The sequence below is a fragment of the Campylobacter sp. 2018MI34 genome (genome assembly GCF_016598975.1).
Taxonomy (GTDB): Bacteria; Campylobacterota; Campylobacteria; order Campylobacterales; family Campylobacteraceae; genus Campylobacter_D.
The window spans coordinates 1-57,671 of the sequence record NZ_JAENKS010000003.1 but is presented as its reverse complement, the minus strand read 5'-3'; the positions used below and the strand labels follow the sequence as shown (position 1 = coordinate 57,671).

51 protein-coding genes and 2 pseudogenes (1 of these 53 running past the window's edge) are annotated in these 57,671 nt (G+C 26.6%); 37 read left to right on the top strand and 16 right to left on the bottom strand.

Annotation, left to right across the window (positions count from 1 at the left end):
* Nucleotides 1–1,037 carry the 3' portion of a replicative DNA helicase gene (locus JG676_RS01880; protein ID WP_200168964.1) on the top strand. 343 nt of this gene lie to the left of the window's left edge, so the window shows 1,037 of its 1,380 coding nt (coding positions 344–1,380); its start codon lies beyond the left edge, outside the window; its stop codon occupies nt 1,035–1,037.
* Nucleotides 1,038–1,055: 18 nt separating this feature from the next.
* Nucleotides 1,056–2,012: a UDP-3-O-(3-hydroxymyristoyl)glucosamine N-acyltransferase gene (gene lpxD / locus JG676_RS01875; protein WP_200168965.1), complete on the top strand. Its 957-nt coding sequence runs from the start codon at nt 1,056–1,058 to the stop codon at nt 2,010–2,012.
* A 10-nt stretch (nt 2,013–2,022) separates the two neighbouring features.
* On the opposite strand, the gene JG676_RS01870 is transcribed toward lpxD, so the two are convergent.
* Genes JG676_RS01870 through JG676_RS01855 form a run of 4 tightly spaced genes read right to left on the bottom strand, consistent with a single transcriptional unit; the run spans nt 2,023 to nt 9,087 of the window.
* Nucleotides 2,023–5,034, bottom strand: coding sequence for an efflux RND transporter permease subunit (locus JG676_RS01870; RefSeq protein ID WP_200217152.1), 3,012 nt, complete (start codon nt 5,032–5,034; stop codon nt 2,023–2,025).
* A 2-nt stretch (nt 5,035–5,036) separates the two neighbouring features.
* On the bottom strand, nt 5,037–5,777 hold the full coding sequence (locus JG676_RS01865; protein ID WP_200217151.1) for an efflux RND transporter periplasmic adaptor subunit: 741 nt from the start codon (nt 5,775–5,777) through the stop codon (nt 5,037–5,039).
* Complete coding sequence (locus JG676_RS01860; RefSeq protein ID WP_200217150.1) at nt 5,778–7,034, bottom strand: TolC family protein; 1,257 nt, start codon at nt 7,032–7,034, stop codon at nt 5,778–5,780.
* A 31-nt stretch (nt 7,035–7,065) separates the two neighbouring features.
* Entirely contained in the window at nt 7,066–9,087 is a 2,022-nt protein-coding gene (locus JG676_RS01855; protein WP_200217149.1) for a TonB-dependent siderophore receptor, read from the bottom strand.
* A 135-nt stretch (nt 9,088–9,222) separates the two neighbouring features.
* Between JG676_RS01855 and JG676_RS01850 the strand changes: the two genes are divergently transcribed.
* From JG676_RS01850 to lepA, 5 genes are all read left to right on the top strand, one after another.
* Complete coding sequence (locus JG676_RS01850) at nt 9,223–9,987, top strand: ABC transporter ATP-binding protein (protein WP_200217148.1); 765 nt, start codon at nt 9,223–9,225, stop codon at nt 9,985–9,987.
* Complete coding sequence (locus tag JG676_RS01845; protein ID WP_200217147.1) at nt 9,987–10,814, top strand: ABC transporter substrate-binding protein; 828 nt, start codon at nt 9,987–9,989, stop codon at nt 10,812–10,814. The genes JG676_RS01850 and JG676_RS01845 overlap by 1 nt, the downstream gene beginning before the upstream one ends.
* Nucleotides 10,811–12,724, top strand: a complete 1,914-nt coding sequence (locus JG676_RS01840; RefSeq protein ID WP_200217146.1) for an iron ABC transporter permease — start codon at nt 10,811–10,813, stop codon at nt 12,722–12,724. Before JG676_RS01845 ends, JG676_RS01840 begins: the two co-directional genes overlap by 4 nt.
* Nucleotides 12,725–12,780: 56 nt before the next feature.
* Nucleotides 12,781–14,355, top strand: coding sequence for an ATP-binding cassette domain-containing protein (locus JG676_RS09130; protein WP_200217145.1), 1,575 nt, complete (start codon nt 12,781–12,783; stop codon nt 14,353–14,355).
* Between the two features lie 71 nt (nt 14,356–14,426).
* Entirely contained in the window at nt 14,427–16,217 is a 1,791-nt protein-coding gene (gene lepA / locus JG676_RS01830) for a translation elongation factor 4 (RefSeq protein ID WP_200217144.1), read from the top strand.
* A gap of 473 nt (nt 16,218–16,690) precedes the next feature.
* Here the strand turns inward: lepA and JG676_RS09125 are convergent, their stop codons facing one another.
* Together JG676_RS09125 and JG676_RS09120 are read right to left on the bottom strand one after the other, a co-directional pair.
* Nucleotides 16,691–16,972, bottom strand: coding sequence for a hypothetical protein (locus JG676_RS09125; RefSeq protein WP_306464875.1), 282 nt, complete (start codon nt 16,970–16,972; stop codon nt 16,691–16,693).
* A pseudogene (locus tag JG676_RS09120) lies at nt 16,973–17,652 on the bottom strand (DUF2779 domain-containing protein); the annotation flags it as partial.
* 717 nt (nt 17,653–18,369) lie between these two features.
* On the opposite strand from JG676_RS09120, the gene mapA reads away from it, so the two are divergent.
* The 18 genes from mapA (at nt 18,370) to JG676_RS01735 (ending at nt 36,264) form a co-directional block, all read left to right on the top strand.
* Nucleotides 18,370–19,014: an outer membrane lipoprotein MapA gene (mapA, locus tag JG676_RS01820; protein ID WP_200168977.1), complete on the top strand. Its 645-nt coding sequence runs from the start codon at nt 18,370–18,372 to the stop codon at nt 19,012–19,014.
* Entirely contained in the window at nt 19,011–19,586 is a 576-nt protein-coding gene (locus JG676_RS01815; protein ID WP_200217143.1) for a ComF family protein, read from the top strand. Before mapA ends, JG676_RS01815 begins: the two co-directional genes overlap by 4 nt.
* Nucleotides 19,587–19,625: 39 nt before the next feature.
* On the top strand, nt 19,626–22,196 hold the full coding sequence (gene gyrA / locus JG676_RS01810; RefSeq protein ID WP_200168979.1) for a DNA gyrase subunit A: 2,571 nt from the start codon (nt 19,626–19,628) through the stop codon (nt 22,194–22,196).
* A gap of 45 nt (nt 22,197–22,241) precedes the next feature.
* Nucleotides 22,242–22,760: a flagellar assembly lipoprotein FlgP gene (gene flgP / locus JG676_RS01805; RefSeq protein WP_200217142.1), complete on the top strand. Its 519-nt coding sequence runs from the start codon at nt 22,242–22,244 to the stop codon at nt 22,758–22,760.
* On the top strand, nt 22,736–23,185 hold the full coding sequence (locus tag JG676_RS01800) for a hypothetical protein (RefSeq protein ID WP_200217141.1): 450 nt from the start codon (nt 22,736–22,738) through the stop codon (nt 23,183–23,185). Before flgP ends, JG676_RS01800 begins: the two co-directional genes overlap by 25 nt.
* Nucleotides 23,186–23,343: 158 nt before the next feature.
* Nucleotides 23,344–24,642 (top strand): sigma-54 dependent transcriptional regulator, encoded by a 1,299-nt coding sequence (locus tag JG676_RS01795; RefSeq protein ID WP_200217140.1) that lies wholly within the window; start codon nt 23,344–23,346, stop codon nt 24,640–24,642.
* A gap of 3 nt (nt 24,643–24,645) precedes the next feature.
* Nucleotides 24,646–25,674 carry an aspartate-semialdehyde dehydrogenase gene (locus JG676_RS01790; protein ID WP_200168983.1) on the top strand — a complete coding sequence of 343 codons (1,029 nt, stop codon included), beginning with the start codon at nt 24,646–24,648 and terminating at the stop codon, nt 25,672–25,674.
* A gap of 18 nt (nt 25,675–25,692) precedes the next feature.
* The gene (locus JG676_RS01785; RefSeq protein ID WP_200168984.1) at nt 25,693–26,199 is read left to right on the top strand and encodes a YqhA family protein; all 507 of its coding nucleotides are present in this window, start codon (nt 25,693–25,695) and stop codon (nt 26,197–26,199) included.
* 52 nt (nt 26,200–26,251) lie between these two features.
* On the top strand, nt 26,252–26,440 hold the full coding sequence (locus JG676_RS01780) for a mini-MOMP protein (RefSeq protein WP_200217139.1): 189 nt from the start codon (nt 26,252–26,254) through the stop codon (nt 26,438–26,440).
* Nucleotides 26,441–26,450: 10 nt separating this feature from the next.
* Nucleotides 26,451–26,879, top strand: coding sequence for a cytochrome c (locus JG676_RS01775; protein WP_373563787.1), 429 nt, complete (start codon nt 26,451–26,453; stop codon nt 26,877–26,879).
* A 19-nt stretch (nt 26,880–26,898) separates the two neighbouring features.
* A complete protein-coding gene (locus JG676_RS01770; RefSeq protein WP_200168987.1) occupies nt 26,899–28,014 on the top strand; it encodes an ABC transporter substrate-binding protein in 1,116 nt (371 codons plus the stop codon).
* Nucleotides 28,015–28,032: 18 nt separating this feature from the next.
* Nucleotides 28,033–29,142 carry an ABC transporter substrate-binding protein gene (locus JG676_RS01765; RefSeq protein WP_200217138.1) on the top strand — a complete coding sequence of 370 codons (1,110 nt, stop codon included), beginning with the start codon at nt 28,033–28,035 and terminating at the stop codon, nt 29,140–29,142.
* A gap of 7 nt (nt 29,143–29,149) precedes the next feature.
* On the top strand, nt 29,150–30,046 hold the full coding sequence (locus tag JG676_RS01760; RefSeq protein ID WP_200168989.1) for a branched-chain amino acid ABC transporter permease: 897 nt from the start codon (nt 29,150–29,152) through the stop codon (nt 30,044–30,046).
* A 1-nt stretch (nt 30,047) separates the two neighbouring features.
* Complete coding sequence (locus tag JG676_RS01755) at nt 30,048–31,088, top strand: branched-chain amino acid ABC transporter permease (protein WP_200217137.1); 1,041 nt, start codon at nt 30,048–30,050, stop codon at nt 31,086–31,088.
* Nucleotides 31,085–31,855, top strand: a complete 771-nt coding sequence (locus tag JG676_RS01750; protein ID WP_200168990.1) for an ABC transporter ATP-binding protein — start codon at nt 31,085–31,087, stop codon at nt 31,853–31,855. The genes JG676_RS01755 and JG676_RS01750 overlap by 4 nt, the downstream gene beginning before the upstream one ends.
* Nucleotides 31,842–32,537 carry an ABC transporter ATP-binding protein gene (locus JG676_RS01745; protein ID WP_200217136.1) on the top strand — a complete coding sequence of 232 codons (696 nt, stop codon included), beginning with the start codon at nt 31,842–31,844 and terminating at the stop codon, nt 32,535–32,537. Before JG676_RS01750 ends, JG676_RS01745 begins: the two co-directional genes overlap by 14 nt.
* Before the next feature lie 8 nt (nt 32,538–32,545).
* Nucleotides 32,546–35,794: a cytochrome c biogenesis protein gene (gene ccsA / locus JG676_RS01740; protein ID WP_200217135.1), complete on the top strand. Its 3,249-nt coding sequence runs from the start codon at nt 32,546–32,548 to the stop codon at nt 35,792–35,794.
* The gene (locus JG676_RS01735) at nt 35,794–36,264 is read left to right on the top strand and encodes a hypothetical protein (protein ID WP_200217134.1); all 471 of its coding nucleotides are present in this window, start codon (nt 35,794–35,796) and stop codon (nt 36,262–36,264) included. Before ccsA ends, JG676_RS01735 begins: the two co-directional genes overlap by 1 nt.
* On the opposite strand, the gene murG is transcribed toward JG676_RS01735, so the two are convergent.
* Together murG and ftsW are read right to left on the bottom strand one after the other, a co-directional pair.
* Complete coding sequence (murG, locus tag JG676_RS01730) at nt 36,259–37,278, bottom strand: undecaprenyldiphospho-muramoylpentapeptide beta-N-acetylglucosaminyltransferase (protein ID WP_373563786.1); 1,020 nt, start codon at nt 37,276–37,278, stop codon at nt 36,259–36,261. The two genes, JG676_RS01735 and murG, sit on opposite strands and share 6 nt — an antisense overlap.
* Nucleotides 37,272–38,435: a putative lipid II flippase FtsW gene (ftsW, locus tag JG676_RS01725; protein WP_200217132.1), complete on the bottom strand. Its 1,164-nt coding sequence runs from the start codon at nt 38,433–38,435 to the stop codon at nt 37,272–37,274. Before ftsW ends, murG begins: the two co-directional genes overlap by 7 nt.
* Before the next feature lie 154 nt (nt 38,436–38,589).
* Between ftsW and JG676_RS01720 the strand changes: the two genes are divergently transcribed.
* From JG676_RS01720 to JG676_RS01705, 4 genes are read left to right on the top strand one after another with little or no spacing between them, the layout of a single operon-like run.
* Complete coding sequence (locus JG676_RS01720) at nt 38,590–40,035, top strand: acetyl-CoA carboxylase subunit A (RefSeq protein ID WP_200217131.1); 1,446 nt, start codon at nt 38,590–38,592, stop codon at nt 40,033–40,035.
* Nucleotides 40,032–40,244 carry a hypothetical protein gene (locus JG676_RS01715; RefSeq protein WP_200217130.1) on the top strand — a complete coding sequence of 71 codons (213 nt, stop codon included), beginning with the start codon at nt 40,032–40,034 and terminating at the stop codon, nt 40,242–40,244. Before JG676_RS01720 ends, JG676_RS01715 begins: the two co-directional genes overlap by 4 nt.
* Nucleotides 40,244–41,002 carry an arginyltransferase gene (locus JG676_RS01710; protein ID WP_200217129.1) on the top strand — a complete coding sequence of 253 codons (759 nt, stop codon included), beginning with the start codon at nt 40,244–40,246 and terminating at the stop codon, nt 41,000–41,002. Before JG676_RS01715 ends, JG676_RS01710 begins: the two co-directional genes overlap by 1 nt.
* Nucleotides 40,965–41,771, top strand: coding sequence for an adenylosuccinate lyase (locus JG676_RS01705; RefSeq protein WP_200168999.1), 807 nt, complete (start codon nt 40,965–40,967; stop codon nt 41,769–41,771). The genes JG676_RS01710 and JG676_RS01705 overlap by 38 nt, the downstream gene beginning before the upstream one ends.
* On the opposite strand, the gene ftsZ is transcribed toward JG676_RS01705, so the two are convergent.
* From ftsZ to JG676_RS01690, 3 genes are read right to left on the bottom strand one after another with little or no spacing between them, the layout of a single operon-like run.
* Nucleotides 41,772–42,890 carry a cell division protein FtsZ gene (gene ftsZ, locus JG676_RS01700; RefSeq protein ID WP_200169000.1) on the bottom strand — a complete coding sequence of 373 codons (1,119 nt, stop codon included), beginning with the start codon at nt 42,888–42,890 and terminating at the stop codon, nt 41,772–41,774.
* 14 nt (nt 42,891–42,904) lie between these two features.
* A complete protein-coding gene (ftsA, locus tag JG676_RS01695) occupies nt 42,905–44,284 on the bottom strand; it encodes a cell division protein FtsA (protein ID WP_200217128.1) in 1,380 nt (459 codons plus the stop codon).
* A gap of 2 nt (nt 44,285–44,286) precedes the next feature.
* Nucleotides 44,287–45,774, bottom strand: a complete 1,488-nt coding sequence (locus JG676_RS01690) for a peptidylprolyl isomerase (RefSeq protein ID WP_200217127.1) — start codon at nt 45,772–45,774, stop codon at nt 44,287–44,289.
* 138 nt (nt 45,775–45,912) lie between these two features.
* Between JG676_RS01690 and rsmH the strand changes: the two genes are divergently transcribed.
* On the top strand, nt 45,913–46,839 hold the full coding sequence (gene rsmH / locus JG676_RS01685; protein WP_200217126.1) for a 16S rRNA (cytosine(1402)-N(4))-methyltransferase RsmH: 927 nt from the start codon (nt 45,913–45,915) through the stop codon (nt 46,837–46,839).
* Complete coding sequence (locus tag JG676_RS01680; protein ID WP_200217125.1) at nt 46,839–47,690, top strand: hypothetical protein; 852 nt, start codon at nt 46,839–46,841, stop codon at nt 47,688–47,690. The genes rsmH and JG676_RS01680 overlap by 1 nt, the downstream gene beginning before the upstream one ends.
* On the opposite strand, the gene JG676_RS01675 is transcribed toward JG676_RS01680, so the two are convergent.
* Nucleotides 47,678–48,175: a hypothetical protein gene (locus JG676_RS01675; RefSeq protein ID WP_200169005.1), complete on the bottom strand. Its 498-nt coding sequence runs from the start codon at nt 48,173–48,175 to the stop codon at nt 47,678–47,680. The genes JG676_RS01680 and JG676_RS01675 overlap by 13 nt on opposite strands.
* A 189-nt stretch (nt 48,176–48,364) precedes the next feature.
* Between JG676_RS01675 and JG676_RS01670 the strand changes: the two genes are divergently transcribed.
* Genes JG676_RS01670 through JG676_RS01650 form a run of 5 tightly spaced genes read left to right on the top strand, consistent with a single transcriptional unit; the run spans nt 48,365 to nt 52,825 of the window.
* Nucleotides 48,365–48,775 (top strand): RrF2 family transcriptional regulator, encoded by a 411-nt coding sequence (locus tag JG676_RS01670; protein ID WP_200217124.1) that lies wholly within the window; start codon nt 48,365–48,367, stop codon nt 48,773–48,775.
* The gene (gene flhA, locus JG676_RS01665; protein WP_200217123.1) at nt 48,762–50,924 is read left to right on the top strand and encodes a flagellar biosynthesis protein FlhA; all 2,163 of its coding nucleotides are present in this window, start codon (nt 48,762–48,764) and stop codon (nt 50,922–50,924) included. The genes JG676_RS01670 and flhA overlap by 14 nt, the downstream gene beginning before the upstream one ends.
* 8 nt (nt 50,925–50,932) lie before the next feature.
* Nucleotides 50,933–51,979 (top strand): DHH family phosphoesterase, encoded by a 1,047-nt coding sequence (locus tag JG676_RS01660; protein ID WP_200217122.1) that lies wholly within the window; start codon nt 50,933–50,935, stop codon nt 51,977–51,979.
* Nucleotides 51,966–52,199, top strand: coding sequence for a hypothetical protein (locus tag JG676_RS01655; protein ID WP_200169009.1), 234 nt, complete (start codon nt 51,966–51,968; stop codon nt 52,197–52,199). Before JG676_RS01660 ends, JG676_RS01655 begins: the two co-directional genes overlap by 14 nt.
* The gene (locus tag JG676_RS01650; RefSeq protein WP_200217121.1) at nt 52,199–52,825 is read left to right on the top strand and encodes a hypothetical protein; all 627 of its coding nucleotides are present in this window, start codon (nt 52,199–52,201) and stop codon (nt 52,823–52,825) included. The genes JG676_RS01655 and JG676_RS01650 overlap by 1 nt, the downstream gene beginning before the upstream one ends.
* Here the strand turns inward: JG676_RS01650 and JG676_RS09075 are convergent.
* Nucleotides 52,813–52,941 carry a hypothetical protein gene (locus JG676_RS09075; RefSeq protein ID WP_279586433.1) on the bottom strand — a complete coding sequence of 43 codons (129 nt, stop codon included), beginning with the start codon at nt 52,939–52,941 and terminating at the stop codon, nt 52,813–52,815. The genes JG676_RS01650 and JG676_RS09075 overlap by 13 nt on opposite strands.
* 152 nt (nt 52,942–53,093) lie before the next feature.
* Here JG676_RS09075 and JG676_RS01645 point away from each other — a divergent pair, with 152 nt between their 5' ends.
* Nucleotides 53,094–54,077, top strand: coding sequence for a c-type cytochrome (locus tag JG676_RS01645; protein WP_200217120.1), 984 nt, complete (start codon nt 53,094–53,096; stop codon nt 54,075–54,077).
* Nucleotides 54,078–54,122: 45 nt separating this feature from the next.
* Here JG676_RS01645 and JG676_RS01640 read toward each other — a convergent pair.
* The 3 genes and pseudogenes from JG676_RS01640 to JG676_RS01630 form a co-directional block, all read right to left on the bottom strand.
* Nucleotides 54,123–55,986: pseudogene (locus tag JG676_RS01640) on the bottom strand (aryl-sulfate sulfotransferase).
* Nucleotides 55,987–56,003: 17 nt separating this feature from the next.
* Nucleotides 56,004–56,807: a protein-disulfide oxidoreductase DsbI gene (dsbI, locus tag JG676_RS01635; protein WP_200217119.1), complete on the bottom strand. Its 804-nt coding sequence runs from the start codon at nt 56,805–56,807 to the stop codon at nt 56,004–56,006.
* A gap of 10 nt (nt 56,808–56,817) precedes the next feature.
* Nucleotides 56,818–57,477, bottom strand: a complete 660-nt coding sequence (locus tag JG676_RS01630) for a thiol:disulfide interchange protein DsbA/DsbL (protein WP_200217118.1) — start codon at nt 57,475–57,477, stop codon at nt 56,818–56,820.
* Nucleotides 57,478–57,671 lie beyond the last annotated feature (194 nt).

Here is a 57,671-nt window from a genome sequence, read left to right as displayed (position 1 = left end):
GTATCAATGAAGAGCGTCCTGTTAGCGAAATTTCTGATGAAATCGGTAAAGAAATTTTTAATTTGACAAATAGAATCAATTCTAATGATATTAAAAGTTCAGAGATTGTTGTGAGTGAGCTTTTAGAAGAATTTAAAAAGCAAAAAAGTTTAGAAAATAAAGGATTAATAGGACTTGATACAGGATTTGATGAGCTTAATTCTATGACTAAAGGTTTTAAAGGTGGAGAGCTTGTTATTGTTGCAGCAAGACCCGGTATGGGTAAAACAACCTTGTGCTTAAATTTTATAGAAAAAACTTTAAGACAAAACAATGGAGTGGTAATGTTTTCACTTGAAATGCCAGCGGTTCAAATTATGCAAAGAATGTTGTCTGCAAAAACTTCTATTCCTTTGCAAAAAATTATTACTGCAGATTTAAATGATAATGAATGGGATCGTATAGGTGATGCTTGCAATGATTATATAGAAAAAAAGTTTTATATTTATGATAGCGGTTATATAACAATTACAGATGTAAGAGCCATTTTAAGACGCCTTAAATCACAAGAAGAAGGAATAAAGCTTTGTGTGATAGATTATATAGGACTTATGATGAGTAATTCTAATTTTAATGATAGACATTTGCAAGTAAGTGAAATTTCAAGAGGTTTAAAACTTTTAGCAAGAGAACTTGATATTCCAATTATCGCTTTATCTCAATTAAATCGTTCATTAGAAAATAGATCCAATAAACGTCCAATGCTAAGTGATTTAAGAGAGAGTGGGGCGATAGAACAAGATGCTGATACAATTTTATTTGTATATAGAGATGAAGTTTATAGAGAACAAGAAGAAAAAGAAAGAGAAAATAAAGCTAAAGCCGAAGGAAAAACTTATCAAAGAAATTTTATGCCAAATCCTTTACAAGAAAATGCTGAAATTATTGTAGGAAAAAATAGAAATGGACCAGTAGGAATGTGTGAAGTTCTTTTTTTAAAAGATAAATCTTCATTTGCTGAAAAGCCAAGATTTGAAAGTGTTGAATTTAATGGTTGATTATAAAAAGGGGTTAAAATGAAATTAAGCGAAATTGCTAATTTTTTAAGTTTGGATTATAAAGGTGAGGATTTAGAGATTAAATCTTTAAATTCATTATTAAGAGCTAATTTTATGGAGCTTACTTATTGTGATGGGGAAAAAAATATTAAAGATATTGCAAATACAGGTGCTGGTGCTATTTTAATAGCAAAAGAATATGAGCATTTAGTTCCTAAGCATACAAAAGTTTTAATAAGTCCTAATGCGCATCTTCATTTTGCTTTTTTAAGCAAACTTTTTGCTAATAATTTAATTTCAGATGTTAAAGAAAAAAAACAACAAATTGCAAAAAGTGCTAAGATTATGCCAAATGTATATCTTGGAAATAATATTTTTATAGGAGAAAATGTTATTATTATGGCAGGAGCATACATAGGAGATAATGTAGAGATAAAAGATGACACTATCATCCATCCTAATGTTGTAATTTATAATGATACTAAAATAGGTAAAAAATGCCATTTGCTTGCAAATTGTGTTATAGGAAGCGATGGATTTGGTTATGCACATAATAAAAATGGAGAACATTTTAAAATTTATCACAATGGTAATGTAATTTTAGAAGATTATGTAGAAATTGGTGCTTGTACAACTATAGATCGTGCAGTTTTTGATAGCACAATTATTAAAAAAGGAACAAAAATAGATAATTTAGTTCAAGTGGGTCATAATTGCCATATAGGTGAAAACTGCATTATAGTAGCACAAAGTGGAATTTCTGGTTCTAGTGAGCTTGGGCGTAATGTTATAATGGGCGGACAAAGTGCAACAAGTGGGCATTTAAAAATAGGAAATTTTGCTACTATTGCAGCAAGAGGAGGAGTTAGTAAAAACCTTGAAGGAGGAAAAGTTTATGGAGGTTTTCCTATAATGCTTCAAAAAGACTGGCTTAAACTTCAAGCAAAAATTGCTTTAAAATTTAAAGAAAAATAATGCTTTAGCTTTAAAGCAGTTTTTTTCTTTCATAAATTTTTCTTATTTTTAAATCTAAATTAAAGCAAGTTTTAAAAAATACAGGAACAACAAGCAAAGTTAAAAGAGTTGAGCTTATAAGTCCAAAAATAACACTAATTGCCATAGGAGAGTTTGCTTCATAACCTGAGCCTTTAAAAAGAGCAAGAGGTAACATTGCAAAAATCATAGCAAAAGTTGTCATTAAAATTGCTCTAAGTCTTGATTTTCCAGCAAAAATTAAAGCTTCATCAGGATCTAACCCTTCGTGACATTTTTTATTGGCTAAATCCACAAGTAAAATAGCATTTTTTCCTACCATACCAAAAAGTAAAATAATAGCAATTAAAACAAAAAGAGAAAAATTATGTCCAGTGATAAAAAGTCCAAGACAAGCTCCACCAAAAGCTAAAGGCATAGTAATCATAATAATTAAAGGTAAAATTAAACTTTCATAAAGTGCTGCTAATACAAGATAAATTAATATAAAACCTAAAGTAATAGCAAAAATAAAGCCATCAATTGTTTCCCCTAAAAGATTAATAAAGCCAGAAAATGCATAGTTTAAATTGTTCTTTCCTAAAATAAAATCTATATTTTTAAGAATTAAATTTTGAACTTCTCCTAATGAAATATTATTAACTCCTGCTGTAGTTTTAATACTGCGATTTTTATTGTAATGATGAATTGATTTAATATCTTCTTTATATAAAAAATCTACCACACTAGAAAGATCAAGATCTACACCTTGATTGTTTTTAATGTGTATTTTTTTTAAAGAATCTATATCTTGTTTAAATTTTGGATCTAAACTTATGACAATATCATCTTTTGAATTGGCTCTATCCATACTGCCTATAATTAGATTATTAAAAGAATATTTTAGAATTTCAGCAATATAATAAGGATTTACATTTAAAAGTTTAGCTTTTTCTTGATTGATGAAAAGTGCTACTTCTGCTTTTTTAGCATTAGAATCATCATCTATATCTACTATAGCTTTATTTTGTAATAAAACTTGTTTTACTCTTAAGGTGGCTTCTTTGATTTTATTTAAATCATCTCCTAAAACTAAAAATTGCACAGGATCATCAATACCTGCTCCATCTATTTTTGGAATTTCCAAAACTTTAATATTAAGATCATTATCTTTTAATAACGCCCTATATTGACTAATAATAGTTTTTTGTCTTTCTTTTCTTTCTTCTAAAGGTTTTAATTTGATATAAATTTTTGCCTTTGATGCTTCTTTGGCATCATTATAACCTACTAATAAATAAGTATAATCAACTCTTTTATCTTTTTTAATTTGATTTAAGATTTTTAAAGACTTATCCTTCATAGCTTCTAAACTAAGATCTTGTTTACTTTCAATGAAAACTTGAAATTCACTATCATCTTCCATAGGTAAAAAATCAAGTCCTATTTTAAAAGCTAAAGCAAAACAAGAAAAGAGAAAAATTAAAGTAACAATAATAAAACGAATTTTATACTTTAATATTTTATAAAGTAAATTTTTATAAAAGTCTTCTATTTTTATGAAAAAAATTTCACTTTTTTGATAAAAATGACTTTCTTTAGAATTTAAAAATCTAGCACTTAGGCTTGGTATTAGAAGTATAGAAACTAAAAAACTTACAATGACCCCTGAAGCTACACTAATACCCAAAGCGTTAAAAAAAAGCCCTGAAATAGAGTTCATATAAGAAATAGGTATAAAAACACAAAGCAAAACAACACTAATACTTAGCACGCTAAAACCAATTTCCTTAACACCCAAATAAGAAGCTTCTAAAGCAGGATAATCTTTAAGTTTTTTTGTAATATTTTCAATTACAACTATAGCATCATCGATAAAAATTCCCATACTTAAAGTAAGTGCTATAAAAGTAAGACGATTTAAATCATATCCTAGAATATCTATAATAAAAAAAGTTGCTATAATAGAAGTAGGAATAGCAAGAAAAGCTATAATAGTAGCACTTAAATTTCTTAAAAATAAAAATACAATAATTAAAGTTAAAAAAACTCCGAAAATCATATCAAAAATTACTTGATTTAAATGTTTTGTTATGTTTGCACTTTTATCATAAAGTATATCAAACTCTATATTTTTAGGTAGTTCATTTTTTAGATTTTCTAAAGCTTGTTTAACATTTCTAATCATCTTTAAAGCATTATAATTGCTAATTTTATTTATTTCCAATAAAACTCCATTGCTCTGAAAGAAGGCAATTTGTTTTTGATTTTCATATAAATTTTCAATTTTTGCAATATCGCTTAAAAAAACCCCTGGATAAATTCTTAAATTTTTTAACTCATCAATTGTTTTTGCTTCAAAATAGCCTTTAAGTATAAAATTATTTTCTTTGTTTTCAAGTTCTCCTAAACCTTGTTTAAAATTTTGATTTTTAATAATATTTGCAACTTCTAAAGCGTTAAGATTGTATTTTTGCAATTTATTTATATCAAGCTGTATGCGAATTTGAGGTTTTAAAAACCCTATGGTATTGATTTTTCCCACTCCATCAATTCTTTGTAAAAAAGGCTTAACTTTATCTTCTATAGTTTGCATAAGTTCTAAAGGGTTATTAGATTTAAAAAATAAGCTTATATTTGCCCCCGAATCAGAAGAGATTTTTTCTATTTCAATTTTAGCATTAAGGCTTAAAGTTCCTAGTTTATCTCTTACATCATTAGCAGCAACTTCTAAATTTTTATTAAGCTTAAATTCTGCAAAAATAACGCTAAAATTATCATAGCTTGCAGAAGATAAAGTTTTAAGTCCATCAATTTCACTTATAGCATTTTCAAGCTCTTTTGTGATCTTGCTTTCCATATAACTTAGATCCCCGTTTGCTTTTGCGCTTATCTTAATAAGTGGGATATTTACATTTGGAAATAAATTTACATTCATAGTAAAAGCAGAAAATAAACCAAATATTATAAGAGCTAAGAAAAACATTAAAATAGTAATAGGTCGGTTTATAGCAAGTTTATACATTTTTAATCTTTAATGATGATTTTACCTTCGCCAAAAAGTCCTGGTGTTAAATTTTCTGCTTGAACTTCTGCATAAATTTTTCTTGTTTTTATGTCTATACTTGGATAAATAAGTGAAATTTTCCCTTTTAATGTTTGTTCTTTTCCTTCTATTTTATAGATAAATTCTTGATTTAATTTTACTTCATCTTTATATTTTTCATCAAAACTAAGTACAAGCTTAACTTTTGGATAAGAAAAAATTTTAAATAAAACTTGATTAACTCCAGCTACTCCTTCTCCAACTTGAATAGCTTTATCAGAAATAACACCATCATAAGGGGCTTTGAGAATTTTTTTATCTATTAAATTTTCATAATAAGCTATATTGATTTTTGCTTTTTGAAGCTCTAGATTAGCTATATTAAATTCAGTTTTAATATCTTCATAACTTTGTTTATCAATAAAATTTTGCACTTGGTTAAATTTATCCATTTTTGATTTTATATTATTAAATTTAGCTAGAGCTAATTTATAATCATTTTGTGCATTTTTTAAAGCAATTTCTTCTTTGCTTGTATCAAGACTTAATAAAACATCACCTTTTTTTACATAATCTGAAATTTTTACTTTAATTTCTTTAACTATACCTATGCTTTCTAGACTTAATTTACTTTGATTTAATGCTTCAACATTGAAGCTTGCATAAAGTTCTTTAGCCATAAGTGTATAAAAACTTATGATTAAACATATGATAATTTTCATTTATAAAACCTTATCTTTTATATCAATTCCTGCTAAAAAATAATAGTTTGCTTTAGTAATTTCAAGCTCATTTTTAGCTAATTCTAAATTGCTAAAGGCTTTAAATTTTTCTTCTAAAGCTTCTAAATACTCTATATAAGAGCAAAGTCCTGCAGAGTATTTTTCATTAACTACTTTAAAGGCTATTTCGCTTGCTTTTAAAGCATAAGTTAAAGCATTGATTTGTTCTTTTAGAATATCTAAATTTTTTTGTAAATATTCTAAATTTTGCTCATTTTCTCTTTTAATTAAATTAGCTTTGGCATTTGCAATTTGAACTTCCAATCTTTCTTTTTCTACTTCTTTGCTTCTTTGATTAAAGTCAAAAATTTTCCATTGCATCCCAATGATGAACTGATTGCTTTGAGCGTGTTCTTTAAAAAAATCATTGGCTAAATTTTGATAAATAGAAGGAATTTTTGGATTATAGTTGTTTTTATAAAATATAAAATTATTTTGTAAAAATATTTTAGGAAAATAACTTGATTTTGCAATTTTTAATTTTTCATTCGCTTGATTAATTTGTTCTTTGGCTATTAAAAATTCTAAATTATTATTGTTTTTAAAATATTTGCTAGGGTTTTCTAAAAAATTTAATTTTTCTGGAGTAAAATCTTGTGCAGTTAAAATTTTTATATCTTTTTTAATTTCTTCTAATTTTAATAAATTTTTAGAAAGTTCAAGTTTGGCTAAATGATATTTTGCATTTATACTTTCAAGTTCATTTTGAGCACTAAGACCCACTTTATAGAATTTTTTTAGTCTTTGTAAGGTATTTTCTAAAAATAATTCTTTTTGTTCGCTAGCTTTAATGATAGCTTGAAGACTTTGATAATTAAAATATAAAGTTGAAGCTTTAAGAGCTAGGTAATTTTTACTTTGTTCTTTATTTAATTCTGTAATATTTTTCTTAAATTTTAAAGAGTTAATTAAAGCTTCTCTTTTACCTCCATCATACAAAAGAAAATTAAGACTTAATTTTGTGTAAAAACTTTCTTGCGGATCTATAATAAGACGATCCTTATTAAGACCCACATATCCTATATCCAAATTTAAATTTGGCATATAGGATGAAGTTAAACTTTGAATTTCAAAAGAACTTTGCATATTTTGCATTATTTTAATTTGATATTGCTCATTTTTTAAGCTTAGTTCAATCAATTCTTTTAAATTAGATGCAAATAAAAATAATGGTAAAAAAATAATAAAATATCTCATTGTTATTAAATCGGTTAAAATAATATTTATTTTACCATTTATAAGATAAACTTAAACTTGTTCTAATTCCTTCTCCATAATAACAACTATAATAACAAGAACTAACATATTTTTTATTAAAAATATTATCTATATTAAGTTTTGTTTGCCATTTATCATAATTAAACACCAATCCTGTATCATAAAGAGTATATGAAGGAATTTTAAGCCCTTTATTTCCTGCTTCATCTGTGCTAGATCCTACGTATCTTGCTCCAAATATAGTTTGAATAGAACTTTTGTTATCAAGTGTAAAAGTATAAATTAAATAAGAAGATAATGTATTTTTAGGCATTTGTGGAGTTCTAATTGTTTCTATGGTATTTAAGTCTGTATCTGTTTTAATATAATAAGTATAAGCTAATAACCAATTAAATATATCGTTAAGGTGGATATTTGAATTAAATTCTATTCCTTTTGAAATTTGTTTTCCACTTTGAATAGAGGCAAAACTTCCACTAGGTGCATTTATAAGAGCATTTTTCTCTTTTAAATCAAAATAAGTAAGATAAAATTCAGCATCCATAAAATAAGGAAGATATTTTATACCTGTTTCATATTGTCTTCCTTCATAAGGTTTGTAATTGTTTCCATTGCCATCATTTCCAGCTATAGGTCTAAAAGATTGCGAATAATTAATAAAAGGCATTAATCCTAAATTATCAAAAACATACATTACTCCAGTTTGTAAAGAGGTATGATTTACATTATAATCACTTTTTGCTCCAAAACTTTTTGAATCACTTTTTGCTTTATCAAAACGTAATCCCGCATTAAAAATAAAATTATCAATTTTTACTTTATCTTTTAGGTACAAACCAAGTTGAGATTGTTTAACAAGATAGGTTGGAACATTGCTTTTGGTTTGTGGAGTATAATCTGGATAAAAAATATTGACATCACTTGCTGTCCCATAACCATATTTACCTCTTACATAAGCATATTGATAATCAATACCTGTGATAAATTCATTTTTTATTTTTCCAAAATTTTTAGTGTAATTAAGCCTATTATCTATAGTATGTGTTCTTGCTATACCATCTACAATTACAGAAGATCTATGTGCAGTATTTTGATTAGAAGCATCAAGATAAGAAAAACTAACAGAAAATTGATCTTTATTTTCCATATTGAATTTATAATTTTGAGTAAAATATAAATCATCATTTAGATAATGAATAAATTCATAACCTAAAGAAACTTGACTTCTTTTTAGATAATCGCTAAAAGGCGAACCTAGATTTGTACTTGGATCTATATAGCCATTTGGGGTATTTATAAGTGTGCCATAAGCTGGAAAAAAAGCTGTTGTTGGAACTCCTTGATCATATTGAAAACTTGATAAAATAGTTAAAGATGTTTTTTCATTAATGTCTATATTTAAGCTTGGAGCTATATAATAATGTTCTTGCCATGTTTTATCAACTTGTCCATTTTCTCTTTGATAATTACCTACTAATCTAAAATAAGTATTATCTTTTAAAAATTGATCATTTACATCAAAAAATATTCCATTTTGTTGCAAATTTCCAACCTTTACACCTACTTCGGCAAAAGATTTTTTTTGAGGTCTTTTACTGATAAGATTAATAATTCCTCCACTTTGAGATGATCCATAGCTAATTGAATCGGCTCCTTTTATAATTTCAATTTTTTCTAAACCATAAATATCAGGAGAGAAGCCAAAATATCCACCTTTATAGATGGCTGTTCCATCTAAAGTTAAGGTTGCATCAAAGCCTCTTAATTTAAGCCAATCTGTGGTATCAAGATCAGAACCATAGGGTTGAGATAAAAATCCGCTTTCATAGCGCATAATTTCATCTAATTGAGTAAAACCCATTTTTTCAATGGTTTCTGAATCAATAACAGTTATATTTCTTGGATTAAAATAATCAACTTCCTTGCTTTTTTCTATACTTCCTACTATGCTAACTTCATCTAAATTACCAATTTCTTGTGCTAAGGCTAAACTCGCACTTAAAGATAATATTGCTAATTTTGAAATTTTCATTGTTCTCCTTATAAAAAATATAATTATGAGAGTTAATCTCATTATTAAAAAAATTATTGTATAATTTTATTTTTTAAACAAAACTTATCTAAGTTTTTGTTACAATTAAAATTTTATTTCTCTAAGAAAGTATTTATGGCATTACTTAAAGTAATTAATTTAGAATTTAGTAAAGAAAAAAAATATATTATTCATCCTTGTACTCTTTCTTTTGAAAGCGGGAAAATTTATGCTCTAATGGGGCATAATGGATCGGGAAAATCAACTTTATTAAAAATTTTAGCAAAACAACTTAAATTTCAAAAAGGGCAGATTTTGCTTGATGAAAAAGATATAAAATATTTTTCATCTAAAGAATTTGCTAAAAAAATAGCTTATTTACCCCAACATTTACCACATTTATATCATATCAGCGTAAAAGAGCTTGTGAAAATGGGGCGTTTTTCTTATGAGAATTTTATTAGAAAACAAAATGACGAAAATATTATTTATGAAGCTATGAAATTAACTGATGTTGATTATATGGAAAATAAAGATTTACAATTTTTATCAGGTGGAGAGAAAACAAGAGCTTTTTTAGCAATGCTTTTGGCACAAAAAAGCAAATTTTTACTTCTTGATGAGCCTTTAGCTGCTTTAGATATTGCTTATAAATTTGATATTATGAAACTTATTTCTAAAATAAGCAAAGAACTTAATATAGGAGTAATTATTATTTTGCACGATATTAATCTAGCAGCTTCTTATTGTGATGAAATTATTGCTTTAGAGGAGGGTAAAATTATTTTTCATAATAGCAATTTAGAATTTATGAAAGAAGAAAATATTAAAAAGATTTTTAGAATAGACAATACAATCTTAAAACATCCTAAAAAAAATTCTTTAGTAGCTATTTTCTAATGTTAAAAATTTTTTTAATATTTTTATTAAGCCTTAATCTTTTTTCCAAAGAGTTAAAGGTAATTGCTCTTGATTGGACTGCAGCTGAAACTATGATGTTGTTAGGATATCATATTCAAGCGGTAGGAGATAAAAAAAGTTATAATACTTGGGTTAAAGAACCTTCTTTGCAAAATGATACTTTAGATTTAGGATTAAGAGTTAAGCCAAATTTGGAACAGGTTATAAGATTAAAACCTGATATTTTAATTTCTTCTTCTTTATTTTCATTAAATAATCATTCTTTACAAAAATATACCAAAGTTTATAATATAGATTTTTATAAAGAAGGAGATCTTTATGAAAGCATTAATAATGCTGTTTTAGAACTTGGGGTAATACTTTCAAAGGAAAAAGAAGCAAAAACACTTATAGAAAATACAAAAAATACATTAAAAGAGATTAGTCTTGAAATAAAATCTAAAAATAGACCTTTAGCTATTGTGCAATTTATTGATCCAAAGCATTTAAGAATCTATACAAATCATAGTATATTTGGAGTTGTTTTAAAAGAACTTGGTTTAGAAAATGCTTATAAAAAAGAAGTAAAAAATGTTTGGGGCGTTGATAATATTTCATTTTTAGATCTTTTAGATCTCCCCGAAAATACTAGAATAATTATTATAAAACCACATCCTTTTAATATAAAAAAAGAAATTAAAAATAATCCTTTTTATCAAAAAACACTTTTATTTAAAGATTATATAGAATTAGATCCTATTTGGAGCGCAGGAAGCTTGCTAAGTATAGAACGTTTTGCAAAATATTTAAAGGATAATTTAAAATGAAAAAGTTAATTTTTTCATTGATATTATTGTTTTTAATTTTATTATTCTTGGTATTTTACTTTGAATTTTTGAATTTAAAAAATAATCATAGCGATTTATTTATTTTTATTTTGAAAAATTATGTTTTAAGTAGAATAGGAGTCTGTTTTATTTGTGGAGTATTGCTTTCTTTAGCTTCTTTGCTTTTACGAAAAATTTTACATAATATTTTAGTTAGTGATACAACTTTAGGGGTTTCTTCAGCTTCTGGATTTTTTTTATTATTAAGTAGTTTATTTTTTCCTTTTATTTATGAAAATTTTAAAATTTTGATAGCTTTTTTCGGGGCTATTATCATTTTAATACCCATTTTTGTTTTAGGATATAAAAAAAGATTTAATAATGTAAGTATTATTTTGCTAGGTTTAATAAGCTCTTTATTTTTTAGTGCTTTAACTTCATTATTTATACTTTTATATCCAGAAGAAAGCAAGGCTTTTTTATTTTACAATAGTGGATATTTTACTCAAAATGGTTTAAAAGATTTTTTTCAAATTATTTTTTATTCTAGTATAGGTTTTATTTTTCTTTATTTTTTTTCTTCTTCTTTTAAAATTTTAACACTAGGAGATATTATTGCAAAATCTCTTGGGGCAAATATAATATTAAGTAAAGCAATCACTTTGATATTAAGTGCTTATTTAGTAGCTTTAGTTGTTTCTTTTGTAGGCTCAGTAGCTTTTTTAGGTTTATTTGCAAGTATTTTAATCCATCAATTTAAATTTGATGATATAAAAAAAGAGTTTTTATTTTGTTCTTTGGTGGGAGGTTTTTTACTTTCAAATATTGATTTAATTTTGCAGCTTTTACAACTTTTAGGAAATATCAATCTACCAACAGGAAGCATGGTCCCTTTTTTAGGAATACCTTTATTAATTTATGTTATTTTTAAAAAAATAAAAGATTATTCTAATGATTGTTATTTTTTAGATGAGAATCATTTTTTTATTTCTAAATATATTTTATTTAGTATAGTTTTTATTTTACTAATTTTATTTTTTATAATGAATTTATATTTTGATTTTTTAAATTTAAAGATAGATTTTTCCACTCCAAAAGAAATTTTTGATTTAAGAATTTATAAACTTATCATTTTGGCATGTAGTGGGATTTTAATGGCAATTGCAGGTTTTATTTTGCAACGTTTAAGTTTTAATGCTATGGCCTCAAGTGAATTTTTAGGTATTAATTCAGGAGCTAGCTTAGGGGTACTTTTTGCTTTATGGTTCATGCCATTTCTTGTATGGCCTTTAGCATTAATTGGAGCTTTGGCTATTTTATTTTTATTAGTTTTTTTCTATTTTGTACAAAAAATAAGCATGCAAAAGATTATTTTACTTGGCGTTTGTATTATGTTTTTAACTGATGCTTTTTTTAAAATAGTTTTATTAAGTGCAGATATAAGAGTTTATAGTTTTTTAGCTTTTACTCAAGCTGGAATCTTAAATGCTAGTTTTGATAATGCTTTAATTATATTGATTTTTACGATTATTTCTTTTTTGATTATGTCATTTTTTACACGTTGGCTCAATGCTTTGCGTTTAGGAGAAGTTTGTGCAATAAATATTGGTCTTGATCTTTTTAAAGTAAGGATTATTTTACTTATTTTTTGTGCTTTAATAAGTGTTTTGGTTGTTTTAAATACCGGTCCATTTAGTTTTATAAGTTTATTAGCTCCTCATCTTGCTAACTTATTTTTTATTCAAAATATGAAAATGAAAATATTTTTAACAACATTAATTGGAGCATTGTTTATGCTTTTGGCTGAATTTTTATCAAAACTTTTAATCTTTCCTTATGAAATTCCTTTGGGTATTATTGCAACTTTATTAGGAAGTGTATATTTTATTTTTATGGTGAGAAAAAATTAATGAATACTTTTTTATTTTTATTTCAAAAACATAAATTTTACTTTTTTCTACTTTTTGTGCTAAATATTTTTAGTTCTATTATGGGAATTTTTGTTTTAGCTTATATTAATTCTAAAGTTCTTAATTTCTATAATGATTATTTAGTACTTTTAACTTTTTTTCTTTTGGTGATAATTTTTTTATTAAGCTCTATAATTGCACAATTTCTTTTAACTCGTTTTGGTCATCATTTTGTTTTAAGATTGCAAGAATATTTCCTTAAAAGAATTTTAGATACTGAAAATTTAAAAATTTTAGAACTTGGAAAGGCTAAAATTTTAGCCAGTCTAAATAATGATATTAAAAATATTTCTTTTGGAATTATGCGTTTGCCAGAAATGTTACAAGGATTTTTATTTGCTTTTTGTGCAAGTATTTATATTTTCTCTTTGCATTCTTTGATTTTTCTTATTGTTTTTTTATGGTTATTTTTTGCTTTTTTAATCAGTCATTTTATAGTTAAATATGTTTATCATTATCTTAATTTAGTTAGAGACAATGAAGATATCTTACAAAAAGATTATCAAATGGTCATAGAAGGTCATAAAGAGTTAAATTTAAGCATAAAAAGAAGTCAATTGTTTTATGAAAAAGAATTTAAAACTCATACAAAATTAAAATGTATTAATGCTATTAAGGCTGATACTTTACACAATTTGGCTAATAATCTTTTAAATGCTATGATCTTAGCTTTGGCTGGTTTAATTATTTATTTATCTTTATCATTTTCTTGGATAAAACTTAATGAAGCTACTATGGTAGTTTTTATTATTTTATTTATAAGAACACCTTTAATTTCTGCCATAGGTGCTCTTCCTATGATCTTAAGTGCAAAACTTTCTTTTGATAAAATTAATAAATTAAATCTTGCTTCCTATGAGAAAGATTTTAAAGAAATAAAAGAAGATTTTTCTTCTTGGAAAAGCATAGAATTAAAAAATATTAGTTTTAATTATCCAAATTCTTCTTTTGCATTAAAAAATATAAATTTTAAAATAAATCGTGGAGAACTTGTTTTTTGTATTGGAAAAAATGGCAGTGGTAAATCAACTCTATCTTTAATATTATCGGGAATTTTAAGAGCTTATCAAGGGGAAATGAAATTAGATAATATTTTATTAAACGAAAAAAATATTCATATTTATAGAAAAGAAATTGGTGTTGTTTTCTCTGAATTTTTTCTTTTTGATAAAGTTATTTGCGAGGAAAAAGAAAAAAACAATCTATCTTATTGGTTGGAAATTTTAGATTTAAATCACAAAGTTAAAGTGCAAAATTTTACGCTTTCAACCACTTCATTATCTCAAGGGCAGAAAAAGCGTCTTGCTTTATTTTTAACATTGATGGAGGATAAAAAATTTTTAATTTTAGATGAATTTGGTGCAGATCAAGATCCTTTATATAGAAATTTTTTCTATACTAAACTTCTTCCTTTGCTTCAAAAACAAAATTATACTATCTTTGCTATTACTCACGATGATAAATATTTTTACTTAGCAGATAGAGTAATTTTAATGAAAGAAGGAAATTTAAAAGAATTAAACCAAAAAGAAATAAAAGAGTTAAATAGCAATATTTTTGATCAAATTTGAAATTATTGTTTTTAAATTGTTCTTTTGATAAAATTAAATTTTATAAAAATTGTTTAAGGTATGAAAAATTAATGCAAAATATTAGAAATTTTTCAATTATAGCTCATATTGATCACGGAAAAAGCACATTAGCGGATAGAATTATTAGTGAGTGTGGCGCTATTAGCGATAGATTAATGAGTAATCAAGTTATGGATACTATGGATATAGAAAAAGAAAGGGGTATTACTATTAAAGCACAGTCTGTGCGTTTGGAATACACTTTTAATAATCAAGAATATATTTTAAATTTAATAGACACCCCAGGTCACGTTGATTTTTCTTATGAAGTTAGTAGATCATTAGCAAGTTGCGAAGGAGCTTTGCTTGTTGTTGATGCTACTCAGGGTGTTGAAGCACAAACTATAGCTAATGTATATATAGCTTTAGAAAATAATCTTGAAATTATTCCAGTGATCAATAAAATTGATCTTCCTTCAGCCAATGTAGAAAAGGTAAAACACGAAATAGAACATATTATAGGTATAGATTGTAAAGAGGCAATTTGCGTAAGTGCAAAAACAGGTCAAGGCATAAAAGAGCTTATAGAAGCAATTATTACCAAAGTGCCAGCTCCAAAAATTAATAATGAAGCTCCCACAAAAGTCTTAATTTATGATTCTTGGTTTGATAATTATTTAGGTGCTTTGGCTTTAGTAAGAATTTATGAAGGACAAATTGCTAAAAATGATGAAATATTAATTATGAGCACAGATAAAAAACACTTGGTTCAAGATCTTTTTTATCCTCATCCTTTAAATCCTATAAAAACAAAGACTTTAAATTCAGGTGAAGTAGGGGTTGTAGTCTTAGGTTTAAAAAATGTAAGCGATGTTCAAGTTGGTGATACAATAACTCTTGTAAAAAATAAAGCTAAAGAACCTATTTCTGGCTTTGAAAAAGCAAAAGCTTTTGTTTTTGCAGGACTTTATCCCATAGAAACAGATAAATTTGAAGATTTAAGAGATGCTCTTGATAAATTAAAGCTTAATGATAGTTCTATTACTTATGAGCCAGAAACTTCTTTGGCTCTAGGTTTTGGCTTTAGGGTAGGATTTTTAGGGCTTTTGCATATGGAAGTGATCAAAGAAAGGCTTGAAAGAGAATTTAATCTTGATTTGATTGCCACTGCGCCAACTGTAACTTATGAAATTCATCAAACAGATGGAGCGATATTAAAAATTCAAAATCCAAGCGAACTTCCACCAGTTAATAAAATTGATTTTATCAAAGAGCCTTATGTTAAAGCTACAATTATAACACCTAGTGAATTTTTAGGAAATTTAATCACTCTTTTAAACCGCAAAAGAGGGGTGCAAGTTAAGATGGATTATATTACCACTCAAAGGGTTTTACTTGAATATGATATACCTTTAAATGAAATAGTAATGGATTTTTATGACAAATTAAAAAGCCTTACTAAAGGTTATGCAAGTTTTGATTATGAGCCTATTGAATTTAGAGTAGGAGATCTTGTTAAGCTTGATATTAAAGTAGCAGGAGAAAATGTTGATGCACTAAGTATTATAGTTCCAAATGAAAAAGCACTTTCAAAGGGAAGAGAGCTTGTAAAAGCTATGAAAGAGATAGTTCCAAGACAACTTTTTGAAGTGGCTATCCAAGCAAGCATTGGCAATAAAATCATAGCAAGAGAAAACGTAAAATCTATGGGGAAAAATGTTACCGCAAAATGTTATGGTGGAGACATTACAAGAAAAAGAAAACTACTTGAAAAACAAAAAGAAGGTAAAAAAAGAATGAAAGCCATTGGAAAAGTGCATTTACCACAAGAAGCATTTTTAAGTGTTTTAAAAATCGATTAAAGAATTATCTAAAATTTTTAGATAATTCTTTTTATATTTTAATTTATCATTTCTTCAATCTCCTCATCAATGACTTCTGCAATTATTTAAAAAAGTTTTTATTATTGATATTTTTACATTTATGGATATTTTTTAGAAAAACTAGGGCAAATATATTTATAATTTTTTAAAGACAAAGTGGGGATTTTAAATTTTATAAAAATATCCATTGGCTATTTTTAAATAAATATAAAAAATTCTCATAAATATCTAAGAATTTAAAAACTCAATTTTTAAACTATTTTAAACATAGTTATTTTATAAAAATAAATATTTAATCAATAGTTTTTGTAAAATTATATGTAAAATAAAAATGTAAAGATAAAATAAAAAACAAGATAAATTCCTTTTAGATAAATATTTTCTATGAAATATAATTAAGATTTAAATCTATTAAAAAGAATTTAGGTTAATTTTTATTTTGAAATTAAAATTTATTTTACACATTCTTCTAAATGTTTTAAAATTTTTACCATTGCCAAAGTGTCTAGCTTGCAATATTCCAATAAGGCTTTACGATATTGTTCTTGGATATTTTGAGACATATTTTGCATATTTTCAAAACTTTGCATCGCTTCGCTTCCATTGTGGATTAAATTTAAATTCTTGTAAGCTTGTTCCATTTCGGGAATTAAAGCAGGTAAAACTTTTTTTATAGAAAAACTTCCTTGCATTTTATAATGATAATAGTCTTTGTTTTTAAATGGTAGCATCAAATCTTTTATATTATTCTCTGTATTTAATAAATGTTCTTTAAATTCGGGATATAATGTAGATAATTTTTAATAACCCCTTTTTCAAAACTCGCATTATAGGTAAGCACACACGCATCTTTAGGGATATCATTAACTAATTTTTTTGCTAACTCATATCTTGGATCTACACCACAAGCACTTAAAAATTCTTTATGCTCTAAATAATCCTTATAATCTATATGTAAAGAATACTGAAAAGGAATTTGCATATAAGGTTTTGTATCTTTAAATTCAGGTATAGCTTGTGTAAAAGTTTCAAAGTCCAAATGATAGATAGGATAACTTAATGAATTTAATGTATTTAAAAAGGTTTTAATTTTTTCCTTATCAATATAAATTTCTTTATTTAATGATGCTCGAATTTGGATTTGTTGTTCTTGATTAAAAGATGACAAATCTTTTAAATCTTCAAAATTTATGATATTTTGATAATAAAGTTCAAATTTTTTATTTTTATTAAGTCGCGTTAAATTAAAAATATTTTCTTTTTCGCATAAATTTCTTTGTTTATCCCAGCAATATAAATAACAATCGCATTCATAAGGTTCAAAACATTGAATTCCTATATTAATATTTGGCTCTTTTTTTTCTTGTAAAATTTGCTCAAAATTTTCTAAATTCTTTTTTACTTCATCTTGCATCAAAATAAGCTCTTGGGTGATATTATTAATGCTGAAAAGTGCTTTAATATCAAGTTCATCTTCTCTAGTGTATTCATTATTAATATGGATTAAATTTACTTGTTTGATTTTATAATTTAAATTTGATAAAACATAATATTGCAAAGCGCTATCATGTAAGTAAATTTCTTTTAAAGCAATGGAGCTTTTAACTTCATTAAGTATAAGCCCATCTTTTATATTTTCCAATATATCAGTCATAATAATAATGCCATTATAAGAAAAGGTAGCTTCATAGATAATTTTTTGATTATTTTCTAATAAAGTCTTAGTTTGCTTACATTTTTCTTCAAAAGAACTATTTTCAAATTTTATTTTAATTCCATCTGGAAAAAGCTTGCAGGCTAATTCTCCAACCTTATTGCCTGTATTAATTTAGCTAAAGTATTTTCATCTACGCTTAAAATTTCGCTTTTATAGGTTTTTAACCATAAAGATTTAACACATTAAATTCCTCTTGTATATCTTGATTTTGAAAAAACATATTTTTCCTAATTTTTGATTTATTTTTAATATTATATTAAATTTTTCTTATTAAATTAAAGAAATATATGAAATATTTTAAAGTAATATAGATTTTAATTATTTTTTTATATTAATTTAACTATTTTTAAATTTGGCTTGAAATTTGCTTGATTTTTAAATACAATTAAAAATATAGAAAGTTAAGGAGATGTGATGTTTATCAGACTTGTGATTTTTATAGCAAGTATTTTTATTTTAAGTGCTTGTGCAAATCGTCAAGATACTTTTGCTCAAGTAAATCAAGTTTCTAAAAATTCAGGATGCACCTCTTGTGAAAGTCCAAGTGGTTTTGAAGCAAAAATAAAAGGACTTTTGTATATTAGTGATGTGGGTATTGAATGTTGTGCTAATAAAAGAACTCTTGATACTGGTGTAGCTTTAAAAAAAGTTTATTTACATAGATTTTATGATTTAAGTGAAGATAAAAAAACTTTATTTACTAATAATCAAAAATATTTTGTTGATACTCAATTTAATGCTGTTTTTTATGTTTATTTAAAACAAGAGCTTGAGTCAAGAGGGATTGTAGTATTGGAAAACAATAATGACAATTCTCCTTATGTAACTAAAGTTGATCTAGCTTTTATTGACTATAATTCTAAAAAAGATTCTACAGGGCTTCATTCTAGATTGGTTGGGGTTTTATCTCTTTATGACGTAAATAAAAATAGAAAATTTACCATACGCACAAAACAAGATGTACAAGGTTTTGATAACCTAAAAGAAATCACTTTCTATACTCATCTTTTGATTAAACAAATGGCTAATAAAGCAGCAAGTATCATTGCCTCACTTTGAAATGTTTTAATTGTGAGGAATTTGCTCTTTTAGGATTCTGTGATAAATGCAAGGAAAATTTAAAAGAGCTTTCCTTAAGCATAAGAATGCTTGATAAAAATTTTAAAGTTTATTCTTTTTATAAATATGAACAAATCAAGCATCTTCTTTATTCTAAACACCATTTTTATGGATATTTTGTTTTTAATATGCTTGCAAAATTAAGTTTTAAAAAGTTTAAACATTTTTTTAATCCAGATATAAAAATTAATGCTATAGCTTTAGATGATAAGGTTGAAAATTTGCTTTATTCTCATTCAGCAATTTTACTTAGATATTTAAAAAGCAAAAATATTAAACCAGTTTATGGAGCACTTCATGCTCAATCTAATGTAAAATATTCAGGTCAAAATATGCAATTTCGTCAGCAAAATAAAAGAAATTATAAGCTTTTAAAAAAAATAAATCATCCTGTAATCTTAGTTGATGATGTTGTAACTTCTGGTTCTAGTTTATTGGAAGCTAAAGAACTTTTAGAAAAAAATAAAATTTTTGTTCTTTTTGCTCTTGTTTTAGCTGATGCAAAAGAATAATTTGATACAATAATCATTTTTTAGGCTTTAAGGATTTTTATGGAAAATATTTTTAACAAAGATACTGATATTGATCTTATTGATATAGAAAATTCTATTAAAAGTAGTTATCTTGATTATTCTATGAGTGTTATTATAGGACGTGCTCTACCTGATGCAAGAGATGGTTTAAAGCCAGTTCATAGAAGAATTTTGTATGCAATGAATGATCTTGGAGTAGGCAGCAAAAGTAAGCATAAAAAATCAGCACGTATTGTGGGGGATGTAATAGGTAAGTATCATCCTCATGGAGATAGTGCTGTTTATGATGCTCTTGTAAGAATGGCTCAAGATTTTTCTATGCGTTATCCAACTATAGATGGACAAGGAAATTTTGGATCTATTGATGGAGATAGTGCTGCTGCTATGCGTTATACTGAAGCTAAAATGACAATTTTAGCAGAAGAGCTTTTAAAAGATATTGATAAAGATACAGTTGATTTTATTCCAAATTACGATGGAACAACTACAGAGCCAGATATATTACCTTCTAGGGTTCCAAATCTATTGCTTAATGGATCAAGCGGTATTGCAGTGGGTATGGCAACAAATATTCCACCGCATAGTTTAAATGAATTAATAGATGCAATTTTATATTTAATTGATCATAAAGAAGCAAGCTTAGAAGAATTAATGCAATTTATTAAAGGGCCTGATTTTCCAACAGGAGGTATTATTTATGGAAAAAAGGGGATTATAGAAGCCTATAAAACAGGAAGAGGGCGTATTAAAATTCGTGCTAAAACACATATAGAAAAAAAAGTAAATAAAGACATTATAGTTATTGATGAGCTTCCCTATCAAACCAATAAAGCAAGACTTATAGAACAAATTGCTGATTTAGTAAAAGAAAAACAAATTGAAGGAATTTCAGAAGTTAGAGATGAAAGCGATAGAGAAGGAATACGTGTTGTTATAGAACTTAAACGTGAAGCAATGAGTGAGATTGTTTTAAATAATCTTTTTAAATCAACAACAATGGAAAGTACTTTTGGTGTAATTATGTTAGCTATTTATAACAAAGAGCCAAAGATATTTTCTTTAATAGACCTTTTAAATTTATTTTTAACTCACAGAAAAACAATTATCATTAGAAGAACGATTTTTGACCTTCAAAAGGCAAGGGCTAGAATGCATATTTTAGAAGGATTAAAAATTGCACTAGATAATATCGATGAAATCATAGCTTTAATTAAAAATAGCCCTGATAATACAAAAGCTAAAGAAGAATTAGTTATAAAATTTAATTTAAGCGAAATTCAAGCAAGCGCTATTTTAGATATGAAGCTTGGACGTCTTACCGGACTTGAAAGAGAAAAAATTGAAAATGAGTTAAAAGAACTTATTTTAGAAATTGATAGACTAGAAAAAATCTTAAAAAGTGAAGTTTTATTAGAAAATTTAATAAAAGAAGAGCTTAAAGAAATAAGAACTAAATTTGATGTTCCAAGGATTACCCAGATTGAAGATGATTATGATGATATTGATATTGAAGATTTGATACCAAATGAAAATATGGTTGTTACCATAACTCATCGTGGTTACATCAAACGTGTGCCAAGTAAGCAATATGAAAAACAAAAGCGAGGAGGTAAAGGAAAACTCGCAGTTACTACCTATGATGATGATTTTATTGAAAGCTTTTTTACTGCCAATACTCATGATACTTTAATGTTTGTAACTGATCGCGGCCAACTTTATTGGCTTAAAGTTTATAAAATACCTGAAGGAAGTCGCACAGCAAAAGGAAAGGCTGTTGTAAATCTTATCAATCTTCAAGCTGATGAAAAAATTATGGCTATTATTCCTACTACAGATTTTGATGAGAGTAAATCTTTATGCTTCTTTACTAAAAATGGTATAGTAAAAAGAACAAATTTAAGTGAATACCAAAATATTAGAAGTGTTGGAGTAAAAGCTATCAATCTTGATGAAAATGATGAGCTTGTTACCGCCATCATCGTTCAAAGAGATGAGAATGAAATTTTTGATAAAAATGATGAAGAAAATATACAAGAAGAAGTAAATGTTTTAGAAGAGAATGCAGACTTAAACGATAATATTCAAGGAAAAATGCTTTTTGCTGTTACTAAAAAAGGTATGTGTATCAAGTTTCCTCTTGCCAAAGTTAGAGAGATTGGTCGCGTAAGTCGAGGAGTAACCGCTATTAAATTTAAAGAAAAAAATGACGAATTAGTTGGGGCTGTTGTCATAGAAAATAACGAACAAGAAATCTTAAGCATAAGTGCTAAAGGTATAGGTAAAAGAACTACTGCTGGAGAATATAGACTTCAAAGTAGAGGTGGAAAAGGTGTTATTTGTATGAAGCTTACAGATAAAACTAAAGATTTAATTAGTGTTGTTATTGTAGATGAGAGCATGGATTTAATGGCATTAACAAGTAGCGGTAAAATGATACGCGTAGATATGCAAAGTATAAGAAAGGCTGGAAGAAACACAAGTGGAGTTATCGTTGTAAATGTAGAAAACGATGAAGTAGTTAGCATAGCTAAATGTCCAAAAGAAGAAAATGAAGAGGAGGAGGAAGAAGTAAATTTAAATTTGGAATAGTTTTTGCTTTTTAACTTGGAATTACAATATATTGAAGGTGTATATATGAAAAAATTATTTTTTATGCTTGTTATAGCAATGGTTTTTGGTGGATGTGTTCCTAATACAACAAAAATGAACAATACAACTGCAAATAATACAGTTGCAAATAACAATCCAGATATTATTGTTCAAAAAGTTGATAAAGATGATGTAAGAAATATCATCAAAGAAGAAAAAATGTTAGCTCCTGATGTTAGCGAAACAGAACTTAGCTTTACAGCTGTTGGAGAAGGAATAGCTCCTTTAAATACCGTATCTTCCGCTCAAGCTTTAGCGCTTGCTAAAAGAGCTGCAATAACTGATGCTTATAGACAACTTGCAAGCAAACTTTATGGAGTGAAAGTAAATGGTAAAGATACGGTAAAAGATGCTATGCTAAGAAGTTCAACAATTACTGCTCAAGTTAATGGACTTATAAAAAATGCAAGTATAATTGATGAAAGTTTTAATCAAGGACTTTATAGAGTTAATGTAGAACTTAAAATAGATGCAGACAAGTGGAAAGAATTATTTGCTTATTAATTTTATTAAATTTAAAACTATTTGCCCAAGATGAATTTATATTTTGGGCTGAACTTTCTAGTAAAAATTTAATTCTTTTTCATCAAAGTCAAAATATATCCTTAGCAATGACAAAAAGTGATAATTTTCTTAGTGATTTTGTATGCGAACTCCCCTATACTCAAAAAGACTATCTTAAATTTCCTAAAAATTCTTTAGGATTTATTGATGAAAATATGCCAAAAAAGATTAAATTAGATTTTTTAAATGCACACAAAGATGAATTAAATGAATGCTTTATAGGAGCTAAAATTCAAATAAAAAGTTTTACCCAAACAAATCTTTTAAAAGCTCAAAATGAAATTTATATAAAAATTTTACCCCTTCGTTTTAGTGTTGATTTTGGTTCAAATAGTGCACTGATTTACTATCTTAGAAAAAAATAAATATAAATTATTTTAAATAAAATTAATTTTTAATTATCTTGTAATTAACAGATGAAAATTTTATATATAAAAATAATTTAAAAATTAACAAATATTTAATTTTACCTTTTTTAAAGTTCTATTTTGCTAATATCTAAGAAAAAGTTAAAGGTTGATTTATGAATTTGGTTATAGTCGAAGATGATATCAATATGCGCAAATCTCTTGAAATTGCTTTGGCTGAATATAAAGAATTTACAATCAAATCTTATAAGTCTGCTACAGAAGCCTTAAAAAAACTTGATGATAATGTAGATTTAATTATTACAGATATTAATATGCCTGGTATGGATGGGCTTGAATTTATAAAAGCTTGTCAAAATAAATATGATTTTATAATAATGACAGGTAATGCTACATTAAATCGTGCTATTGAATCAGTAAGACTTGGTGTAAAAGACTTTTTAACTAAACCTTTTGATATTGAAACATTAATTCAGGCTATAAAAAGAGCTAAAATTATTCAAGAAAAAACAAAAAAAAATCCAAGAAAAAAAGAAAATTTAGATAATAACACTAAAGATTTTTTTGCCTCTTCTGAAAAATTAGAAAAAATTTTAGATTTAAGCTTAAAAGCGGCAAAAACTGATGCTTCTATAATGCTTTTTGGAGAAAGTGGAGTTGGAAAAGAAGTTTTTTCAAGATATATACACAAAAATAGCAAAAGATCAAATATGCCTTTTGTAGCTATTAATATGGCTGCTATTCCTTCAAATTTGATTGAAAGCGAATTATTTGGCTTTGAAAAAGGAGCATTTACTGATGCTAATTCATCAAAAATGGGACTTTTTGAATCAGCTAACGGCGGAACGCTTTTTTTAGATGAAATTGGGGAAATGCCTTATGAAATTCAGGCAAAACTTTTAAGAGCATTACAAGAGAAAGAAATTACAAGATTAGGATCAACTAAGAGTATTAAAATTGATATTAGATTAATTTGTGCAACCAATGCTAATTTAGAAGAAAAAATTCAAAAAGAAGAATTTAGATCTGACTTATATTATCGTTTAAATACTATTCCTATCAATATTCCGCCTTTAAGAGAAAGAAAAGAAGAAATACTTGATATTGCTAAGAAAATTTTAGAAGATACCTGTAAAGAATACGACTTTAAAAATAAAAAATTTTCCAAAAAAGCAAAAGAAGCACTACTTGATTATGATTATCCAGGGAATATTAGAGAGTTAATTTCAATTGTTCAAAGAGCTTGTATTTTAAGTGATAGTGATGAAATTTTGATTCAAGATCTTTTTTTGGAAGCAAGAAAAACAAAAAAAGAGATTAAAAATCTTGAAAAAGATTTAATTATTGAAGTTCTTCAAAGTGTTAATTTTAATATAAAAGAGGCTAGTGATATTTTAGGAATGCAAATTCATATTCTAGAAGAAAAAATTCAAAAATATAATATTAAAGGATAAAAAATGCCAAAAAAGCAAAAAATTGCCATAGTTGGAGCTACAGGTGCCGTTGGTGAAGAAATTTTAAATGTTTTAGATGAATTAAAATTTCCAGTAGAAAGTATATTGCCTTTAGCTAGTGCCAAAAGTGCTGGGAGTGAAGTTGAATTTCAAAATAAATATTATAAAGTTCAAGAACTTAACGAAGAAGTTTTTAAAAATAATAAAATTGACATAGCTTTTTTTAGTGCTGGAGGTGAAATTTCTAAAAAATATGCCAAAATAGCAGCAGAAAATAAAGCTCTTGTGATAGATAATACAAGTTATTTTAGGATGGATAAGGATATTCCTTTAGTTGTTCCTGAATGCAATAGCGAGGATATTAAGCTTTATAAAAAAACCGGAATTATAGCAAATCCTAATTGCTCCACTATTCAAATGGTACATATTTTAAAACCCTTAGATGATGTTTTTGATTTACAAAGAGTTGATGTAAGCACTTATCAGGCCGCAAGTGGCGCAGGAAAAGAGGGAATGAAAGAGCTTGTTGAAGCAATGCAAAGTTTTTTTGCTTTTAAATTAGATGAATTTCAAAGCAAAACTTTCCCATATACCTTAGCTCTAAATTTGATACCACAAATTGATGAATTTATGGAAAATGGTTACACAAAAGAAGAATTAAAAATGATCAATGAGACTCAAAAAATTCTACATAAAAAAATTGATATTTCAGCAACTTGCGTTAGAGTTCCGGTTCTTCGAAGTCATAGCGAGTCTTTAACTTTACATTTTAAAAAAGAAGTTAATGTAAATAAGGCAAAAGAAATTTTAAAAAATGCACCAAGTGTTGTTTTAATGGATGATATAAAAAATAAAAAATATCCTATGCCTCTTTTCACAAGTGATACAAATGAAACTTATGTTGGACGTATCAGAGAAGATATTAATCATAAAAATATATTGCATCTTTGGTGTGTAGCTGATCAGATTCGTGTAGGAGCAGCAACAAATGCAGTAAGAATTGCTCAAAAATATTTAGAATTAATTAAGTAAAATTTTAAAAGGAGTGCAATGTTAGAAAAATTTTTTGAATCTTTACTAATTAGAAGTCGTATTGTTACGATTTTACCTGTTATTTTTGGACTTATTGGTTCTTTTGTTTTATTTATTATTGCAAGTTATGATATTTTAAAAGTTATTCTTTTTACCTACCAGTATTTTTTTATTAGCAATTCTCAAATAGATTTACACGATGATGTTATAGGTCTTATTATTGGTGCTGTTGATTTATATTTAATGGCGCTTGTTTTATTTATTTTTTCTTTTGGAGTATATGAGCTTTTTATTAGCGAAATAGAAGAATTTAAACAAACAAAACAAAGTAAAGTTTTAGAAGTTCATAGCTTAGATCAACTTAAAGATAAACTTGCTAAAGTTATTATTATGGTTTTAGTGGTTAATTTTTTTCAAAGAGTGTTGCAAATGAAATTTAGCTCTCCACTTGATATGAGCTATCTTGCAGCATCTATTTTAGCTTTATGTATAGGACTTTATTTTTTACATAAAGGCGGTCATTAATCAGTGGTTATTTTTTTTTGCTATAATCAAAAGTTATTTTTAAAGTGATATTGTGAAAATAATATTTATCTTGATAAGTTTATTATCTTTTTGTTTTAGTACTCCTTTGGATGAAATTTTTAAAGATATTAATGTTTCTGGAGTTATACGCTACAGATATGAATATCATAAGATAAATGGTTTTAATCAAAAACAACAAAAATATCACAATAAAACAAATATTGAATTTTCTATAAAATAAAGGTTTTGTAATTATGTTTAGATTGATATTGCTTATATTAGTTTTTAAAAGTCTGCTTTTTGGTATCAATTTGAAGTCTATTTTTGATTATACTTTTAATACGAATAAAGAATATGATTCTCAAAGAGGAGAAGAAATTTATTTTCAAAAAAAATGTAATGTTTGTCACGGCAATCAAGGAGAAAAAAAATTTTCTAACTCTAAAAGATTAAAAGATATGACTCCAGAACAGATAAAAGCTTCTTTAATAGCTTATACTCTTGAGCCATCTAAAACAAATACTCAAATGGCTTTATATGCAAGAGAATTAAGTCATAATGATATAGACAATATCATTGCTTATCTCAAAGGTGGGGATTTTGCTTTTAAAATTCAAGAAAAAGAGTTGTTAGAAGAAGAACCTCCTAAAAAAACTGAACACGGAACTTTTATAAAATAATATTTTAAGGAAAATATTAATGAAAAAAAATGTTTTTATATTATGTATTTTACTTCTTGGTAATTATATTAATGCAAAAGAAGTACGTCTAGGAGTTGCACTACCTCTTACGGGTTCTGTTGCTGCCTATGGGCAAGATATTTTATCTGGAATAGAAGTTGCAAGTAAATTAAATTCTAAGCTTTCAAATGGAGATGAAGTAAAGGTTATTCTTATTGATACTAAAGGGGATAAGCTTGAAACATCAAATGGTCTTAATCGTCTTATTTCTCAAGATAAAGTTTTAGGACTTATTGGAGAAGCAACAACTCCAAATACTATTCAAGCTATTTCAATTGCTGAGGATAAAAAAGTTCCTATTATTGCACCAGTGGCTTCTGGTGATAAACTTTTAAACAAAAAACAATATGCAAGTAGGGTATGTTTTAAAGATAGTTTTCAAGGAGAAAAATTTGCCTCTTATATTGCTAAAGAGCTTAATTTAAAAAATGTTGTAATTATCATAGATCAAGGTAATATTTATTCCTTAGGTCTTGCTAAAGCTTTCGAAAAGGCCTTTGAAGAAAATGGTGGAAAAATAATCAAAAAATTAATTATTAATTCTGGAGATAAAGATTTTAGAGCTATAGCTTCTCAGTTAAAAAGCTTAAATCCTGATTTTGTTTATATGCCTATTTATCACCCAGAAGCAGCTTTAATTGCAAGGCAAGCTAAACAAATTGGATTTGATAAAATTTTAGCCGCTGGAGATGGAGTAGCAAATCAAACCTTTATAAAACTTGGGGGAAATTCTGTGGATGGAGTGATTTTTACCGATAGCTTTGATTTCAATAATCCTACAACAGAGCTTGGAAAAAAATTTATATCAGCTTATGAAAAAGAAAAAGGAACTAAAGAAGTCCCTGCATTTTCAGCTATGGGTGCTGATGCTTATTTTGTAATGGTAAATGCTATGAATGAATGTATTGCTAATCTTAATACAGAATGTATTAATAATAAAATTCATCAAACTAAAAATTTTCAAGGTGTTAGCGGGATAATTAGCATTGATGAAAGTGGAAATGCAATTCGTTCCGTAGTGATCAAAGAAATCAAAAATCAAAAACAAGTTTATAAAACAAGTATAAACCCATAAATATTAAAAGGTAAAATAATGAAAAAATTTCTAATTTTAATAAGTTTTTTGACTTTATCCTTAAATGCGAAAGAAATAAATTTAGGAATTATACTCCCATTAAGCGGTTTAACTGCTGCTTATGGGCAAAGTGCTCTAGAGGGTATTAAACTTGCTAATGCTTTAGAAAATACACTAAAAAATGGTGATAAAGTGAATTTGATTGTTATTGATACAAAGGGAGATAAAATAGAATCCTCAAGTGGAACCAATCGTGTTATTTCTCAAGATAAAGTTTTAGGACTTATTGGAGAAATGGTTACAGCTAATACCTTACAAGTTATGAAAATAGCTGAAGATAATAAAATTCCACTTATTGCACCTGCTGCTACTGGAGATAGATTGCTAGATAAGAAAAAATATTCAAGTAGGGTGTGTTTTAGTGATAATTTCCAAGGCTCATCTATGGCCAAGTATGTTTATAATACCTTAGGTTATAAAAATGCTGTAATTATAGTTGATCAAAGCAATGATTATTCTTTAGGTCTTGCTAAAGCCTTTGAAAAAGAATTTAGTTCAAATAATGGTAAAATTTTAAAAACAATTAGAATTAATTCTGGAAATAAGGATTTTAAAGCTATTGTTACTCAGATCAAAAGCATCAATCCTGAATTTATATTTTTACCTATTTATTATACAGAAGCATCTTTATTTGCAAGACAAGCTAGAAATTTAAATCTTAACACCCCAATGGGTTCTGGAGATGGAGTAGCAAATCAAACCTTTATTGATTTAGCTTTAGAAGCTAGCAATGGCTACATTTTTACCGATAGCTTTGATTTCAATAATCCTACAACAGAGCTTGGAAAAAAATTTATATCAGCTTATGAAAAAGAAAAAGGAACTAAAGAAGTCCCTGCATTTTCAGCTATGGGTGCTGATGCTTATTTTGTAATGGTAAATGCTATGAATGAATGTATTGCTAATCTTAATACAGAATGTATTAATAATAAAATTCATCAAACTAAAAATTTTCAAGGTGTTAGCGGGATAATTAGCATTGATGAAAGTGGAAATGCAATTCGTTCCGTAGTGATCAAAGAAATCAAAAATCAAAAACAAGTTTATAAAGATATTATTAACCCTTAGGAATATTATGGATTTAACTTTATTTTTGCAACAACTTATTAATGGTTTAAGTTTAGGAAGTATGTATGCGCTTATTGCAGTAGGCTATACAATGGTTTATGGTGTTTTACGACTTATTAATTTTGCCCACGGGGATATTATGATGGTAGGTGCTTATATAGCACTTTTTAGTATATTAAATTTTCAAATTCCTTTTTTAGGGGCTTTATTTTTAGCAATGATTTTTGCTGCGTGTGTAGGTATTGCAACTGATAAGGTAGCTTATAAGCCTTTAAGAAATGCTCCAAAAATTTCATTACTTATAACAGCAATTGGTATAAGCTTTCTTTTACAAAATCTTTTTAATATGTTCTTTACTTCAACCCCAAAAGCATTTCCAGTCCCGAGTATTTTTGAAGAAAATATTGTTTTTTTTAATATTAGCATTACTTTTGGAAGCTTACTTGTCCCTATAATAACATTTGTTATTTTACTTATTCTTCTTTTTATTTTACACAAAAGTAAATATGGTATTGCTATAAGAGCTTTAGCTTTTGATATTCAAACCGTAAATTTAATGGGAATTAATGCAAATCGTATTATTGCAATTGTTTTTGCATTAGGTTCTTCTTTGGCAGCTGTTGGAGGAGTATTTTGGGCTACAACATATTATTCAATTGAACCTAGCATGGGAACTCTAATAGGTCTTAAAGCTTTTGCAGCTGCTGTATTAGGTGGTATTGGATCAGTTGTTGGTGCCGTGCTTGGAGGACTTATTATAGGGCTTACTGAGGTAATAGTTGTAGCTTTTTTTCCAGATCTTTCTGGCTTTAAAGATGCCTTTGCTTTTATTTTTTTGGTTTTTATTTTGATTTTTAAACCAACAGGAATTTTAGGCATTAATTTTGAAAAAAGTAGGTTTTAATATGAGTAAGACTAAAAGTTTGCATATATTATTTTTAATTATCTCAATTTTATTTATATTTTTATCTCCACAAATTTTTAATGATTATGGAATGAATATTATTAATCAAATTGCTATTTTTATTATTTTTGCAGTAAGTTATAATCTTATTAATGGTGTAACAGGACAATTTTCTCTTGAGCCTAATGGCTTTGTAGCTATAGGTGCTTATGTGACTGCTTTAATGCTTTTAAGTGCTGAAGCTAAAAATGAACAATTTTTTCTTGATGGACCTAATTCTTTTATTTTAATGATGCATACAAATTATTTTATTGTTGCTTTATTACTTTCTGGAATTTGTGCTTGTTTATTATCTTTGATTCTTTCTTTTGCCGTTTTTAGGGTAAGAGGAGATTACTTAGCAATTGTAACTTTGGGTTTTGGTATTATTATTAAATTATTAGCACTAAATTTTTATTCAATAACAAATGGATCGCGTGGTTTTATTGATATACCGCAATTTTCAAATATTTTTTGGACAGGTTCTATTGCGATTATTTCAGTTATTTTAATTTTAAATATAGTTTATTCTAAATATGGAAGAGCTATGAAAGCCATTAGAGATGATGAAGATGCGGCTAGTGCAATGGGAATTAATACCTTTTGGATTAAAACCTTAGCTTTTGGAACTTCAGCATTTTTAGAAGGTGTCGGAGGAGGTTTATTAGTTTGCTTGCTTACAACTTTAACTCCAGATCAATTTGATTTTTTGTTTACTTTTCAACTTTTAATTATTATAGTTTTAGGAGGACTTGGTTCTACAACAGGAGCTATAATAGGTGCTATATTAGTAATCGGAGGAAGTGAGTGGCTTAGATTTTTGGATGAAAGTATGAATATTTTTGGCTATCAAATTGACGCTATGCCGGGTTTTAGAATGGTAGTTTTTTCTCTTATTTTAATTTTAGTAATGCTTTTTGCTAGAAAAGGTATTATGGGGAATAAAGAGTTAATTGATATTTTATTTTCACTAAAAAAATATCAAAAAAGGAGAAAGAAGTGATTTTAGAATTAAAACAAATTTCTAAAAATTTTGGCGGTGTTCAAGCTATCAATGAAACTTCTTTTAAACTTAAAGAGGGTGAAATTTTTGCTCTAATTGGTCCTAATGGGGCAGGAAAAACAACTTTATTTAATATAATTACAGGAAATTATAAACCAACAAGTGGTGAAGTTTATTTTAACGGGCAAAGAATTGATACATTAAAACCTTACAAAATAGTACATTTAGGTATTGCAAGAACCTTTCAAAATATAAGACTTTTTTCAAGTATGAGTGTGCTTGAAAATGTTTTAATAGGCTTTAATCATAAAATGAAATACAATATTTTAGAAGCTTTTTTGCATATTGGAAGATTTAAAAAAGTAGAAAAAGAATTTAAAAATAAAGCTTATAAAATCTTAGAAGAGCTTGGAATTGAAAAATTAGCAGAAGAAAAAGCTACTAATTTAAGTTATGGACAACAAAGAAAAGTTGAAATTGCAAGAGCTATGGCAACTGAACCAAAATTACTTTTACTTGATGAACCTGTTGCAGGAATGAATGGATCAGAAAGTGATGATTTAGCAGAGGTTATTTTTAAGCTTAGAAATGAGCATAAAATTAGCGTTTTATTAATAGAACATGATATGAAATTTGTTAATAAGCTTTGTGATAGAGTTTTAGTTCTTGATTATGGAAAAACTATTTTTGAAGGAAAACTAAATGATGCTGTTAATCATAAAGAAGTTATTGCTGCATATTTAGGAGATTTTGATGTTAGTAGTTAAAGATTTACACGTTTACTATGGCTTAATTGAAGCGGTAAAAGGAATTGATTTTAAAGTCGAAACAGGTCATATTGTTTCTTTAATAGGTTCCAATGGTGCCGGTAAAACTTCTACTTTAAATGCCTTACTCAATTCTGTAAAAAAAACGGGAGAGGTTAATTTTTTAGGATACGAAACTTCAAGACACCTAACATATACTTTAGTTCAAAAAGGAATAGCCTTAGTTCCAGAAGGTAGAAGAGTTTTTATTAATCTTAGTGTAGAAGAAAATTTAAAAATAGGGGCTTTTAATAATGCTGAAAATTATGAACACTTAAGAGAACAAATGTATAGACTTTTTCCAAGACTTGCTAATAAAAAAAATACATTAGCTGGAAATTTAAGCGGTGGAGAAGCTCAAATGCTAGCCATTTCAAGAGCTTTAATGAGCGAACCTAAACTTTTAATGCTAGATGAACCTTCTTTAGGCCTTGCACCTAAAATAGTAGCAGAAGTTTTTGATATTATTGTTCGCTTAAAGCAAGAAGGGATTACCATACTTTTAGTAGAACAAAATGCTTATTCTGCTTTAAAAATTAGTGATTATGCTTATGTTTTAGAAAATGGACACATAGCTATGCAAGGAATTGCGAAAGATTTAATTGGCAATGATGAAATTCGTAAGAAATATTTGGGACTCTAAGGATAAAAATGAAAAATATTATTAAAAGCATTGGAGATTTAAAAATTTCTATTTTACTTTTTTTACTTTTTGCACTTTTTTGTGCTTTGGCAACTTTTATCGAAAGTTCTTATGGTACTCCAACTGCTTGGGCTATGATTTATGGAACATTTTGGTTTGGTTTAATTCAGTTTTTATTAGGGATTAATTTATTTTGTGGAATGTTAAGATATAAAATGTTTCAAATTAAAAAATTGCCTTTAATGATATTTCATTTTTCTTTTTTATTTATTTTAATAGGTTCTATTATGACAAGATATGGTGGTTTTGAGGGTTTACTTCATATTAGAGAAAATGATTCAAACTCTTATATTGAAAGCTCTAAATCTTTTATCAAATTTTCAGCACTTAAAAATCAACAAATCTATGGAGTAGCATCTGATAAAGATATAGCTGTTTTACCTTTTGCTAATTCTTTAAAACTTGAACTAAATATTGATAACAACAAAGCAATTTTACAATATAAAGACCTTATCTTAAATGCTAAAGTTTCTTATATAGAAGATTTAAATTCTTCTAATGCTTTATTAATCTTAATGCTTGCTAAAAATGGACAAAATCAAGAAATTAAATTAAAGCAAAATGAAATTAAAAATATAGATGGTATTAATTTTTCTTTTATGAATGATGAAGTTAAAGCTCCTTTTGTTAAAATTAATAAAAATTTAGAATTAATTTCAAGCCAAAGATTGAATTTTTTAAGTATGCAAGATGGAGTTAATTCTCATCTTGAAATAGGTTCTAAAGTAAATGCTAAAGAAAAAAGGCTTTATGAAATTAATGATTTAAGTTTTGTTATAAAATTTGCTTCTTTACATGCTAAAGAAATTATAACTGGAGATAATAGACCACAAGATGAGAGTTTTTTGATTTGGTTTAAAAATATCTGGCTTGAAATTTTTAGGACTTTAATTATTTCTTGGTTTGGAGAACCTTATAATTGGAAAGCATCGTGGTTAGAAAATTTAAAACCTTTTGCTATGAGCACTCAATATCAACCACTAACTTTAAATGGTAATAATGCTTTAAAATTTGAACTTTCATATCAGGGTAAAAAACAAGAATTTTATATTTTTCAATATGATAAACCAAAAGTTATTGAGCTTAATGGACAAAAATTCTTTATTTCTTGGACAACTTCTTTTCAAGAATTACCTTTTTCAATTTATTTAAATGATTTTATAATTGAACGATACCCAGGTTCAATGTCTCCGGCTTCTTATGCAAGTGAAATTAGACTCGAAGATAAAAATGCAAGTTTTGATTATAGGGTTTTTATGAATAATGTTTTAGATTATAAAGGCTATAGATTTTATCAAAGTTCATATGATCAAGATGAAAAAGGAACCATACTTTCAGTCAATAAAGATCCAGGAAAAATTCCAACTTATATTGGATATTTTTTATTATGTCTTGGTATGTTTTTAAATTTTTTAAATCCACACTCAAGATTTAGAGTTTTAGCAAAACTTATCAATCAAGATGCTCTTAAAAATTCTGTAAAAATTTTATTATTTACTTTTTTATTTTTAGGTATTAATAAATTACAAGCTTTTGAAAATAATACAAGTAATAATATACCAATAATTAATAAGGATCATGCTAAAAAATTAAGTCATCTTATAGTTCAAAAGCCTAGCGGGAGAATGGTTCCATTTGATACCTTAGCTAAAGAAGTTTTAGAAAAAATTTATAAAAAAACAAGTTACAAAAATCAAGATGCAAGTGCTATAATGCTTTCTATGCTTATAGATGTACAATCTTGGGCAAAAGAGCCGATTATAATTATGCCTAAAAATAAAGCAATTAATGAAGAAATCTCTAAAATTTTAAATATTCCTAGTAAACCTTATATCAGCTATATAGATTTTTTTACTAAAGATAACAATTATGCTCTTTTAAAATATGTTGAAAATGCAAATCGCAAAAATCCAAATACTAGAGGAGTTTTAGATAAAGAGATTATTAAACTTGATGAAAGAGCAAATATTGTAAATTTAATTTTTAGTGGAGAATTGTTTAAATTTATTCCTATTCAAAATGATAAAAATAACACTTGGCTTGCACCTTTCTCAGCTATGCAATTTACCAAAGGAGAAGAAAATTTAATTGTTGTAAATTTAATAAAAAATTATTTTTTATCTGTGAAAAATAGCATTAAAACAAATGATTGGTCCAAAGCAGATGAAGCATTAGAGTTAATTGAAAAGTATCAAGAAAAATTTGGTAGCAATGTTATACCAAACAAGACTAAAATCTCAATAGAAATTTTTACAAACCATTTACAATTATTTGTAAAATTAATCCCTGTATATTTACTAGCAGGTCTTTTACTTTTGATTTTGGTTTTAACTAAAATGCTAAATTCTAATATTAAAATTAATTTAATATTTAAAATTGTATATATTTTAAATATTATTGTTTTTATTGTTCATAGTATAGGATTATGTTTAAGGGCTTATTTAGCAGATCATGCTCCTTGGAGTAATGCCTATGAAAGTATGGTTTATATATCTTGGGCTTTAGCATTATCTGGAATTTTCTTTTCTAAAAAAAGCCCTATAGCCCTTTCTTTAACTTCTATTTTAGCGGGTATAGTCCTTTTTGTAGCACATTTAAGTGAAATGGATCCTCAAATTACAAATTTAGTGCCAGTATTAAATTCTTATTGGCTTACAATTCATGTTTCTGTTATTACAGCAAGTTATGGATTTTTAGGACTTTGTGCTTTACTTGCTATTTTTGTCTTGATTTTAATGTGTTTCCTTAAAAATAAAGGTAAATATAATGCAAATATCTTAAGAAATATTACAGAAGCAACAAGAATTAATGAAATGGCAATGATTTTAGGACTTTGCTTACTAACTGCTGGAAATTTTTTAGGCGCTGTTTGGGCTAATGAAAGTTGGGGGAGATATTGGAGTTGGGATTCCAAAGAAACTTGGGCATTAGTGAGTATATTAGTTTATGCAGCTATACTACACATTAGAATGATTCCAAAATTATGCAATCAATATGTCTTTGCAGTCAGCTCAATGTTTGCTTATTGGGTAATCATTATGACATATTTTGGAGTTAATTATTTTCTAGTTGGTATGCACTCTTACGCTGCTGGAGAAGCTGTACAAATCCCAAGTTATGTTTATTGGGGATTTTTTACAATGATAATTTTAAGCTTACTGGCCTATAGAAAACGTCATTTTATTAGTAAATTATAATGCATCAAATATTTTTTATTATTTTAGTAGCAGCTATTTTACTTTCAATTTTTTTAAGTATAATAGCTTATCTTATTATTAATGATGGTAAAAAAAGTGAAAAAACTAAAATAAAAAATGATAATTCTAATAAAAAAACTAAAATATTTAATACAGATTTAGACAAAATGATAACAACTGCTAAAGATACTTCTTTAACAGATCAAGAGCTAAAAAACCTTGCTCAATTATTTATAAGCACACATAAACTTGGTAGCAAACAATCAAAAGAGTTAGATGAGACAACAAAAAAGAAATTAGAATTTATTACTGCTCTTAGTTCTAATGATAATGCAAGCCCTCAGACTATAAGTTTTTTAAATAAAGAATTAAAGAAAATTTCAGCTTCTTATAAAAAAGAAATTGATGCTTATGAACAAATGGGTCTTGCTAAAAGAAAAATAAAAGAAGATAAAACAACAAGTTCATAAATTTATAATATTTTTCATATATAAAATTAGCTCATCTGCTCCATTTGGTTTTAATATATTAATTAAACCTGTAGATATTTGTTCTAAATTTAAAATTAAAATTGTTTGCAATAACCTATCTTCGTTTAAATTAGACTGTAAAAAAACTTCACATAAATTTTTATCTTTTAAAAATTTAGCATTAAAAAATTGATGATTTTTAGCTGCATATGGATAGGGGATGAAAATAGTTGGGATATTATTAGCACAAAGTTCAAAAAGAGTACTAGCTCCAGATCTTGAAATGGCTAAATCTGCTTCTTGTATTTTGGTATAAATGTTTTTATCAAAAGCAAAAATATCTACTTTTATATTTAGTTTTTCATAAGCTTTCTGGTAAAAATCAAATTCTTTTTCTCCACACTGATGTATAATTTTAATATTTTTTTTACTTAATTTTGGAGCCAATTTTAAAGCCAAAGCATTGATAAAACTAGCACCCTGAGAACCACCTAAAAATATAATTGTTTTAAGCTCTTTTCTTATTCTTGCTGTTTTAAAAAATATTTCATTAACTGGATAAGAGCAAAATATAGGCTCAAAAGCGCTAAAAAAAGCTTTAGAGAAAGGTTTCAAAAGAGAATTTAAAGCTCCTTTTTCAGAATTTTGTTCATGGATAAAAAGAGGGATATGATTAATAATCGCTCCAAAAGATGCTGGAGCTGAACTATATCCACCGGCGCTAAAAACAGCTTTTATTTGATGTTTTTTAAAAATTTCACGACATTTAAAACTAAGTTGTAAAATTTTAAATAAAGATTTAATTTTTGCTATTTTTTTTTGATTAACAACACCTCTTGAATCCAAAAAATATTTTGCTTTAAAACCTGATTCATTTTCAAACCAAAGCTTATCCTGACCATAGGTGCTCCCTATATAAATACATTCTATATTTTGTTTTTTAGCACTTTGCAATAAACATTTAGCTATATTTAAATGCCCCCCAGTTCCTCCACCTGTAATTGCTATCATAATTTCACCTTTTTAGAAATCATTAAAACATAGCCAATTCCTATACAAATAGCCCACATAGAACTTCCCCCGTAACTAAGAAGTGGCACAGCAACACCTTTTAAAGGGGTTAAAGAAATAATACCAAAAGCATTCATAAAAAAAGAAAATAAAAGAAGTAAAGCTATACCTGAACAAAAAATAAAATTTTGTTTTCTATCACATCTTCCAGCAATTCTAAAAATTCTTAAAATCATCCAAAGATAAAGGATGCAAATACAAGCTAATCCAAAAAGTCCAATTTCTTCAGTAATTCCAGATAAAACAAAGTCTGTATGAACCTCGCTTAAAAAACCTAGTTTAAAAATTCCAAGCCCAAGACCTTCTCCAAAAAATCCCCCATGTGCTATAGCATTGAGTGAATGAGAGATCTGATAAGGTTCATTATTAACGCTTACTCTTAAACTTGAGGCAATCCAATTAGGAAATAAAGGTAAAAAGGCATCTTGTATATTTCCCCACCAGCTGATAATTCTTTGAATTCTTCTTTGATTGCTAAAAATTACCATAATACCTATCATCATAATAATAATAGTACTAAAAGCAAACAATCTTTTACTTGTTCCAGCAAAAAAAGCCAAGGCAAGAATAAGAAAAAAAGAAATAACACTTTGTCCTAAATCATTTTGTGTGATATAAATATAACCAATCACTATACTAGCAACTATACAATAAGGTAATAAAATTAAAATTTCGTGTTTAATAGCCTTTTTATTATCATCTATTCTTCTTGTATAAGACCAAGCAAGAAAATAAATAAGTCCTATTTTAAAAAATTCAACTGGAGAAACTGAAATAGGTCCTATTCTAATCCATCTTTTAGCTCCACCGCTAGCTGTAGCTAAAGCGGTTGGCAAAAAAGGTAAAATAATTATACAAATAAAAGAAATTATAAGTAAAGCTAAAATAATTCTTTTCGCATTATTGGCATCAGGATTAAGACGTGAAATAAAAAACATAATTAAAATTCCACTTACCCCAAAAAAAAGTTGTCTTATAAAAAAATGAAATTCGCTATATTCAAAATAAAGTACAGTAAAAGCAGTCAAAGAGTAAGAAAAAACAATACCTATAATAATCAAAACAGAACTTAAATAAAATAATTTTTTATCAGCTAACATTAAATTACAACTTTAAATATTAAAATATTTTTAAATTCTAAAATCATTGTTATGAATATGCTTTCGATTAGAAATTATTAAAATATTTATTATATAAAATTATTACTAATATTTTTATATAATAGATTTATTATTTTAATTAAAAGGCGAATAAATGATACATAAGATTTTAATTGCAAATCGAGCTGAAATCGCCGTAAGAGTTATAAGAGCTTGCAGGGATTTACATATTAAAAGTGTTGCTGTTTTTACAGAACCAGATAAAGAATGCTTACATGTTAAAATTGCTGATGAAGCATATCGCATAGGAACTGATGCTATAAGAGGGTATTTGGATATTGCAAGAATTATTGAAATTGCCAAAGCTTGCAAAGCTGATGCAATACATCCAGGATATGGATTTTTAAGCGAAAATCACGAATTTGCTAAAGCTTGCGAAGATGCGGGCATTATTTTTATTGGACCAAAATCAGAAGTTATATATAAAATGGGCAATAAAAACATTGCAAGAGCTTTAATGAATTCTAATGGAATTCCTATAGTTCCAGGAACTGAAAAATTAAATAATTATTCCTTAGATGAAATAAAATCTTTTGCACTAAAAATAGGTTATCCAGTAATCTTAAAAGCTAGTGGAGGAGGGGGAGGACGCGGAATTCGCGTTGTATATAAAGAAGAAGAGCTTGAAAGTGCTTTAGAATCTTGCAAGAGAGAAGCTCTTAGTTTTTTTAAAAATGATGAGATTTTTATGGAAAAATATATTATCAATCCGCGACATATTGAATTTCAGATTTTAGGAGATAATTATGGTAATATTATCCATCTTTGCGAGAGGGATTGTTCTATACAAAGACGTCATCAAAAAATAATAGAAATTGCCCCTTGTCCTGGAATTTCAGATAATCTTAGAAAAACAATAGGTGTAACTGCTGTTGCTGCAGCTAAAGCAGTAGGATACACAAATGCAGGAACAATCGAATTTTTACTTGATGATTACAATCGCTTCTATTTTATGGAAATGAATACAAGAATTCAAGTAGAACATCCTATTACAGAAGAAATTACAGGAGTTGATTTAATAGTGCGTCAAATTCGTATAGCTGGAGGAGAAATTCTTGATATTGAGCAAAGTGATATTAAGCCCAGAGGATTTGCTATAGAAGCAAGAATTACTGCTGAAAATGTATGGAAAAATTTTATTCCAAATCCTGGAAAAATTAATGAGTATTATCCAGCTCTTGGCCCTTCTGTAAGAGTTGATAGCCATATCTATAAAGATTATGTTATTCCACCTTCTTATGATTCTTTACTTGCAAAACTTATTATTAAAGCAACAAGTTATGATTTAGCGGTCAATAAACTCGAAAGAGCTCTTAAAGAATTTGTTATTGATGGAGTTAGAACTACTATTCCTTTTTTAATTGCAATAACTAAAACAAGAGAATTTAGAAGAGGATATTTTGATACATCTTTTATTAATACTCATATGCAAGAACTACTTGAAAAAACAGAAGATAGACATCAAAACAATAAAGAAGAAGTTATAGCTGCTATTGCTGCAACTCTTAAGAAAATTAGAGAAGAAAGAGAGCATATATGAATTTTTTAGATGATTTAAAAAGCATTAAAAAAGAAATGCAGAAAGAAAATAAAAATTCTATGTTAAATCATAAAAATTTAAAAAATATCCAAAAAAAAGAAGCAAATGAACAAGATAAATCTTTAGAGGAAGTATTTTTAAAAGAAAAAAAACTAATTGATGAATTTAAAGAATTTATTAACGATTCAGATATTAAGAAAATTTATTAATGAATGAAATAGATTTTTGCACCTTAGAAGATCTTTGTCCATATCTTAATGATAGAAATTCAAGAACCGAATATAAATATATATTTAATTGCTCAAAAGAATTAAATCAAGAATTGATCTCTAGAGGATGGAGGCGTTTTGGCAGATATTTTTCAAGACCGATATGTCAAAATTGCAATGAATGTTTAAGTTTAAGAATTAAAGCTTATTTATATAAATTTTCTAAAAACGAAAGAAGAATTTTTAGTAAAAATTCTCAAACAAAAATAATATTGAGAAAACCTACCTTAAGTAACGAGCATCTTTTTTTATATGAAAAATATCATCGTTTTATGGAAAAAAAAAGATCTTGGAAAAGATATGATTTAAATTTTAGACAATATTACAATCTTTATATTGATGGAGCATTTAACTTTGGTTATGAGCTAGCTTTTTATCAAAATGATTTATTAATTTGCGTTGATTTAATAGATATTTTAAATGATGGAATTTCTAGCATTTATTGTTTTTATGATCCTGATTTTTCGCATTTATCTTTAGGAAAATTTTCTCTTTTAAATGAAATAAAACTTGCCCAAAATCAAAATTTAAAATATATTTATTTGGGATATTTTGTTAAAGAGTGTCAATCTTTATCTTATAAAGTCGATTTTATACCAAATGAAATTTTAAAATCTACTAGCACACCTTATGAATGTGCTAATTTATGGGAGAGTAAAGATGCAAGTTGTTCAAACTTTAGAATCGATAAATGTTAATACCGATGATATTACCGTTTTTCATTATTTTAAAGGTTTGATTACTAAAAATTTTTCAAAAGTTATAGGAAGAAAAAATAAGATTTTTTCTTTTTTTGAAGAAAACGAAATTCCACAAAGAAGATACTTTTTAAAAGTTCTTGATCAAAAATATAGAAAAAATACCAATGAAAGTATTAAAAATTTAGACGAAGCGCATTTTAAGACTTTTAGATTAAATTTTGAACAAAATAATGTATTAAAACCGATAATCTTTATAAAAATAGATTTTATCCCAGGAAATATTCTTATGAAATTAAGCTCAAATGAAAAAATTTTTATTATTTATATAAAAAACTATTTTAAAGATTTTAAAATAGAATATAATGAATTAAATTATACTTTAAGTCTTGAATATAAAAATGAAAATACTTTAAAGCTTTTTGAACTTTTTGTTAATGAAAATGAACATTTAAAATATTGTGTAGATTTTTCTATTAATCAAGAAGAATATAAACAATTTTGTGAGAATATAAAAAATAAAGAAAATCTTAAATGGAAATTTAATGCATTGGCCAAACTTTTTAATAATTATTTTGAGACTTTACAATGCACTCCACAAAATGACTTAAGCGAAATAAGACAAAAATATCTTATGCTAGTGAAAATATATCATCCAGATTTTAATCAAGATAAAAGTAAAATGGAAAGATTTTACGCAAGAGAACAATTTGAAAAAATTCAAATTGCTTATAATAATTTAAAAGCGTTATATAAAAATAACGCTTAATTAATCCATTTGTCTTCTTAAAAAAGTAGGGGTTTCTAAGGCATTAATCATTTCTTCGTCATAACCTCCACTTGCTTTTCTAATGATATAAGAGTTTTTCTTAGAGGCATTTTCTTCATTTGTTTTATTGTTAGTATTGTTGTTAGTATAAGTTTTATCTTCAAATCCGGTAGCAATGATAGTTACTTCTACTTTATCCTCCATACTATCATCTGTTGTTGTACCAAAAATAATTTTTGCATTTTCATCAACAATTTCTTCTATGCTACTAGCTGCAGCTGAAATTTCTATCAAAGAACAATTTGAACTAGTTTTAAAATGTAAAATAACGCCTTTAGCACCTTTAATATCCATACCATCCAATAATGGAGATTCAATTGCATTAGCTAAAGCTTCTTCTACGGCATTTTCACCTTGAGCACTTCCAACACCCATTAAAGCTAAGCCTCTATGGCTCATAATAGTTCTAACATCTGCAAAATCGACATTAATATCACCATTATCTAAAAGTATAGAAACCATACCTTTAACAGCACGGGCTAAAATATCATCAACAAGTTTAAAAGCATCTTTGATTCCAATTTTTTTATCAGCAATGCTTAAGAGTTTTTCATTTTGAATAACAAGAATTGAATCACTTTCTTTTTTAAGCTCTAAAAGACCATTTTCAGCTAATTTTTTTCTTTGTTTTCCCTCAAATTTAAAAGGCATAGTAACTACAGAAACAGTCAAGGCACCGATTTCTTTAGCCGCTTGAGCTATTACAGGAGTGGCACCTGTTCCAGTACCTCCGCCAAATCCAGAAGCAATAAAAACGATATCACTTTGACTTAGTGAAGTTTTAATTTCTTCAAAACTTTCTCTAGCACTCTCAGCACCAACTTCAGGAAGCATTCCTGCTCCAAGTCCTTTAGTCTTTTTTTCACCTAATTGAATTTTAGTTTTTGCTAAAGAATTTGATATTGCCTGCGCATCAGTATTTGCAGCAATTAGATCTAAATCATTTAAGCCCATTTTTACCATATGGTTGATCATATTTCCACCACCACCACCGCAGCCTATAACTTTTATTTTAGCACCTTTTGAATGTTGCATTTCCTCTACTAAATATTCACTCATATAAAAACTCTCCCTTAGAATTGATTAATAACTTTATGCCAAAGTTTAGTAAAAACACTTGATTTCTTTTCTTTTATATCTTTAGAATCATATTCTTGTTCTTGTATGAAAATTGTATCATTTTCTTGTAAATTTTTACTAAAATTTTCATCATTTATTTCATCTACATTTTCAATAGCGATATTTTGCTTTATTTGTTTGTTAAAATTTTCAATTTCTCCTTTATATCTTAATTTTTCATTAGAATCTAGCTCATAAGGCGTAAAGTATCCAGCCCCATAAAGACACAAACCTATAGCGCAAGTATTTTCAGGATCTGAAAAAATTTCATTAAAACCACTAATAAGCTCTTTTCTAGCTGTTGCTAAACGTACGGATTTATTATCAAAAGTTGCTGGGGCAAGTTCATCAATTCCGGCTAATTTTGTCATTCCGCCAGTTAAAACTATACCACCACCTATTGAATTTATATAACGATTATCGCTTAAAATTTTTGCTAAAATCATTAAAGTTTCTTCAGCTCTTGCATAAATAACATTTGAAATTACATCTAAAGATACCTCATTAACTTTTCTCTCATCTCCCATAGAAGGAATTTGTATTAAAGCATTTGGTTGTTGGCTTAAAGATATATAGTTTAATTTTATCTTTTCAGCTTCTCTTAAAGGAGTATGCAAAGCCATAGAAAGATCTTGAGTAATATTAATAGAACCAATTTGTAAGCAGCTATTGTATCTTATAGAATTTCCAGCATGAACAATCATATCGCAAATTGCACCTCCCATATCGATAAGAACGGCTCCTAATTCTTTTTCACTATCATCTAAACAAGCAATAGAAGATGCATAACCTGATAATACTATATTATCAACTCTTAAATCTGCTAATTCTACAACTTTTTTGAGATTTTTAATATGAGATTCTTGAGAAATTACTATATGAGTAGATACCTCTAAACGATTTCCATTCATCCCCAAAGGATCATCTACAAATTCATGATCATCTACCTTAAAATTATAAGGTAAAACATGAATTATCTCATATCCATTTGGCAAATTTGCCGTATGCTTTGCAGTGCCTACAGCACGATGAATTTCTTTTATAGTAATTTCGCCTTTTGGGATATTAACAACACCTGTACTATCAACACTCTTGGTATAAGCTCCAGATATAGAAACTACTACTTTGTCATAGTGAACACCTGACATCATTTCAGCACTTTTTACAGCATCTTCTATTGATTTTGATGCAAGCTCTATATTGGTAATTGCGCCTTTTTTTACTCCATTGGTTTTTGCTTTTGCAAATCCTATAACTTTAAGCCCTTCATCATCTTTTTGAGCAATAATTGCACAAGTTTGTGTTGAACCTAGATCAATTCCTAATATATTCAAAATTAATTCCCTTTATAATAAATTTTTATCGGATATTCTTTTTTTAATTGTTCTACCAACTCTTTTTTTAACTCGCTACTTTTTAAAGTTTTTAAATTCTGCTCCAAAACATTTTTATACTCTTTAAATTTTGTTTCATTAAATAATTCTTGTTTATTTATTTTATAAACAACTGCCTTTGTATCATTTAAAATAACATATGAGCTATTTTGATCTGAATTAAAAACATTCATTAAAAAATAATTAAATTCTGTATCATTTAAAATATTTTCACCTAGTTTTTGAGAATCTCTAGAAGAATCTCTACTAACAAAACCTATATTAATCCCTTTAAAATTTCCTATTTTACTTTGAGCTATTTCTTCAATTTTTTTTCTTGATTCTTGATTTAGATATTGCTCTAAAACATCATTTTTTGCTTCTTCAAAAGTTTTCAATCTTATAGGATCTACTTTATTTAATCTAATGATCATAAATCCTTCTTCAAATTCAAAAGGTCTAAGAATTTCATTTTTGGTTGTTTTTGTTAATCTTTCAATTGGATATTTTACATCATCTTTAGTGATATTTATATCTTTTTGAAATGAAATTTTTCCAGATTTTAAATCTAGAAATTTTTTATTTGCAATTTCTTTAAGCTCATTTAAGCGATAATCTTTTATAACTTTTTCTTTAGAACTATTAAAATCTAATAATCTTCCATTAACATCTTTATATTTAAATTTATTATTTTTATCGTTATAAAAATTATAAAGCTCTTTATCGCTATATTGTTTTGTATCAGGTTTTATATAATATAATGAAACTTCGTATATTTTTTCGGTTTTATAGTTTTCTTTCGTTTCTTGCCAAAGTTTCTCAACTTCTTTTTCATTAATATCTATTTTATTTTTATCATAATTTATTACTTCAATATTTAATAAATCTTGCATAAAAAAACTTGAACTTAGCATTTTTAATTCTTCAGTTTGGTTTGATAAATTAAAAATACCATTAAGTTTATCAATTAGCAATTCATTATAAATACTTTGCTCATATTCTTTTGGAGTAAGATTATTTTGTTTTAAAATATTATAGTAAAATGTTTTGTTAAAATCTCCCTGATTATCCTGAAAAAATCTAGTTTTAATTAATTCTTGTATAATTTCATTATTACTAACATTTAAACCTATATCTTTAGCAAAACTAAGCAAAAGTTTATCTTCTATAAGAGAATTTAGCACAATAAGATCGATTTGTAATTCTTTTGCTTTTTGTTCATTGAGAGTATTATTGCTAATTTGATTGTAATAATTATAAATTTGATTATATCTAGTATTAAATTCACTAAATGTGATTTTTTCATCTCCTACAACTGCAACAGATGAATTACGATTAAGATTAAAATCGTAAGCACCCCATCCAACAAATCCAGCGCCTACAAAAGCAATAACACTAATCCATATAGTAACAACAAGATATTTCTTATGATGTTGCATCCAAGTAAGCATAAAACTCCTTGACAATTTTTATAGCTTATAATTATATCGAATTAGTGTTTAAGTGTAGTTTAATTTTATAAATATTTTTAGTATTTTAAAGTTTTTTCGTTATAATTAATCTAAAATTATTTTTACTTAGGATTTAAATTGCATATACCTCATATACCTGTTTTACAAGAAGAAGTTAGCATTATCTTTGATAATCTGACTCAAGGAGTATTCTTAGATTGCACCCTAGGTTATGCAGGTCATAGTAAAATGATACTAAAAAAACATCCGGAAATTTCTTTAGTTGGTTGTGATCAAGATAAAACTGCTTTAGAATTCTCTTCTCATATATTAAGAGAATTTAAAGATAGAATTATATTGCACCATTGTAATTTTAATGAAATTTTAGATAAAGTTGATATTAAAAATATAAGAGGAATTTTAGCAGATATTGGAGTTTCTTCTTTGCAACTTGATCAAAATAAAAGAGGATTTTCGATAAATTCTGATTTTTTAGATATGCGTATGGATCAAGATAAATCTTTAAGTGCATTTGAAGTGGTAAATTTCTATTCACAAGATAAACTTACTTTTATTTTAAAAGAATATGGAGAGTTAAGTGATGCTTGGAATTTAGCACAAAAAATTATTCAAGCAAGAAATAAAAAACAGATTACAAGCGCAAAAGAATTAAAAGAAATTATAGGTTTTAGTAAGGTTAGTTCAAGAAAAATTCAAAAAGCAACTTTAGTATTTCAAGCTATACGCATAGAAGTAAATAAAGAATTAGAGGTTTTAAAAGAATTTTTAACCCAGATTGAAAATTTAAAATTACAAAATTGTATTTTGGCTATAATTAGTTTTCATTCTTTAGAAGATAGAATTGTCAAAAACTTTTTTAAAAAATGGGAAAAAAAATGCATTTGTGATGATAAAATGTTTAAATGCGAATGCAATAAAAATAATAATTTAGGCAAAATTATTAATAAAAAAGTAATTACCCCTAAACAAGATGAAATTAATTTAAATCCAAGATCAAGTTGTGCTAAATTGCGAGCTTTTTATTTTAATAATATGGACTTTTAATGATAGATGATAATTTTCTAAAAGAAAAACAAAGCATTCGTCAAAAAATGCTTAAATACTCAAGAGCAATCAATCAAAGAGAGCCTTTAGATGATGAATTAAAAGAAGAGCTTAGTGATACTGATGATATTTTAAGACGTAGATTTAATAAAAGACGTCAAAATATTTTAGATCAATTTAATGAAGAAGTTAAATCATCTTCTATTAAACCCAAAAAAGCAAATATTTATCTAAAAGAAGATTTAATCAATGTTAAGCTCGAAGAAAAACCTTCTTTAACTAAAAAAATTTTTTTGCATTTAAAGGAAAAAAAAGCTAAAAAAAATACTCAAACCAAAACTAAAAAAACATTATTTTTAAATTTTAAAAAAGACAAAAAAAAAGATATATTAATACCAAAAAAACATCATGATAAAGAAGAAAAAGAAATAAAAAATGAAGATAAAACATTAAATCAAATTTCAAAAACAAATTCTATAAACAATAATTTAAAAAACCAAAAACCACCTTTTTTAGAAGATATAGACAAGCCCTTATTAAATCAAAACTTAAATACCCTAGAAGAAGATACTGAGGCAACAAAAAATACTCTTTTAGAAGGCTTTAGTGATGCAACCAAAGAAGATAGAAATTTAAATTTTAATCATTTATTTTTTGTAGCTTTGTTTATTAGTGTTGTTTTATTTTTATTTATTCCCCAAATTTATATTAGAAATCAAATTTATTATTTAAGTAGAGAAATAGCTATTTTAAGAGCAGAGGAAAGTGTTCTTAATGAAGAAAATAAAGAGTTAAAAAGAAATTTAGAAAATATACGTTTTCAAAATCAAATTTTAGATTATTTAGAATGATCAAGAACAAGTTGTTCAAAAATATATTTTCTAAGTGAATTTTGAGGAATTTGCTCTTTTAAAGCTTGTTTATATATATTTTCTATAGTTTTTGAATATTTTTCATAAGAAAAGCAAGGAAAATGATTATTCCAAGCCTTTTTAATTAATTTTTTTGTTGCAATTTTTCTTATATAAATTTTAAATAAATCAAAACCTATAAAAATACAAGAAGTTACAATAATTGAACTGACAATACTTACATGAAAATCAAGCAAGGTTAAAAAATAATGTGTTGCTAAAAGTAAAGGGAGTAGAATAAAAGCACATAAAACCCCATAATAACAATAGCAATTTAAATTTTTTATTTTATAATTTAACTTCGAACAATCGACCATTATATCTTCATTAAATAAAATATTAGCTTCTAATAAATCTTTAAAAAGCACTGGTTGTTCTGAAACTTTAAAAAGAAAATTAAAACTAAATTGTTTAAATTTATTCATAAATATAAGCCTTATTTTAATCGAAAATGTGAATTTTGGAATTATAGTATTTTTAAAATTAATTATCAATTTAAACTATAATTTTTACTAGATTTATAAAAATTTTTATATTTTTAACGAATTATTAAGTCTTTATCTAGGTTTTTTTATTATAATTAGTTTTTTAAATATAGTTATTAAGGATAAATAGTGCTTCTTACAAAAGCTAGTGAATATGCTTTACTTTCTTTAATTTATATTTCTCGTCAAAACAAATCGCAAGATGTAGACCATATGTCTAGTGAACTTAATATTCCAAAAAGTTTTTTAGCTAAAATTCTTCAAACTTTAGCAAAAGATGGACTTTTACACTCTTTTAAGGGTGCTAAAGGTGGATTTAGTCTTTCTAAAAATCCAAAAGAATATACACTTAAAGAAATTATAAATAGCGTTGAAAAAAAAGAAGTAAGTGTATTTGACTGTAGTGGAGGGATCTGTCCTAATAATAAAGAAGAAAATTGTTTTTTAATGCCTATACTTGTAAAACTTCAAAATAAAGTTGATAATTTTTTAGAATCTATTACTTTAGCAAGTATTATAGAAGATAATGGCAAAAAATAAAATTATAGATCTTGTTTTTCCTTTTTTGGGTCCTTTAATAGGTCCCATTGTTAAAGCCAAAAGTCTTACTATTGTTGGTTTTATAGTTTGTATTTTAGCAATTATCATAGTTCCATTACCAGGGCCAATACTCGATTTTTTCTTAGCCTTAAGTATTGCTTTATCTGTATTAATTATTTTAATATCAATTTACATTCCAAAACCCACAGATTTAACAACATTTCCAACCCTTATTCTAATCATTACTCTTTTTAGACTCTCCTTAAATATTGCAACAACACGTATGATTTTAAGTGAAGGTCAAAAAGGTCCCGAAGCTGTAAGCGAGATTATAGCTGCTTTTGGAGAATTTGTTGTTGGCGGAAATTATGTTATAGGTGTGATTGTTTTTTGTATTTTAGTTTTAATAAATTTTATGGTTGTAACCAAAGGAAGTACAAGAGTATCAGAAGTACAAGCAAGATTTACCCTTGATGCTATGCCTGGAAAACAAATGGCTATTGATGCTGATTTAAATGCAGGACTCATTGATGAACAAACTGCTAGAGCAAGAAGACAAGAAGTTATTGCAGAAGCAAATTTTTATGGAGCTATGGATGGTTCTTCTAAATTTATAAAAGGGGATGCTGTAGCTGGAATTATAATCACAATTATAAATTTAATAGGTGGTTTTTTAATCGGCTCTTTTCAGCATGATTTGTCTTTATCGCAAGCAGCTTCAACTTATACAATTTTAACTATAGGAGATGGACTTGTTTCTCAAATTCCAGGACTTATCACTTCAACTGCTACTGCAATTATTATTACACGTGCAAGTAAAGATGAAGATAATTTTGCAGAAGGAACACTTAATCAACTTTTAAGCGAATATCGAACACTTTTAATTGTTGGTTTTGTTCTTTTTATTTTTGCTTTAGTTCCAGGTTTACCTCATTTTTCTTTGGGATTTATGGCATTTGTGTTTTTAGGACTTGGATATTTAACAAAACAAGTTAAAGAAGGAAAAATCGATGTAAAAGTAGGCAAAAAACCAGTTGCAAATACAGCAAATAATGCAAGCTCAACCCCAGTAGCAACACCTAAAAAAAGCGAGGAAGAGATTATCAAAGAAGAAGAACATAAAATTAATGATATTTTAAAAGTAGAAATTCTAGAACTTGAACTTGGATATGGTCTTATAAAACTTGCTGAAAATGAGCTAACAGAAAGAATTAGATCTATGAGACGTAATATTGCTCAAACTTTAGGTTTTTTAATGCCCAAAATTAGAATTAGAGATAATTTACAACTAAAGCCTAATGAATATAATTTTAAACTTAAAGGCGTGCCTATAGCTAGTGCAGAAATTTATCCTGATAAATATTTAGCTATGGATAGTGGTTTTATAACAGAAGAAGTTGAAGGTATAGCCACAAAAGAACCAGCTTTTAATTCTGATGCACTTTGGATTGATGCGAGTTTAAAAGATGAAGCAACTTTAAATGGTTATATAGTTATTGATCCAGCTAGTGTTATTTCAACGCATATGAGTGAATTGATAAAAGCTCACGCATCAGAACTTCTTACAAGACAAGAGGTACAAAATTTACTTGAAAAACTTAAAAATGATTATCCTGCTATTGTTGAAAGTGCTTTATCTTTAGTTCCTGTAAGCTTAATACAAAAAGTTCTTAAAGATTTATTAAGAAATCAAATTCCAATCAAAGATATGCTTACCATTTTAGAATCAATGAGCGATATTGCAGAGGTTAGCAAAAGTTTTGATATGATTATAGAGCACGTAAGAGCATCTTTAGCTAGAATGATAACAAATATGTATCTTGATGATAAAGGAAATTTGGATATTTTTATTTTAGATTCAGCTACATCTAGCATTTTAATGGAAAATGTTCAATTTAGAGATGGAGGCTATCATTTACCTCTAAGCGTAGCTCAAACGGGCGCTTTAGTGGATACTTTAAGATCTGAAGTTGCTGCAGTGGCTAATGGACGTATTAAACCGTTTATATTATGCGTTGAGCCACAACTTAGAAAATTTATAGCTGATATTTGCTTTAATTTTAATATTAATATTATTGTTTTAAGTTTCGCAGAAATTGCTGAAAATACTAATTTTAATACAGAAGGTATTATTAAAATAGAACTTTAAGGAAAATAATGAAAATTTATCATCTCTCTCATACAGACTTAGATGGTTATGCGTGTCAATTTGTTGTTAATTTTTATTTTAAAAATGTAATTTTTTACAATTCTAATTATGGAAAAGAAATAAATGATAATTTTAGTAATATTATAAAAGATATACAAGATACAAGAAAAGAAAATGAAAAGATACTCTTACTTATCACTGATTTAAATTTAACCCTTTCTCAATGTAAAGAATTTGATGAAGTATGCAAAGAAAAAGATATTAAAATTTTATTATTAGATCATCATCAAAGTGGTTTAGAATGTATGCAGAAATACTCTTGGTATTTTTTAGATAGTTCAAGATGTGCTGCAAAAATTGTTTATGATTTTTTTAGTAAAATTTGTTTCAATGATCAAAAAATGGAAGATTTTATCAATATAGTAAATGCTGTTGATATTTGGCTTAGTAAAGATAAAGATTTTGAACTTGGTAAAGTTTGTTTAGGTCTTATTGCAAACGCAAAAGAAATTAATCGTGTAATGTTTAAAAAGGAACACACTTCTTATATGTTTTATCTTTTAGATCGTGCAAAAACTTTTATACAAAAAGAGAGATCTTATATTTTGCTTGATAATGCTTTACATTTTATTAAAAAAGATTATTTTACAAAAGAATATGATGATACTTTAGCAAATTTAGTTTCTAAATTCATTGTTGAAAAACTACAAAATCATAAAGAAGATTTTACTATTTTTTATGAAAACCATAAAGGACTTTTGACTTCAAATATAGGTAATACTTCAATAATAGGCAATGAATTTTTAATTAATAATTTAGACTATGATTTTTTTCTTGATATTAGTTCAAAAAAAACTTTAAGTATTAGAGCAAACGGAAATTTAGATGTAAGCTTAATGGCCAAAAAATTAGTCGGTGGGGGAGGGCATAAAAATGCTAGCGGTGGATTATTTGCTAATTTTAAAGATAGTACAAATTATAATTATATCAAAGCTCAATTTATAGATTTAATTAAAAGTAAAGCAATTAAAAAGGAAGAAAATGTACAAAAATGATAAAGAACAAGAAATAAAAGATTTAACTTATGAGCTTAATGTTGTTTTAGAAGCAATGCTTTTATATGCTGGAGTAAAAAGAAATAAACTTGAGGAAGCAATTGAAATTTATATAGAAAATATTGATACAATTTTAGAGCATTCTACTAAAGAAGGGGTAGATGAAATTTTGGAAGTTGTTGAATATATTAGAGAACATTATAAGCAACTTTTTATATAATGAAACATCTAATAATTTTAATTTTATCTTATAATTTCATTTTTGCTAATATTTATGAAAATCTAAATGATTTTGCTTATGATAAAAAACCTAATAAAAATATTAGTATTAAAAAAGCAGAGATTTTAAGTTTTTATGACAATAAAAATCCTTGTATTCAACTCTTAATTACAGACAACGAGGTAAGCATTTTAAAAACATTTGATTCTTGTAAAAAATTAAACAATGCCACTTTTTTGGAATTTTTAAATAAAGACTTTCTTTCTCTTTATCAAGATAAACAACTTACACTAAAAAAAGAATTTAAAAATCTAAAAAATGCCATGCAAGATATTATGATTTATTACAAATTACATTACTCATTTTCTAAAGATATCAAGGATATGAGTAAAAATCAAAATTTAACTATTTTAAATATAGATGAAAAAGAAGGTGGTATTTTATTATATAAAATAAACAATCAAGCTTGCATTGGTATAGAACTTCAAAAAACAAACAATAGAATGTCTATGAAAGTCTATGGAATAGAAAATTTAGATAGACAATGTAAAATCTTAATTGATTCGCCTTCTTTTAAAAATCTTTCTTACTCAAAGAAAGATTTTAATTTATATTACTTAGAATAAAAAATACTTTTAATTTTTAAAAATAAAATTTGAAAAAAATTCATTTCTTTTTTTGATAAAACATTGAAAACACATTGATCTAAATCTTTTTTTTCTTGAAAACTTAAATTTTTCATATCTTTCCTTTATAAAATACTGCAAAAATTATTCTATCTAAATAAAACTTTGCTATATATAAAATATATTAATTTATTTTAATTTTAATTGACTTTTTTTCTTTAAAGTTCTATACTTTATTTACTCACAAAAACAAAAAAAGGAGCTTTCCATGAAAAAAACTTCTATAATATTAGCAGTTTTATTGGTTGGAAGTTGTGCTTTTGCACTTGATAAAAATTTAGCTAAAACCAAAGCTCAAACAGGTATTAATTTACCAGAAGCTGAATGGAAGCTACCTGAAGCCTTAAATGAAGATGGCACAATAGATGAAAGCAAAATGCCAAAGTCAAAATATTCTGAAATGGTAATTTTAGGAAATAAAATTCTTAACGAAACTTCAAATTACTTAGGCCCACAAGCAAAAGATAAAAATAAACGTTTTGCTGGTAATAATCTTTCTTGCTCAAGTTGCCATGCTGCTGCAGGAACCGTTCAAAATCAATCAGGATTTGTAGGAATTTGGGCAAGATTCCCACAATATAATGCAAGATCAGATAAGGTTATTACTTTAACCGATCGTATTAATGGTTGTTTTGAAAGATCTATGAATGGTAAAAAAATGCCTGAAAATACTCCAGAAATGAAAGCAATGCTAACCTATATGCAATGGCTATCTCAAGGTATTCCAACTGGCGCAAAAACAAAAGGACAAGGACTAAAAAAAATAGATTTTATTGATAGAGCAGCTGATCCAAAAAAAGGTAAAATTGTATATAATGAAAAATGTATCGTTTGCCATCAAGAAAATGGACTTGGAGTTAAAAATGAAGACAAAGTAGGGGCTTATTATATTTATCCACCTTTATGGGGAAAAGATAGTTATAATACTGGAGCTGGTATGTATCGCTTAATCAAAGCAGCATCTTATATTAAAGAAAATATGCCAAAAGGGAATACTGATTTAACCTTGGAAGAATCCTACGATGTAGCAGCTTATATAAATTCTCAAACGCGTCCTATTAAGATAAATAGAGATAAAGATTTTCCTGATAGAAAAGTAAAACCTCTAGATATGGATGTAGGACCTTATGATGATGGCTTTTCAACTACCCAGCATAGGTATGGACCTTATAAACCTATGATTAAAAATTGATAAACTTTCCTATTAAGTTTTAATAAACTTAATAGGAACTTAAATTTATTTAGTATTAAAAGCTTTTTCTACATTAAAAGGCATAGCCTGATATCCTGTATTTGTTCCGCTAAATCGGATTTGAACTGAGGGTTCTTTCGCTCCCCAGATAAATTCATCAATTTCTGGTTTAGGATCGCCAATGCTTATACCCTTACTTAAATCAAAAGCTATTCCAGCAGTTGCACTATATACCATTATAGAATTTTTATCTTGTTGATATTCCACCAAAGAAGTAACCGGAGAAAACCACTCATTGCCCCTTTCTTTTCCATATTCCCAAATTTGCTCTACTGTTTTATTTTGTTGATCAATCTTATATATAACAGCACGAGAATATTTTTGCGATACAAAAGGTGGTTGTTTGGCTCCTCTTGCATCACCATTATCAAAAACACTTAAATATAAATAACGCTTATTTGATTTTGAGTCAATTCTCCAAGCTGTATGCTGGTGTCCAAGTAAAATCAAATCCACCTTTTTCATTTTCATATCCTGGGCATTTAGAATATTCATCTTCACAAACTATTTTAGCGCCATTAGAATTTATAGGTTGCAAAAGATATTGTTGAAATTTCTTACCCCATCCTTTATGAGTTCCTAAAATCCATTTGATTTTTTTATCTCTACCTATTTTAACGATAGCACTTTGGTGACGACTTGAGATGATAATACTATCATCACTTGGATCATAATCTACACTATTTATATGAGCCCAATTTCTACCTATACCTGTTCCAGCTATATCACCAAATTGATTATTTTCATCCATTTTTGCGAGCTCTTCATCACTTAAAGTCACTCCAGCCTTATTGGCATCTATATTTAAACACACAGCTCCTTGATCAAGGGCTTTTATAATAGTACTTCTATAGGGATCTAAAATATCATATAATCTCCAATCATCTACTACATTACCATTTTGATCAACTTCAACTACAACATCTCTAACACTTCTTACATTTTTGCCATCAACTCTTTTAACATTTGCAGAAGCTACACGTAAAAGATAATGACCATTTTGCATATTATCCATAGCATGAGAAAAATCAATATAGCCCAAAGGCAAAGCTCTATTAAAAATTTCCCTCCCCATAACATCATATTTTACATATCTTTGACCAAAACCCCAACTTAAAGCTCCATCTTTATTTTGCTTAAAACCCATCATAATGCCACGATTATAGATATTATTCCAATCCATAAGCTTATCATTATCAAAATACCATCTAATTTCACCTTTGGTATCAATAATGAAAACATTAGAATTTTCATCCCATTCTAAAGCTCCGCCAATTGGATTATTCCATATAGCTTGAGAACCTTTTCCTAATTGTTTGCCAGGCGTATTATTTATAAGATATAATCTATCATTAAATTTCTCATCCATTTTTATGATATTAATACTACCAAAAGGAGAGCCGGTTTGAGCACTATTACCGCTTGGCATTATACTTACTGCGGGAGTTGTTATCTTGTAAATTTCATCAACAATTTTTTCGCTTTTATTGGCCGATACTTTAGTATAGCTTACTTTTACATTATTTAAATAAGAAGGATAAAGACCAAAAATAGGGATTCCTCCATAAGTTTTAGCCATATTTTCACTCACACGATAAGAAATTGTTTGTCCATTTGGTTTAGGAAGTATAGTAACTTTTATATCTTTTAAAATATATCCGCCATCCATTATAATAGCAGTTAAAGGAGATAGATTATAAGGATTAAGTTTTATAGCACCAATTTGCCCTTGAATTTGCCAATCAATCTTAGATCCGCTTGGACTTCCTATCGCCAATAAAACATTTGGGGTAATTAAAGTTGTACTCGTTACTAAAACTATTGCACAAAAAGATTTATTTAATTTCATTTTTATTCCTTAATTTATCAAAGCAATAACACAAATTTATGCATTTTTAAAAATAAACTTATCTCACAATTATCATTGATACTTACTAAAACTGGTGTTCTTGATTTTCCAGTAATTTTTAATGTAACAATAAATATAAAAATAATTATTGCTAAAACTCTTGCTCTTTTTTTACTAAAAACAAAAGAAATAAACATTAAAAAGAGCATTATAAAGCAACATATAAAAATTATAAGACAACACATTGCCATATTAAGAAATTGCCATTTTGGAATTAAATACCACCCATTACTATAAAGCCCATCTTCAAAATTTGGTGGATTTCCAATGAAAATTTTCTGAAAAAAACTAAGAGTAGCATAAGCAGACTCTGGGACAACTGGAGCATCTATTCCACATTCTCCACTAGGAAGAAACCATTGTGGAAGCCATTCATATAAATGCAAATTAAAAGGATAAATAGGAATTTCTCTGCATCCACTAGTTCCAGTAAAAGGGTTCCCAGAATGAACGGCTTCATGTATATGATTTAGAAGCAAACAATGTTCAATTCCAAGCCAAATTCCATAAAATCCAAAAGTATAACCAAATATTTTAGCAATATCACTTTTAGGACTTATGAAAACTATAATAGCACCAAGAGCTATAACAAGCATATCAAAACGTATATAAACACATTGTTCGCAAGGTTCCATAAAAAGATATTTTTGAAAAAGAAAATGTGCTATAAATACAAGTGCTATAGTTATAAAAATAATTATAGCCCAAGGCATTCTAGTATCTTGCCATTTGCAAATTTTTTCTAAAAAATTATAGGACATAATATAACTCCTATAATTTACTAAGTTCTTCTATAGCCTTGATAAGAGCTTGTGGAGATGTAATTGCTTGTGGTGTAATTTGATATTTTCCATTTACAACAAAACCTGGAGTTCCATAATTTTTAGAAATATCATTTGCATATTCATATGATTTTAAAATTTTATTTGCTTCATCGGTTTTTAAAAAAATTTCTAAATCATTTTTAGTTACACCCATAGCTTTTAATCCAACATCATAAAAAGCTTCTGGATTTTCTCCATTTTCCCATCTTTCTTTCTTTTTAAAGTAAGCACTAAAATATGCATCAGCAACTTTATAAGTAAAACTATTTTGATCTGTAGAATCTATATTGTTTTCTTTATCTTTAGCATACGCAAAAGCAAATACTTCATTGGCTTGTTTACCATAATCTCCCATAGAACTTACAGGATAAAAACTATAATTTAAATTTGGAAGCTTTTCTTTAATTTTTTCAAGGGTATTAAATTTATGATGATCATAACAATGTGTACAACGATAAGAAAAAACTTCTATAACAGAATTAGGAACACTAGGAATAGGGGAGTGTAATACTATATATTCCTTTCCTTCAGTAAGGGCGCTTGCATTAAAGTGCAACAAAAAAACCGCTATAGTAGAGAATTTAACAATTTTGCTAAAAACTTTCATACAACCTCCTTTAAATTTCAATCTCAATAAATACAATTTAAATAAAAATAAAATATTTATTTAAAAGATTGTTAATGTTTATTTTAGAACTATTCACTTAATATAATATTAAAAAATACTTTAAAAATTTTTCAAATAAAAATATTAAAAAAAATGTTAAAAATATTACACTATTTTTTATGGATAAATAATTT

Bases quoted from the DNA above. Each gene is read 5' to 3' on its own strand.
- ftsW (WP_200217132.1), bottom strand. From the start codon at position 38,435: ATGTTAGCTGATAAAAAATTATTTTATTTAAGTTCTGTTTTGATTATT.
- JG676_RS01675 (WP_200169005.1), bottom strand. From the start codon at position 48,175: ATGAATAAATTTAAACAATTTAGTTTTAATTTTCTTTTTAAAGTTTCA.
- JG676_RS01765 (WP_200217138.1), top strand. From the start codon at position 28,033: ATGAAAAAATTTCTAATTTTAATAAGTTTTTTGACTTTATCCTTAAAT.
- JG676_RS01690 (WP_200217127.1), bottom strand. From the start codon at position 45,774: ATGCTTACTTGGATGCAACATCATAAGAAATATCTTGTTGTTACTATA.
- JG676_RS01710 (WP_200217129.1), top strand. From the start codon at position 40,244: ATGAATGAAATAGATTTTTGCACCTTAGAAGATCTTTGTCCATATCTT.
- JG676_RS01770 (WP_200168987.1), top strand. From the start codon at position 26,899: ATGAAAAAAAATGTTTTTATATTATGTATTTTACTTCTTGGTAATTAT.
- JG676_RS01680 (WP_200217125.1), top strand. From the start codon at position 46,839: ATGATAGATGATAATTTTCTAAAAGAAAAACAAAGCATTCGTCAAAAA.
- JG676_RS01870 (WP_200217152.1), bottom strand. From the start codon at position 5,034: ATGTATAAACTTGCTATAAACCGACCTATTACTATTTTAATGTTTTTC.
- JG676_RS01630 (WP_200217118.1), bottom strand. From the start codon at position 57,477: ATGAAAGTTTTTAGCAAAATTGTTAAATTCTCTACTATAGCGGTTTTT.
- JG676_RS01785 (WP_200168984.1), top strand. From the start codon at position 25,693: ATGTTAGAAAAATTTTTTGAATCTTTACTAATTAGAAGTCGTATTGTT.
- JG676_RS01795 (WP_200217140.1), top strand. From the start codon at position 23,344: ATGAATTTGGTTATAGTCGAAGATGATATCAATATGCGCAAATCTCTT.
- flgP (WP_200217142.1), top strand. From the start codon at position 22,242: ATGAAAAAATTATTTTTTATGCTTGTTATAGCAATGGTTTTTGGTGGA.
- JG676_RS01755 (WP_200217137.1), top strand. From the start codon at position 30,048: ATGAGTAAGACTAAAAGTTTGCATATATTATTTTTAATTATCTCAATT.
- JG676_RS01845 (WP_200217147.1), top strand. From the start codon at position 9,987: ATGTTAAAAATTTTTTTAATATTTTTATTAAGCCTTAATCTTTTTTCC.
- gyrA (WP_200168979.1), top strand. From the start codon at position 19,626: ATGGAAAATATTTTTAACAAAGATACTGATATTGATCTTATTGATATA.
- JG676_RS01860 (WP_200217150.1), bottom strand. From the start codon at position 7,034: ATGAGATATTTTATTATTTTTTTACCATTATTTTTATTTGCATCTAAT.
- JG676_RS01660 (WP_200217122.1), top strand. From the start codon at position 50,933: ATGAAAATTTATCATCTCTCTCATACAGACTTAGATGGTTATGCGTGT.
- JG676_RS01790 (WP_200168983.1), top strand. From the start codon at position 24,646: ATGCCAAAAAAGCAAAAAATTGCCATAGTTGGAGCTACAGGTGCCGTT.
- mapA (WP_200168977.1), top strand. From the start codon at position 18,370: ATGTTTATCAGACTTGTGATTTTTATAGCAAGTATTTTTATTTTAAGT.
- ftsZ (WP_200169000.1), bottom strand. From the start codon at position 42,890: ATGAGTGAATATTTAGTAGAGGAAATGCAACATTCAAAAGGTGCTAAA.
- lpxD (WP_200168965.1), top strand. From the start codon at position 1,056: ATGAAATTAAGCGAAATTGCTAATTTTTTAAGTTTGGATTATAAAGGT.
- JG676_RS01855 (WP_200217149.1), bottom strand. From the start codon at position 9,087: ATGAAAATTTCAAAATTAGCAATATTATCTTTAAGTGCGAGTTTAGCC.
- lepA (WP_200217144.1), top strand. From the start codon at position 14,427: ATGCAAAATATTAGAAATTTTTCAATTATAGCTCATATTGATCACGGA.
- JG676_RS01745 (WP_200217136.1), top strand. From the start codon at position 31,842: ATGTTAGTAGTTAAAGATTTACACGTTTACTATGGCTTAATTGAAGCG.
- JG676_RS01655 (WP_200169009.1), top strand. From the start codon at position 51,966: ATGTACAAAAATGATAAAGAACAAGAAATAAAAGATTTAACTTATGAG.
- JG676_RS01715 (WP_200217130.1), top strand. From the start codon at position 40,032: ATGAATTTTTTAGATGATTTAAAAAGCATTAAAAAAGAAATGCAGAAA.
- JG676_RS01720 (WP_200217131.1), top strand. From the start codon at position 38,590: ATGATACATAAGATTTTAATTGCAAATCGAGCTGAAATCGCCGTAAGA.
- JG676_RS01650 (WP_200217121.1), top strand. From the start codon at position 52,199: ATGAAACATCTAATAATTTTAATTTTATCTTATAATTTCATTTTTGCT.
- JG676_RS01865 (WP_200217151.1), bottom strand. From the start codon at position 5,777: ATGAAAATTATCATATGTTTAATCATAAGTTTTTATACACTTATGGCT.
- JG676_RS01645 (WP_200217120.1), top strand. From the start codon at position 53,094: ATGAAAAAAACTTCTATAATATTAGCAGTTTTATTGGTTGGAAGTTGT.
- ccsA (WP_200217135.1), top strand. From the start codon at position 32,546: ATGAAAAATATTATTAAAAGCATTGGAGATTTAAAAATTTCTATTTTA.
- JG676_RS01735 (WP_200217134.1), top strand. From the start codon at position 35,794: ATGCATCAAATATTTTTTATTATTTTAGTAGCAGCTATTTTACTTTCA.
- flhA (WP_200217123.1), top strand. From the start codon at position 48,762: ATGGCAAAAAATAAAATTATAGATCTTGTTTTTCCTTTTTTGGGTCCT.
- dsbI (WP_200217119.1), bottom strand. From the start codon at position 56,807: ATGTCCTATAATTTTTTAGAAAAAATTTGCAAATGGCAAGATACTAGA.
- JG676_RS01705 (WP_200168999.1), top strand. From the start codon at position 40,965: ATGCAAGTTGTTCAAACTTTAGAATCGATAAATGTTAATACCGATGAT.
- JG676_RS09075 (WP_279586433.1), bottom strand. From the start codon at position 52,941: ATGAAAAATTTAAGTTTTCAAGAAAAAAAAGATTTAGATCAATGTGTT.
- JG676_RS01760 (WP_200168989.1), top strand. From the start codon at position 29,150: ATGGATTTAACTTTATTTTTGCAACAACTTATTAATGGTTTAAGTTTA.
- JG676_RS01850 (WP_200217148.1), top strand. From the start codon at position 9,223: ATGGCATTACTTAAAGTAATTAATTTAGAATTTAGTAAAGAAAAAAAA.
- JG676_RS01840 (WP_200217146.1), top strand. From the start codon at position 10,811: ATGAAAAAGTTAATTTTTTCATTGATATTATTGTTTTTAATTTTATTA.